The organism is Aquimonas voraii (assembly GCF_900101825.1).
GTDB lineage: Bacteria > Pseudomonadota > Gammaproteobacteria > Xanthomonadales > Xanthomonadaceae > Aquimonas > Aquimonas voraii.
Window position 1 is genome coordinate 1 of record NZ_FNAG01000009.1, and the last position, 55,287, is coordinate 55,287.

Here is a 55,287-nt window from a genome sequence, read left to right on the forward strand (position 1 = left end):
GGTTCCACAACCCCCGGATGCGACGTAGAGTCGCTCGCCGGGACCGTAGGTTTTCAGCCTTGTTCAAACCGTCCGCGGAAACGGGGTAGAACCCGGTAAGCGGTGAGCCGCGATGGGCTCAGCTCTGGCGCTGGTGCGTCTGAGGGGCGTTCGCCCCCTCTCTCTACCCAACCTGCAACCGATTCGCTCGGACTCCGCAGAGTGTCGGCTGTCACCGGCAGCCGACAGTCGCTCTCCTCCGCTTCCCGCAAGGGGAGAGGGAACTCAGGGCGGCACTTCTGCGGTGGGTGGAACTGAGGCTACGAAGCCCGCCGACCTGGCGCGTGGCCGGGCTTGAGGCTCTTTTCCGCGCGTCGCCGTGCGCTTGAGGGGGTTCCACCCCCGCACCCCCACGTTCTGTTGCCTCGCCAGACCTCCGAGGCAGGCCGGCGGCCACCGGCGCATCGCGCAGGCGCGCCACGGATGTGCCGCAGCGGAGAAGAACTCAGGACGTGTTAGCGCCGCCGCGCTGCGGCTTCAACTGAAGTTCAAACCGCCATCGCTGACGGGGCGGCCGGCGGGTGGGGCCTGGAAGGTGTCGGCGTAGGGGTCGTGTTCGTCGGCGCCGCCTTCGGACAAGCGGATCTTGAGCGACAGGCCGTCGCGCGAGTCGGCTTTTCGCAGCGCTTCTTCCAGCTCGATCTTGCCTTCCTTGTAGAGGCGGTAAAGAGCCTGGTCGAAGGTCTGCATGCCTTCCTGCAGCGAGCGCTCCATCGCTTCCTTGACCTCGTGCACCTGGCCGCGGCGGATCATGTCGCGGATCAGCGGGGTGTTGACCAGAACCTCCACCGCCGGCAGGCGCTTGCCGTCGACGCCGGTGACCAGACGCTGGCTGATCACGGCTTTGAGGTTCAGGGCCAGGTTCATCAGCACGTTCTTGTGTGCCGATTCCGGGAAGAAGTTGAGGATGCGCTCCAGGGTCTGGTCGGCGTTGTTGGAGTGCAGGGTCGCCAGACACAGGTGGCCGGTTTCGGCGAAGGCGATCGCCGACTCCATGGTGGTGGCGTCGAGGATTTCGCCGATCAGGATCACGTCCGGCGCTTCACGCATGGCGTTCTTCAGCGCATTGGCGAAGGCGTGGGTGTCGAGGCCGACCTCGCGCTGGTTGACGATGGATTTCTTGTGCCGGTGCAGGAACTCGATCGGGTCCTCGATGGTGAGGATGTGGCCCGAGCTGCTGCTGTTGCGGTGGTCGATCATGGCCGCGAGGCTGGTCGACTTGCCCGAGCCGGTCGAGCCGACCACGAGGATCAGGCCGCGCGCCTCCATCACCAGGTCCTTCAGCACCGGCGGCAGGCGCAACTGGTCAACGGTGGGGATCTCGCTCTTGATCGCGCGGATCACCATGCCGACTTCGCCGCGCTGCTTGAACACGTTGATGCGGAAGCGGCCGGCGTCCTTCACGGCGATGGCCATGTTGAGCTCGAGGTCGCGCTCGAAGGCCGGCACCTGGCCTTCGTCCATCAGCGAGTAGGCGATCTTCTTGACCATGCCGGCCGGCAGGCCGGTGTTGCCCAGCGGATACAGCTTGCCTTCGACCTTGATGTTGACCGGCGCGCCCGTGGTCAGAAACATGTCGGACGCGTTTTTCTCGGTCATCAGCTTGAGAAAGTAGCCGATATCCATGAAGCTGCTCCCCTTGTGTGTGGGTGTGCGTGCGGCCGGGCAAAGCCTTTGGCTTTCAGGCGCTTCGGCTGCCGCGTGATGCTGGGATCGCCGCTCAAGGCGAAGGTCAACCCGGGTGCGCCCCAGGCGCCCCTACTGAACGCCGGATGATATGACAGGTCAACGTTTCTGTTTCCTTGCGCTGGTTCTCGGTGCAAGCCTCGTGCCTCCGCTCCACGCCCAGTCCCGCAAGGAGCCCCTGGTCGAGGTGCTGCGCGCCGAGCGTGCGGTGGGCGACGCCCTGCGGGCGCAGGCCGACGTGCACGCGCGCAATGAGCTTGAGCTGGCGCAGAGCCTGCTCGCCGAGGCGCGCGATCTCGAAGCCAAGCGCAAGCGTCGCGATGCGCAGGGCGTGGCCGTTCGCGCCGAACTAGAGGCGCGTTTGGCCGAAGCGCGGGCCGGCAACAACCGCCTCCGCGCGGAAGTGCGGGCGCGCAGCGAGGACAACGCCCGTCTGCGGCGTGAACTGCTGGATGGAGGTGCGCGATGAGCCGCCTTGCCCTTGTCCTGATCGGCCTGGTGCTGGCGCTGCCGCTCAAGGCCCAGCGCCCCGACCCGGAACTCGAACTGCAGCGCCTGCAGGGCGAGCTGGCCGAACTGGAGGCCGAGCCCAGCCTGGTCGGGCGCGCGCGCCTTGAGATGGAGCTGGCCCGTGTGGCCGTGCAGGCGGTGGCCCAGGCCTCGCGCCGCAACCGCCCGCAGGCCGAGTACGCGGCGGCGCGGCGCATCGAGATCGCCCGTGCGGTGGCCGAGACCGAAATGCTGGCCGATCAGCTGGTGCAGCTGGAGCGCGAGCGCGATGCGATCCTGCTCGAAGCCAGTCGTCGCGATGCCGAACAGCTGCGTCGCGAGGTCGAGCGTCTGCGCCTGCAGAACCTGACCCGCGCCGAAGAAACCGAGCGCGCGCTGGAAGAGGCCCAGGCCGCGCGTCTGGACAGCGAGATCAGCGCCGCCCAGGCCGAGCAGGCGCGTCGCCTGGCCGAGGCGCAGGCGCTGGAGGCGCAGCTCTCGCGTCGCGAAGCGGAGCTGGCTGCGGCTGCCGCCGACAGCCTGCGCATGCAGCTGCAGGGTATGACTGCCCGCAGCGAAGCGCGCGGACAGGTGATGACGATCTCCGGCGAGGCCTTTGCCAGCGGCCAGAGCGCGCTGCGCGCCGAGGCCCGCGACAACCTGCAGAAGGTGATTGATCTGATCAACGCCAACCCTGGCGCCAGCGTGCTGATCGAGGGCCATACCGACAGCCAGGGCAGCGCCAATCTCAACCAGGTGCTGTCGCAGCGTCGCGCCGAGGCCGTGCGCGATGCCCTGATCCAGAAGGGCGTCGACGGCAGCCGTCTGCGGGCTCTGGGCTTGGGCGAGGATCGTCCGGTCGCCGACAACGGCAGCGCGGAAGGCCGCGCCCGCAATCGCCGTGTGGAAGTAGTGGTCGAGAAGCTCTGAGGCGGCGGACTGCTGCCCGCGCGCCGCGCAGCGGGGCGTGCTGGCCTGTCCAGGTCGGGCATTAATGCGTCGCGGGGCGGGCCGTCCGAGGGAAGCTCGCAGGCTTCAGACCGCGCTCCGGCCGGCCCTGATCCCAACCTCTCTCCCAGTGGGAGAGGGGCTCGGTCTTGGCGCTGGCGTCGCTCACCGGCGCACTGCAGAGCTCCCACCGGCCCTCATTCCAATCACTCGCCCGGAGTGAGAAGAGAACGGGTCCTGGCCCAGGCTTTGCTCGCGGGCGCACTGCGAAACAGGAAAGTGCAATCGCTGGCAGGCACGTGCGGCTATCCATGGCTCGCGCCTGTCGTCCCGGTCCCGGCGGCGCAGCCAAGCCACTCTGGAGTTGCGGAGCCTGCTGAAGTTCCCGAAGCGGGCAGGTCGGGAACGTTCTGACCTCACGGATGTGCTCGGCGCCTGAATCTGCGGCGCTTCGGCCTTGAAGGGGTGGGGCAGGCGGAGTAGGGTCGATCCCGGGTGCGGCGGTTCCGCACCGGAGCGTCCACGCATGCCAAAGGCAGCAGCGCCCGGTTCGCAGTTGTTCACGTCAGGCGGCGCGCAGGCGCGCGCCGGGCTGCGGGAGGTTCGCACCCACACCCTTCTCTGATTCGTCGCGACCCGCCCGGCCCCGCTGCTGGCGGGGTCCGCGGCGATCGTCTCGACGGATCCACCACCCCGGAGGATTCGCGATGTTCGAAGGTCAGCAGCCCGAAGTCGAAACCCTGATGCAGGCCAACACGGAGTTCCGCCAGCTCTTCCACCGCCACCGCCAGCTCGACAAAAAGGTGATGGACGCTGAGCTTGGCGTGCTGCCGGTAGACGCCAATACCCTGCGCGTGATGAAGCGCGAAAAGCTGCAGGCCAAGCAGAAGCTCACCCGTATGTTCGAGCGCCATCGAACGCATTGAGCGTGGGGCGCAGTGATGTGAAAGGGCGGCCCTGCGGGGTCGCCCTTTCTTTTTCGGGATTGGGGATTCGGGATTCCCAAAGAGCGAAGAGCGAAGAGCGAAGGCCGGCATAGGGTGGGCCCCGGCCCACCGTGCCCCACACACTCGCCCCGGTGCTGACGCGGCCGGCCTGTTCCGCCCCGATCCCGATCAGATCGTCCGATAACGCGCCCATTGCATCGAGCCACATCGCGCCTTGCGTCGTCGCGCGCGGCAACATCGATGTGCGTTCCGCGACATGAACACGGCTCTCATCCGACCGCCTGCGCCGCACGCATCGCCTTACCCGCCGCCTTCACCCCCGCCCGCTATCCTGTGCGGCCGCCTCACTCGCAGGACCTCCACATGCTCTACCGCCGCATGGGCTCGACCGGCCTCAAGCTCTCCGCGCTGTCCTTCGGCGCCTGGGTCACCTTCGGCGGGCGGGTCGGCCGCAGCGAGGCGCGCAACCTCATCGCGCAGGCGTTTGACGCCGGCATCAATTTCTTCGACAACGCCGAGGTCTACGCCAAGGGCGAGGCCGAGCGCCTGATGGGCGATGTGATCGCCGACCTGCGTCTGCCGCGCGATGCCTGGTGCGTGTCGAGCAAGGTGCTGTGGGGCAGCGTCGACAACCCGCGGCCGACCCAGATGGGCCTGTCGCGCAAGCACGTCACCGAGGCCTGCCACGCCGCGCTGAAGCGCCTGCACGTCGACTACCTCGATCTGTACTTCTGCCATCGCCCCGACCCTGAGACCCCGGTGGAGGAGACCGTGCTGGCGATGGACGCGCTGATCCGCCAGGGCAAGGTGCTGTACTGGGGCACCTCCGAGTGGCCGGCCGAGCTGATCCGCGAGGCCCATCGCATCGCCCGTGCCCAGCACCTGCATGCGCCCAGCGTGGAACAACCGCAGTACAACCTGCTGCATCGCGAGCGCGTCGAGCTGGAATACGCGCCGCTGTGCAGCGAGCTCGGCATGGGCACCGCGGTGTGGTCGCCTCTGGCCTCGGGCCTGCTGACCGGCAAGTACCTGGACGGCGTGCCCGCCGACAGCCGTTTCACCGCGCCCGGCTACGAGTGGCTGTCGCGCAAATTGGAAGAAGACCCGGAGCGCCGCCCGCGCCAGTTGCGCGAGTTCGTCGCCCTGGCCGCGGAGTACCAGGCCACGCCGGCGCAGCTGGCGATCACCTGGTGCCTGGCCAATCCGCAGGTGTCGAGCGTGATCCTTGGCGCCTCCAAGCCGGCCCAGCTCGCCGACAACCTTGGCGCGGTCGAGCTGCACCAGCGCCTGCACGAAGCCGACATCGCCCGCATCGAGGCGGTGTTCGCGCGCTGAGCGCGGATCGGATCGGTCACGCCGCGCGGTGACAGCGGGCGGCGGGAGAAAGCGTCGCAAGCGCCCGCGTCCGCTGCCGCTATCCTGTGCGCCCCGCGTGGGCGGGCGTACCGCGCCGCCCTCGCCACCCCGCATGCACGGAGCAGCCCATGCTGCTGATGATCGACAACTACGACAGCTTCACCTACAACCTCGTGCAGTACTTCGGCGAGCTCGGCGAGCAGGTCCAGGTGATCCGCAACGACCAGCTCAATGTCGACGCCATCCAAGCGCTGCAGCCTGCGCGCATCGTCATCTCGCCGGGGCCGTGCACGCCCAACGAGGCCGGGGTCTCGCTCGAAGTGATTGAGCGCTTGGGCGCGCGCATTCCGATCCTCGGTGTCTGCCTCGGCCACCAGAGCATCGGTCAGGCCTTTGGCGGCCGGGTGATCCGCGCCAGCCGGATCATGCACGGCAAGACCTCGCCGGTGCACCACCGCGGGCTGGGCGTGTTCGCCGGCCTGCCTTCGCCCTTCGAGGCCACGCGCTACCACTCGCTGGTGGTGGAGCAGGCCAGCCTGCCGGACTGCCTCGAAGTCACCGCCTGGACCGAGAACGAAGACGGTTCGGTCGAGGAGATCATGGGCCTGCGTCATCGCGAGCTGCCCATCGAAGGCGTGCAGTTCCACCCCGAGTCCATCCTCACCCAGCATGGCCACGCCCTGCTGGCGAACTTCCTCGGCCGGCCCGCCGCGCGCGCCGCCTGAGCTGCAGACGAAAGGCATGACCATGCAGGCAGCACGCACGCTGAGCATCACCCCGCAGGCCGCGCTCCAGCGCACCATCGAGCATCGCGAGATCTTCCATGACGAGATGATCGACCTGATGCGGCAGATCATGCGGGGCGAGGTTTCGCCGGTGATGGCCGCGGCCATCCTCACAGGTTTGCGGGTCAAGAAGGAAACCATCGGCGAGATCACCGGCGCTGCGGTGGTGATGCGCGAGCTCTCAGCCAAGGTCGAGGTGCCGGAGTACTCGAACTTCGTCGACATCGTCGGCACCGGCGGTGACGGCGCCCACAGCTTCAACATCAGCACCGCCAGCATGTTCGTGGTGGCTGCCGCGGGTGGTCGTGTCGCCAAGCACGGCAACCGCAGCGTGTCGTCGAAGTCCGGCAGTGCCGACGTGCTGGAGGCGCTGGGTGCGCGCATCGACCTGCAGCCCGCGCAGGTGGCGCGCTGCATCGAGGAGATCGGCATCGGCTTCATGTTTGCGCCGATCCACCACCCGGCCATGAAGAACGTGGCACCCGTGCGGCGCGAGATGGGCGTGCGCACGATCTTCAACATCCTCGGGCCGCTGACCAACCCGGCCGGCGCCCCGAACATCCTCATGGGCGTGTTCCATCCCGATCTCGTCGGTATCCAGGTGCGCGTGCTGCAGCGTCTGGGCGCCAAGCATGCACTGGTGGTCTACGGCCGCGACGGCATGGACGAGATCTCGCTGGGTGCGGCGACGCTGGTCGGCGAGCTGCGCGACGGCGTGGTGCGCGAGTACGAGATCGAGCCCGAAGACTTCGGTCTGCAGATGGCCTCCTCGCGCAACCTGCAGGTGGCCGACGCGACGGAGTCGATGGCGCGCGTGATCGAAGCGCTGGACGGCCAGCCGGGCGTGGCCCAGGACATCGTCTGCCTGAATGCGGGCGCGGCCCTGTATGCGGCCGACGTGGCCGGCAGCATCGCCGAGGGCATCGAACGCGCGCGCGCGGCGATCGCCTCGGGCGCAGCGAAGCAGCGTATGCAGGACTTCATCGCCGCCACGCAGCGTCTCGGTGCGGCCTGAGCCTGCAAACATGACTGCGGCGCGCGCGCAAGGCTGGATTCCTGTCGCGCAAGCGGGCACCCTTGCGCCGCCTTGCCGCGGCCTGCGTTTTGCAGCGGCTTCAGAACAACCCAACACGCACGCCTGAGCACCCCGACCCATGGGCGACATCCTGCACCGCATCCTTGACCGCAAGCGCGTCGAAGTGGCCGAGCGCGCTGACGCCACGCCGCTGGCGGAACTCGAGAAGGCCGCCAAGGCGGCGAAGCCGGCACGCGGCTTTCACGCCTCCCTGGTCAAGCGCATCAAGGACGGCGATGCCGCGGTCATCGCCGAGGTCAAGAAGGCCAGCCCCAGCAAGGGCGTGATCCGCGCCGACTTCTCGCCGGCCGACATCGCGCGCAGCTACGAGCGCGGCGGTGCCGCCGCGCTGTCGGTGCTGACCGACGTGGATTTCTTCCACGGCTCCGACGACTACCTGCGCGAAGCCCGTGCGGCCTGTGCGCTGCCGGTGCTGCGCAAGGATTTCATGGTCGATCCCTACCAGGTGTTCGAGTCGCGGGCGCTGGGCGCGGACTGCATCCTGCTGATCGTCGCTGCGCTCGACGACGCCCAGCTTCGCGAGCTCTGCCAGCTCGGCAACAAAGTCGGCCTCGATGTGCTGGTGGAAGTGCACGACGGCGAGGAGCTGGAGCGCGCGCTGAAATTGCCGACGCCGCTGATCGGCATCAACAACCGCAACCTGCACACCTTCGCAGTGTCGCTGGACACCACGCTCGACCTCATTCCCGCGGTGCCCAAGGATCGCCTGCTGGTCACCGAAAGCGGCATCCGCACCGAGGACGACGTGATGATGCTGCGCGCCGAAGGCGTGCATGCCTTCCTGGTCGGCGAGACTTTCATGCGCGCTGAAGATCCCGGCGCCGAGCTCGAAAAGCTGTTTGGCTGAGCCGGCGCTGGCGGGAGGGCCGGGGGGCGCTCACGACGCCCCGGTGGTGGTGTTCGACTTCGACGGCACCCTGTTCCGCGGCGATCTCGGCTACGAGTGGCTACGCTGGCTGCTGCGGCAGTCGCCCGCGCGGCTTGCACTCCTTCTTCTCCTGCTGCCGGCGTGGGCGCCGCTGTTTCTGCGTCGGCGCTGGGTGCAGCACGGCGTGCGCGCCTGTTTCCTGATCGCCACGCTCGGTCGATCCACGGTTTCGCCCGCGGATTTCCTGCGCCACTGTGGCGCGGCCATGCGCGCCCGTCTGTTCCCCGAGGCCCTGAACGTACTCGCCGCCGAGCGCGCGGCGGGGCATCGCGTGGTGATCGCCACCGGTGAACACCCGCCGCTGGTCGAAGATCTGCTCGCGGAGCTGCCCGGCGGCTGCCCACCGGTGCTGGGCTCCACCGTGGTGCCGACCCGCTGGGGGTTGGATCTGCGCCACCACCTGCAGGGCCGCCGCAAGCTGGATGCGCTGGAGGCCGCCGGCTACGGACGCCGCTGCTTGCGCTGCTACACCGACAGCGCCACCGATGCCGCCCTGATCCGCGCCAGCGCGGAGGCGGTGATCGTCAATGTCGCCGTCGCGCGCCGGCCCGCCTTGGCGGCGCGGGTCGCCTGCGCGAAGACGGCGCTGCGCTGGGTCGACTGAGCCATCGCTTCGTCCTGAGCCCAGGTCGCGCGCGCCACCCTCGCGCGGCAGCAGGGGCGATCTGCCTGCGTTCTGCCCGCGACGCCCCCCTCAACGCCCCGGCTTCCTCCTCGCACCGCCAGCGCAGCCCCTTGAGCATGGCCGCACCCCGTCGCTGTCGCGTCGGGCTCTGCCATCCACGAGGAGTTGAACATGCTGCGTTACATCGTTTTCGTTCTGGCGCTCGGCGCCGCCGCCCATGCCCACGCCGTGCCCTGGTGCTACCGCGGCCACATTGTCGAGGTCGCCAACTACAGCCTCGACGGTGCCCAGTTGACCAGCTTCGCCGCAGCCAATGGCATCACCGACCATTACTGGGCGGCCAGCTTCGCGGCACACCAGACCTGCCAGGTGCACGCCGGCTGGAATGGTCCGAGCTTCGGCGTGCCTGGCGCCGGCCAGGTCGAGGGTCTGCCTTACTCGCCGGCCGGGCTGCTGAGCGGCAACGGCTACCACATGAGCCAGGGTGTGGCCTTCCGCTGCAAGAAGTGCTTTCCGCTGATGGTGGTCAAGCCGGTGCGCGAAGTGGAGTTGCGTCCCGAGTGAGTGCAGGGGCGCCGCGTCGGTCCGCAGCCGCGCGGCGCCATGTTGCAAGTCTCTGATCGATAAGGGCTGCCGACTCGTGTTCCCGGCTTGTTCCCGGCTTTTTCCTTCGCGGCGGCCGCGCTCGGGCGCTAGCCTCCGCTGACCTTCGACGCCACTGGAGAACGCCCATGAAACTGTCCCTGCTCGTCGCCTGCACCATCGCCCTGATGACGGCCAGCGCCGCGCGGGCGCACAGCGAACTGCCCTCGGACGACTGGTGTGCTGACGGCCGCCCGGTGCCGGTCGGCAGCTTCGAGGTCTATGCCGACACCCTGGTCGCCGACCGCGAACGCGATGCCACTTGCAGCGCTGGCGGCAAAGGCCTCGCCAAGGACTGTGGCCAGTTCGACGACGACTACGAGACCTCCAGCGAGCGCGCGCGGGCGATCTGCAGCGCCCATGGCTACACGGCCTCGGGCCACCTCGGTAGCGTGATCGCGGTGGTGCAGTCGCCTGACACCTATCTGCACGCGGACCACCATCGCCTGTACCGCGCCGAGCACGGTCTGCGCGGGCTCTGCGTGCGCTGTGAGCGGCCACTGCGCACGTTGCCCTCGTCCAAGCATCGCGACTGACAAACCTTGGAGCACGCGTGGCGCCCGACAGGCGCGCGAGCGCCACGCGGGGGCAGGGGCCCAGCAACTGCCGCGGAACCCTCCTGCACCGCAGGAGCCGGCTTGCGGGCCCTCAGAGCGTGCGCAAGAACCCGGTCGCCGCAGTCAGAACATCCAGCGGCGGCTGCCGTAGGCGGATGCTTCTCACATGCTCTCAGTCCTGCTGCCGCGTGTGCTGCAGCAGCTCCTCGACCAGGGCTTCGAGCTGGGCGCGATGGCTGGCGTCGATGCCGACCTCGCCCAGCAGGAAGTAGGCGGTCCGCAGCACTTCTCGCCAGCGCGGCCGGTCCGGCAGGCTGTCGAGGCTGAGGTAGCGGTCCATGGCGCGAACGCGCAGGCGGCCATCGTCGATCGTGATGCGCCAGATGCCGCTGGCCTCGGCCAGTTCGACCCGGCCCTTGAGGCTGACCCGCTCCCAGGCCTCCAGTGCCGTGCGCATGGTACGCACCAGCAGGCGTCGGAAGACCATCGGGTCGTCGGCGCCTGACCTCGGTTCGTGCACTGCCGGCGGCGCAGCGCCTGCGGTGGCGTCCCGGGGTGGCCTCGCGGCTGGACTTTCGATCAGCAGTACGCCCAGCTCTTCCTCCATGTTGAGGCGCCGGCAGAGCAGGCGCAGCTGCGGCAGCGCGGGGCTGCTGTGTTGGCCAAGGTCGGCCTCGGCCTCGGCCTCTCCGGCCAGGCTGGCGGTCTCGACCAGGGCCTGCGCCCAGGCCGCGGTCTCGGCGTCCAGCGCCTCCGCCAGCTTCAGCCCCTGCAGTGCCTCGACGCTGCGCCCCAAGGCCTGCGCGGCAAGGGCGGTGGAGGCGCGGATGCGGCCGGAGGCGTCGAACACCAGGCAGGCCGACTGCTGGCGATCCAGCAGCCAGGCCATCGAGCGCAGGTCGCAGCGCAGGTCCTCGGAGGCCCGTCGTGCCTCGGCAATGCGCTGCTCCAGGGCCTGCCGCTCGCGCTCGCCGTCGAGCCGCTGCCGGTAGCTGCGGCGCTGCGAGTAGAGCGCCAACAGGGCGAGCCCAAGCAGGCCGACCGCGGCGACGCTCAGAGTTTCCAGGCGGCGTCGGGCCAACTCGGACTCGCGCCGTTCGGCCTCGGCCTCCAGCCGCTCCAGGTCGAAGCGCACGCGCAGGCTGTCGAAGCGCTCGCCGTGGCGTGCTTCGGCCAGCGTCTGCGCCTCCGCGTGCAGCTGGCGCTGATGCTGCAGCGCTTGTGCGGGTTGGCCCAAGGCTTCGGCGAGTTCGGCCAGCGCGGCGAGGCCCTGCAGTCGCTGCGCAGGCGGCTGGCCCTCGCCCTGCGCCAGCAGGGCCTGCAGGGTGGCATAGCGTCCGCCGCGTTCGGCTTCGCCGGCCAGCCGCGCATCCAGCACGGCGATATCGAGACGCCCGGCCGCTTCGGCCGGGGCGGCGGCGCGGGCACGCGACAGCCAGTCAAGGGCCCGCGCGCGTGCGCCTGCATCGAACTCGAGCTGCGCACGCAGCAGGGCCGCGCGCAGCCGGTCGCGCGGTGACTGCGCATAGGCCTGCCAGGCTTGATCGAGGAGGCCGCGCGCCTCGTCCCAGCGGCCGCGACGCAGCGCCAATCGCGCCAGCTCCTCGCGGGTGCGCTCGGTGGGCAGGCTGCGGCCGTTCGCGGCGTGGTCCTCCAGTGCCCGCCTGAGGTAATCCTCGGCGCGCCCCAGGTCGCCGAGCTCCAGGTACAGGCTGCCGATGTTGGCGAGCAGGGCGCCCAAGGGGGATTCGTCCTTGCCTTCGCGCAGGGCGAGGCTGGCCTCGAAAGCGACCAGGGCCGATTCGTAATTGCCGAGGTGCCGATAGACAACGCCGAGGTCGTTCTCGCTGATCGCGCGTGCACGCGCGTCCCCGGCGGCGCGGGCTGCCGCCAGCGCTTCGAGGAAATCGCCCAGCGCTTCGCCAGTTCTGCCTTCGCGGTAGGCATTCAGTCCGCGCCGGCGCGCGAGGCGGTGCGCGGCCAGCGGGTCGGATACACGCGGCAGCAGCACCACCGCAGACTTGAGTGCCGCTTCCGCGCGCGCGGGGTCGCCGAGTTGGGACGCGAGTTCGGAGGCGTGCATCCAGGCCTCGAAGGCGGGCTCGGCCTGGTCGAGAGAGGCCAGCGCGCGTGCGGCTGCCTCGCAGCTCGCGAGCGCCGCTGTGGGCTCTTCCCGGCGCTGCTCGCGGCAATCCTGCAGCGAGGGGGGGCGGGCTGCCGATGGCGCGCTCGCCAGCAGTCCATACAGCGCAAGACCGAGCGCAAGCGCCGCGCTGCGGGCGGGTGGAAGGGCGGATGCGGGCATGGGCGGGAGCCAGCGGGGGTTACCGCCGAACTTAGCACGCGGGTGCTCTGCGCCCGAACAGTCGGCCGACGGGCGCGAGCGCCGCCCGGATCAGACGTCGACCAGGGCGTGAAAGATGAAGTGCTCGACCACCAGGCGTTCCGAGCTGCCGAGTTCGACGAACTGCAGGCCGAAGCGGCGGTGGTCACTCTCGCCGAAGCTCTTGATGCCGCGCACCTCGGCCAGCACGCTGAGCACGTGCTCCTCGCCGGCGGCGTCGAGCTTGAAGCCCAGCCGCAGGCGGTCGCCGCTGTCGGCGATTTCCGGCGGCGCTTCGATCTGGCAGCCGCTGGCGCTCAGGTTCTTCATCACTGCGCCATGCGGCCTTGGCTCGCCCATCACCGGCCTGCTGAGGTTGACCACGCTGCAGATGACCTGGGTGTCGACCCGTTCGTGTGCGCGCATGACGTGGAAGACCACGCCCTCCGGGTAGGAGGTCACCACATAGGGGAAGGGGGTGAAGTGGACCTTCAGCACCTTGGCCTGGAAGGTCGCCACGCCACTCGCGGTCAGCACGCGCACGAACAGCAGTTCGTTGTCGCGGAAGGGCACCACGCCGCCATCGGCATTGAGGGCGCTGATCAGCACGCCGCCCCCCTCCAGCAAGCCGACCAGGCGCAGGGCCACGCGCGGGCGGTTGGTGGTGCCGAGGAAGTCGACGTAGAGCGTCTTGCCGGGCGCCAGTTTCAGTTCGGCCAGCTTGCGGGTCTCGCGGGGCCCTTCGCCCTCGGCGGGCTCGGCGGGAGCCTCCGCACTGGGCTCGGTCGTGCTGGCGCGCGGCAGGCGCGTGATGTCGCGCTCGGCCAGATACAGGCCCAGCTCATGCAGGGTATTCAGCTGGCGCTCGGTCTCGATGACCTCGCCGGCCTTCAGCAGCAGCCGCCCCATCGCGTCATACACGGGATACGGCAGTGGGCTGCCGATCTTGATGTCGGTGCGACGTACGGGTTGCAGCGGCGTCTTCGGCATTGGGAACCGGGCAGGCGGGTGACGGCAGGCTGCTGCAGTGGATCAGCCTTGCGGCGCCTCCACAAGCGGCATCGAATGCGGCCCTCGCGTATGCAGGTTCCGTGCCGGCTCAGCGGTCCTGGCGGTAGACGACCACGGTCTTGCCGCGGGCATGCAGGACGCCTTGCTCCTCCAGCTGCTTGAGCACGCGGCCGGCCATCTCGCGCGAGCAGCCGACGATGCGCGCCAGCTCCTGCCGCGAAACGCGAATCTGGGTGCCCTGCGGGTGGCTCATGGCATCGGGCTCTTCGCAAAGATCCAGCAGGGTGCTGGAGATGCGGCTGGTGACGTCCATAAAGGCCAGGCGGCTGGCCTTGCGGCTGGTGTGCATCAGGCGCTTGGTCAGCTGCGCGCCGATGGCGTACAGCAGGCGCGGGCACTCCTCGGCCAGCGGTCCGGCGAAAAGCGCGTGCAGGCGCTCGTAGCCGATCTCGGCGAGCTCGCAGGCGGTGCGGGTGCGCAGCAGCACCTCGCGCTGCGGGGCGGCCACAAACACGCCGGTCTCGCCGACGAAGTCACCCGGGTTCAGGTAGCTCAGCACGAGTTCGCGACCGTCTTCCTCTTCGGTCATGACGCTGAGCGAGCCTTGCACCACGTAGTACATGGTGCCTGCGGGGTCTCCCGGCCGGAACACGTCGGCGCGCGCCGGGTAACGGCGGCGATGGCAGTGGGCGAGGAAACGCTCGATATGGATGGGCTCGGGGGCCAGCGAGGGTGGCGTCAGCTGGCGCTTGAGCGCGGTCTGCAGCGAGAAGCTGGAGGGGACCATATCCGACCTGAAGTGCGATGGAGTTCAAAGATTAGCGTCCGCTGAGCGGAGCTTCAACGCAATATTGCGCCATTTCGCATCCATTTGTCCCCCCAGCGCACGCCCGCGCTGCGATGTGGAGCGCAGTCGTTCGCATTTGGACACAGAACGGGGCACGCCCCGGATGCAGGCCCGCGTGGGCGCGAGGTTCTGCGCATGAAGCCTTTGGTCCATACTATTCCGCTGGTCCCAGGCCACTGGCACCAGACGCCTGGCGACCGCGCGAAGCGGCCCGCCAGTCCTCCATCCGCCCGCACAGGGGATCCGAAACGTGGTCAAGCCACTGCCGCGCCTGAAGCTCCAGGGCTTCAACAACCTCACCAAGGCGCTGTCGTTCAACATCTACGACGTCTGCTACGCGGTCAGCGAAGAACAGCGCCGCCGCTACATCGAATACATCGACGAGGCCTACAACGCCGATCGTCTGACGCAGATCCTCACCGAGGTGGCCGAGATCATCGGCGCCAACGTGCTGAACGTGGCTCGCCAGGACTACGACCCGCAGGGTGCCTCGGTGACCATCCTCATCTCCGAGGAACCGGTGATCGACAAGAAGGCGGCCGGCAATGTGCTGTCGGGTGCCGTGCGCGAGCACGAGGAAGTCGACGCCAGTGTGGTCGCCCACCTCGACAAGAGCCACATCACTGTCCACACCTACCCGGAAACGCATCCGCACAACGGCATTGCGACCTTCCGCGCGGACATCGATGTCGCCACCTGCGGCGTGATTTCGCCGCTCAAGGCCTTGAACTACCTGATCGAGAGTCTTGAATCCGACATCGTGATCATGGATTACCGCGTTCGCGGCTTCACCCGCGACGTGAAGGGCAACAAGCACTACATCGATCACCGGATCAACTCGATCCAGGACTATCTCGCCAAGGGCATCAAGAATCGCTACGAGATGTTCGACGTGAACGTGTACCAGGAGAACATCTTCCACACCAAGATGCATGTGAAGGATTTCGACCTCGACACCTACCTGTTCGAGGAGAAGGCCAAGAACCTCTCGTTCAAGGAGCGCCTGCGCATCGAGGCGCAGCTGAAGCGCGAGATCGAGGAACTCTTCCACGGCCGCAACCTCGACTGAGGCTGCCGGCCGGCGAGGCCAACGAAGGGCGCGCTCCGCAGGGGCGCGCCCTTCGCATTTCTGGGGTCTGCGGTCAGCGCTTGGCTGCCTCGGCGCGACGCGGCGGCGAGGGCGCGAGATAGCCGACGCCCACCAGCAGCAGGCCGACCGTCAGCACGGCACCGATGCCCGCCAGGTTGCCCAGGTAGGCGCGATCGACCAGCACCAGCTTCACCAGCACGACGCCCATCAGCGTCGCGCCGCCCAGCCACACGTACCAATTGCCGCGCCGCGAGCCGGCCACCCAGGCGATCACGCCGCCCAGTGCCCACAGCACGCTCAGCACGCCCTGGGTCAGGGCGCTGTCGAACAGTGCTGGCGACCACGGCAGTCCGGCGTGATGGTGCAGGCTGCGCAGCGCCGCCAGCGTGAGCAGCAGCAGGGCCGCGGCGGCGAGGCCGGCGCGCAGGGGCAGCAGATCGCTGCGAGCTTCCTGCGGCAGTGCTCGCCAGGCCAGCAGCAGCACGCCCCACTGCAGCAGCTCCATGGGGTTCAGCAGCGGCAGGTAGGACATCGGCGCGGGATCGGCGCTGGAATAAAGCGCGCCGAGCCAGGCCGCCCCCAGAGCCAGCACGGCGGCGCCCTGCCAGAGGCGCGCATAGCGCGAGAAACGGTCAGCCAGCGGCCAGGCGAAGCGCTGCGGCTGCCGCCACAGCCCCCAAGCGAGCGCTGCGAGCGGCAGCACCGCCAGTGCCCAGATCCACGCCCCACCCAGATCGGCGCGCTCGGCGCGCTGGGCGAAGTCGCTGCCCAGCACCAGCACAAGCGTGGCGAGCACGGCCAGATGCGCCGCGCCGGTAAGCCGCATCGGCGGCTCACGCAGGGCTCTCAGGCTGACGCCTGCGGCGACGAAGCCCAGCGCCCACAGCACCAGGCCGCGGCCCTCCAGGGCGGGTGCCTCTTGCTCGATCAGCGCGCACAGGCCAAGCAGGGGCAGCGCCACCAGCGGCGCCACCGACAGCCAGCCCAGCCGTGGCCAGCCAAGCACGTTACGCAGCAGGCTCGCGCCCAAGGCGATCAGGACGACCGAAGCGAGCAGGCTTTCGCAGTGATCGAGCGCGAACGGCGGGTGCCAACCCACATGCATCCAGAGCAGGCCCAGCCAGCTCGCGCCCAGCAGGAACCCCAGCCAGATTTCAATGCTGGAGCGCTCGAAGCGCTCATGCAGCCGGCTGGCGAGCAGGCCGGCGCCGGCCAGCAGGGCCAAGCTGAGGCGCAGGCCGATGCGGTAGTCGCTGTCCTCGAAGCGGCCGTCGTTGAGGGCCTCGGCCGCATGCATCAGCAGGGCGCAGCCGCCGGCGAACTGCAGCAGCCAGCCGAACCCCCAGCTCAGCGGACGCCGCTGGCGCAGGCCCAGCCACATCGCCCCCACGCCTTGCAGCGCCCAGACTGCGGCCGTCTGCTGCGCCGAGAACGCGAGCGGCACGGCGACGGTGAGGAAGCCCACCGCGACCCAGGCGAAGGCTTCACCCTGCAGTCGCGCTCTAGCGTTGCGCACCAGCAGCGCCGCCAAGCCCGCGTAGACTGCAGCAGCGAGTACCGCCGACATCGACAGCGCGCTGCGGTCGCCCTCCAGCAGGCCCGCCTGCAGGCTGAAACCCCACAGCGGCAGCGCAAAAGTCAGTGAAGCCTGCACGCCATGGCTGGTGGCCAGGCCGCGGCGCAGTGCGCCGAGCACCGCGATGCCGAGGTAGAAGGCCCAGAACAGCAGCAGGAAGAACTGGCTGCTCGCGTAGTCCGCCGCGGTGTAGGAACGCAGCCCCCAGAGGCTGCCGACGCCGAAGGTGAACAGGAAGCCCATCAGGTTCAGCGCATGCCAATGGCGCCACCAGGCCACGCTGAACACCGCTGCATTGAGCGCGGCGTAGTAGCTGAACAGTGCGACCTGGTCGCCGCTGCCGGTGCTGATCAGCACGGGGGCCAGATAGCCGCCCAGAAAGCCCAGTACGGCCAGCGCGGCGGCGTTCTGCAAGACCGCCAGCAGTGCGGCCGAGGCAACCAGCATGACAACCATGGCGAGCGCAACACCGGGGGCCAGCAAGGCGTACAGCCGGAAGGCCGCGAACACGCAGAGCAGCAGTACGCCCATCGCTCCACCCTGCAGTGACAACGAAAACGCGGGGCGGGACCGGCGTTGACCCAGCGCGAACAGCAGCGCGCCGATCGCGGTCGCACCGATGCCGATGAAGCGCCAGCCGATCGGCAGTTCGAACATGCCCTGCTGCGCCGCATAGCGCAGGGCGGCGGCGACGCCAGCGAACAGCACCAGCACTCCCAGCTTGACCGGCAGGTTGCCGCCGAACAGCCAGCCAAGCAGCGTCTCCGCGACGGGTCTTGTCGACGCGCGCAGCGTCGACGGTGCGCCGGGTGCAGGCGCGGCGGGCGCTGCGCTGCCCGCGGCCTGCATTCGCTGCGACCCCGCAGGCAGGGGCGGCGGCGAGACGCGCTTCTCCGCGGACGCCGTGATCGCCTCGGCACGCTGGGGCACGGCGGCGTCACGGGTCACCAAGCCGCTTCCCGATTCCGTGGCGACGGTCGGCGCGGAAGCGACTGCGGCGGGGCGTGCCGCCTTGTCGGCTTCGGTTTGCTGAGCTGTGGCTGCAGGCGCGCGTGCCGGAGACGCTGGGCGCGCGGGCGGATGCATCGTGCCGTCTGGCGTTCCCGCGTGTGCTGTACCCGGTGCGTCCATCGCCCGACGCGCCTCCAGCCTGCGCAGTCGCTGCGCAAGCTCCCGCTGGCTGCCGAGCAGCCAACCCGCCAGCGCGGCCAGAAGCACCGACACCAGCGATTCGCTGGCGACCGCGAGCAGGCCGAACACCACGGCGAGAACGATCTTCATGCGGCCTTCCCTGCGCTGCGCTCGAGTATGCGCGAGTGTAGGCAAGGTGAAGCGCATCCGCTGGCCGCGGCGACCGGCGGCCGGCGCACCAGGCGCCGGCGGCGCCGGAGCGCTGGCAGCGCTGTTGAAAAACAGCCTGTCAGCCCGGCCAGGGATGGCCTGGACGACGAAGCAAGCGCGTAAGCGATGGATGTGTCGTGAGGCGCTGCGGACCTGCGCCGGACTGCCGACTTGAAAAACTCCCCGGAAGGGAGCTTTTCAACAAGCTGCTAGATCCGGTAGGCGCCCAGCTTCATGACCTGGCTGACGGCCCGCATCAGCGACGGAATCGGCGCCGGCAGCGCGCGAGCGCCGGCCGCATGCGCCTGTGCGGCGTGCTCGGCTTCCTCCTCGGCCATGCGCTGCAGGATCCGTCGGCTGCGCGCGTCACCCTCGGGCAGCTGGCGCAGATGGTCTTCGAGGTGCGCTTCCACCTGCCGTTCGGTCTCGACCACGAAGCCGAGGTTGTAGCCGTCGCCCGCCAGCCCGGCGGCCATGCCGATGGCGTAGCTGCCGGCATACCAGAGCGGATTCAGCAGGCTGGGGCGGTCGTCCAGCTCGGCCAGGCGCTGCGCGCACCAGGCGAGGTGGTCGGCTTCCTCCTGCGCGGCCTGCAGCAGGTGCTCGCGCGTGGCCTCGTCGCGGGCGACGCGGGCCTGGCCGAGGTACAGGGCCTGCGCGCAGACCTCGCCCGCATGGTTGATGCGCATCAGCCCGGCGACATGGCGGCGCTGCTTGGCATCCAATGCAACACATTCGGCCTCAGCGGCCGGATTGGCGCGACTCGCAGGCGTCTGCCGTGCGGTGGCCGTCATCAGGGCGTGGTCGAGATCGGCGATGAGTCGATCCAGTGGAGAGAGTTTGCGCAGCATGCTCACGGCAGGGCCTCGGCCAGCAGTTCCAGCGGATGCCGGAGTTCGACCCCGGCGAGTTCGGCCGCGCCACCGAGATGCAGGCGACAGCCGAGATTGGCGGACAGCAGTGTAGTGGCGCCGCACGCGATGGCCGCGTCCAGCAGCGGCCGCCGCAAGCGCTCTGCGCGATCGGCGAACTGCAGCATGTGCGCACCGCCGGCGCCGCAACAGCCTGTATCCGGCAGTTCCACCAGGTCGAGGCCGGGAATACGAGCGAGCAGTTCGCGCGTGGCCCGCACGGATCGCGCATCCGCCCGCTGGGTGCAGGGCAGATGCAGGGCGACGCGACGCTCGATGCGGCGCAGTTCGAGTGTGGCGAAGGCGGCATCGTCGACCAGCAGGCTGGCGACATCCGTCACCGGAGCCAGCGCCGAGAGTGCGGCGGCATGCGCGGCCTGACAGCCGCTGGTGATGCCGACCAGCACATCGGGTGCGAGCCCGGACCACAAGCGGCGGTTCTGTTCGTGCAGGGCCTCAGCCTGTGCGCCAGAGCCCGCATGCTGGTCGAGCGCGCCGCAGCAGGCTTGTCCATCAGGGATCAGCACGCTGTGGCCGCAGGCGCGCAGCAATCGCGCCGCGGCGTCCAGCGCCCAGGCTTCCATCGTGCGCGCCACGCAGCCGAGCAGCAGGCCGACGCGCCTGGTTTCCGGCGCGGCTGTCGCATGGAATGAGGCGGTGGACTCAGACGGTTCGCGCGCAGAGCCGGTCTTCGCGCAGGCGGCGAGGGCTCGCCGGCTGCGCCGCGGTAGCAGGGCGCGCAGCGGCCGCACTGCGCGCAACAGAGAAGCGGCTGCATCGGGATGACGGCTGGCCCACAGCAGGGTGTTCACCCGCAGCGATCGCGACCGTAGCGGCAGGTGTCGCCGCGCCAGTCGCATCAAGTCGCCAAAGCGAACCTTGGCCGGACAGACCTGCTCGCAGCGCCCGCAGCCCAGGCAGTGCTCCAGCGCTTCGATACCGCTGGCGTCGATGCTGGCAGGATCGCGGGCCAAGGCCTGCGCCACAAGCACGCGTCCGCGTGGCGACTCCGACTCGCGGGCCTCCAGGCGATAGGTGGGGCAGTGCGGCAGGCAGAGACCGCAGAGCACGCAGGCATCGGTCAGCGACAGCAGTCGCTGCAGGCCGTGTTCAGCGGGGGGGCTGGCGCTTTCACTCATTTGCCGCCAGAATACGCGGCTTCGCCGGGCAACGCCCCAGGCTGATCACCCCGAGGCGCGCAGGCTTGCGCCCCTCGATCAAGGCCGCTATGCTTCGCGGTCTTTCGTCCTCGCTTTCCCTTCGGGAGCTGTCATGAAGACCTTCAGCGCCAAGCCGGAGACCGTCAAGCGCGACTGGTATCTGGTCGACGCCAGCGGCAAGACGCTGGGCCGTCTCTGCTCGGAAATCGCGCTTCGCCTGCGCGGCAAGCACAAGCCCGTGTTCACCCCGCACGTCGACACCGGCGATTACATCGTCGTGATCAACGCCGAGAAGATCACGGTCACTGGCAACAAGCTGCAGGACAAGATGTACCATCGGTTCACCGGCTACATCGGCAACCTGAAGTCCGAAACCCTGGGCCAGGCGCTGGATCGCCACCCGGAGCGCGCGATCGAGATCGGCGTGAAGGGCATGTTGCCGAAGAACCCGCTGGGCCGTGCGATGTTCCGCAAGCTCAAGGTCTACAAGGGTGCCGAGCACCCGCACACCGCCCAGCAGCCGCAGGCGCTGGACATCTGAGACAGGACAGGCATCCCATGGCTCTCAACCAGAACTACGGCACCGGCCGCCGCAAGTCCTCCACCGCCCGCGTGTTCCTGCGCAACGGTAGCGGCGCTATCACCGTCAACGACAAGCCGCTCGACCAGTTCTTCGGTCGCGAAACCGCTCGCATGATCGTGCGTCAGCCGCTGGTGCTGACCGAAATGTCCGATAAGTTCGACATCAAGGTCACCGTGGCTGGCGGCGGCACCACCGGTCAGGCTGGTGCGATCCGCCTCGGCATCGCCCGCGCTCTGGTCGAATACGACGAGAGCCTGAAGACCCAGCTGCGCCGCGCCGGTTTCATGACTCGCGACGCCCGCGAGGTCGAGCGCAAGAAGGTCGGTCTGCACAAGGCCCGTCGCGCGACCCAGTTCTCGAAGCGCTAATCACGCTTTATACTTGCCGGCCTCCGCGTCAGAGTGCGGTTGCCATACAGGCAAGCAGGTTCTAGGGAGATCGTCTAACGGTAGGACAGCGGACTCTGACTCCGTCAATCTAGGTTCGAATCCTAGTCTCCCTGCCAAACCCGGAAGGCCCGCGCAAGCGGGCCTTTCGCTTTTGCGGCTTTGACCCGCGCGCTGGCGACCGTGCACTTGCCTCTGCGTTCCCAGATGGGGCGCTCTGCGGCAAACTTGTGGGCCGCCGGCCATACCCGGTGTCTGGGTCTGGCGCAGAGCGAAAGCGCACGGAGATCCAGATTGCGGTTGATGGGGTTCACTCGCGCTGCCTTCCCGGCAAAGCGGCGCTTCGCGAGGCCGGCCCTGGACGCTGCGCCGGCCAGCGCAGCGTCCAGGGCATGAGTCCCCTGCAATGATGGGCGGCGCCGGGCGGTGGACGGTGCGGATACAGACAGCGGGCCTATAGCTCAACGGTTAGGGCAGGGCGTGACCCGGTGGCCGCAGGCCACGCGATGCACCGCATCGCGAGGCGCGCGCGCCGAGGGCAGGAAGCCCGAGGCCGGCCTTGGGCGCTGCGCAGGACAGCGCGGCGACCAAGGCACGAGTCCCCTGCGATGATGGGCGGCGTTGGACAGCGGACGGTGCGGATACAGACAATGGGCCTATAGCTCAACGGTTAGAGCAGGGGACTCATAATCCCTTGGTTCCAGGTTCGAATCCTGGTGGGCCCACACTCCTGTCCGCAGCACCCGCGAATGGCGGCGCTGAGGCGCCTCGCAGGAGTCGATACCCCGTCTGTTCAGGGCTCGAAGCCATCGCGGAAGACGTTCAACGGCAGGCCGTTCGGGTAGTACAGCGATCGCCGCTGGCCGATGGCGCCACCGAGGACCAGCATGGCGTCGCCGATCCACAGCGCCGCGTGGTCGGCCCGCGTCGAAGGCGCGCCCACGCTGGTGAGGTCACGCCAGACATTGGCCTGCGGGTCATAGCGCCCGCCGGTCGCGCCCGCGCCGCCGAAGACGAGCAATTCGCTGCCCGACCACACCGCAGTCTGTCCGCCGAGCGGCGCCTGCGGCTGCGCCGAGGGCCCCGCGCGCCACTGGTTGGTCAGCGGCGCGTAGCGCCACAGGGACGGCAGGGCGCTGGGGGTGCCCGCCCAGATCAGCATCTCGCTGCCGGACCAGACCGCGCTGTGATTGCTGCGCGCTGCCGGCCCCGCTGCGGTCGGGCCGGTCCAGCTCCAGCTTTGCGGGTTGAAGCGTGCGCCGCTGGCCAGCGGCGCTCCGCCAGCGCCGCTGCCGCCCCAGATGATCATTTCGCTGCCGGTCCAGACCGCTGTCGCATCCGCGCGCGGTGCCGGCGCGCCTTCGGTCGGCAGGGCTGTCCAGCTGTCGCCTTGTGGGCTGTAGCCGGCGCCATCGGCGCTGAGCCCGAGCGCGCTCACGCCGCCGGACACGAGCGCGTGTTGGCCGGTCCAGACCAGGGTGTGCAGGTAGCGCGGCGAGGGTGAGGTGGTCGAACTGATCGATCGCCATTCCCATGCCGCCGGGTCGAAGCGCCCGCCGTCGCCGAGAATCTCGGGCACCGCGTCGTCCAGCCCACCCCAGACGATCATGTCCGCGCCGGTCCAGACCGCGGCGGTCATTTCGCGCGCGCTCGGTGAGCCCTGTAGTGGAAGTGGGCTGAAGCTGTCGGTGGCGGCGCGCCAGGACAGGCCGCGCTGGGGGCGTTCAGTGACCGCACTGCGGCCGCCGAACAGGAGAGCCTCGACGCCGGTCCACACGGCCGCTGCACCGCGCACGCGACCCAGATCGTCGCCGCCATCGAACAGCGTCCAAGTGCTTGAGGCGAGGTCGAACAGGCCGCCGTCGCGCAGCGGCTCGCCGCCTTCATCCATGCCGCCCATCACCAGCAGTGCGCTGCCCGTCCAGGCGGCTGCGTGGCCGGAGCGCCAGCCGAGGGGCGCGCTTCCGGGAAGGGCCTGCCAGCCGTTGCTGGCGGCGTCGTAGACCGCTCCGTGGTCGCTCACTGCTGACTGCCGCTGCCCGCCGAATACGATGGCGCGATCGCCAGTGCTGACCAGGGTGGGGAAGTTGCGTGCCGACGGCGCGCCCGCGCTGGGCAGAGTGGTCCAGCTGTCGCTGGTCGGATCGTAGAGGGCACCATCGCCGTAGACGGTGCCGAAGCCGTTGCTGCCGCCGAAGATCATGATCCTGCCGTCGACCACGGTCATCGCGGTCTCGAAGCGCGCTGCCGGCGCGCCCACGGTGCTCAGCGGGATCCACTGGTTGCTGGCGACATCGAAGGCGCCCAGGCGTGAGCTCAGCGTGGCACCGCCGTTCTCGCTGCGCAGGCCCCAGACGTACATGCGGCCCTGGTGCCAGACCGAGGACGGTATCAGTGCCGGCAGCCCGCTCGGAGGCAGGCTGCCCCAGGTGTCGGTGACCGGGTTGTAGCGCGCGTGCACGTTCGCCTCGCCGCCGAACACCAGCAGTTCGCTGCCGGTCCAGACGCCCGTCACGAACCGGGTGATGCCGACCGGCGCGTTGGCGCTGGACATCGGCGCCCAGGTATCAGTGAGGGGGTCGTACTGCGCGCCGCTGCCGTTCGTGGTGCCGCCGAAGACCAGGAAGCGGCTGCCGGTCCACACCGCCACGCCGGACTCGCGCGGGCCGGGCGCGCCGACCGGGCTGACCCAGCGCCAGTGATCGATCGCGGGCGTGTACAGCCCGCCATCCGCGCGCGTGGTGTTGCGTGGACCTCGCCCCCCGAACAGGAACAGCTCGCTGCCGTTCCAGGCCGACAGCGCGAAGGCGCGCGGCGCCATCGGACCGCCGTCGTCGGCGTCGCTGATCCAGGTTTCGACGCCAGTGCTGCTGCCGTCGCCGGCCGTGCGCGCGCTGATGTCCGTCGCCGGAAGGAACAGCGGCCGCTCGAGCGTCGGCGGCTCCGCCGCATGATGCTGTTCGCGCACCGACAGCCACCACTCCGCGAAGTCGCTGCCGGGGGCGGTGCGCTGATGACGGCGATACAGCAGGCGCTCGACAAGGCCGGGGCGAGCGATGCACTCGCCGGCCAGGCGCGGGTCGCGGTTCAGCGCGTCGAGCAGGCGCTGCAGCTGCGCGGGCGCTCGGGATTCCCGCTGGATGCGCAGCAGCTCCGCCTGCAGCGCGCCGGCGTCGATGCGCCTGCCGAAGCGCTCGGCCAGCGCGGACTCCATGCGCAGCTCTTCCTCGACCCGGGCCGCGATGCGTGCGGCCGAGGGCGCACGCGCCGTGGGCTCGCCGGCATGGGCCGCGCGCTCCGCGGCGAAGAAGCGCTCGACGGCGAAGCGGCAGGCCTCGCGTTCGCTGCGGGACAGCGCGTCGAGCTGTGGGGTGGCAAGCGCCGGCGTCGTGAGGCCGGCGAGGCAGAGCAGCAGCAGGCGTAACGTCATGGTGGGCCTCCGGAGGCGGGCGGCTGGAGCGGGCGTATCGCGGTGCAAGCGGGACGGCCGTGGGGCAGTACGCGCGATGCGGCATTTACCCGAAGCGCAAAAGAGCGCCCGCCTGCCTCAAGCGGACCCCGCGATCAGCGTCGTGGCCGCGCCACCGGCAGCTGCCAGCCGCGCCGCATGGCGAAGAAACGCAGGGTGAAGCAGGCGGCGGCGCCCGCCGCTGCGACGGGTGCCGCAGGCAGTTCCAGCGCATCGCCGGCCACCACGATCAGCGCGCCAAGCAGCGCGGCGACCGCGTACAACTCGCGCTGCAGCACGCCCGGGATCTGCACGACCAGCACGTCGCGCGCGATGCCGCCGCCCACACCGCTCAGAACGCCCAGCATCACCGCGCCCAGCGGGCCGACGCCATGCGCCAGCGCCTTGCCGGTGCCGAGCACGGCGAACAGCCCGAGCCCGACCGCGTCGCTCAACTGCACCGGATTGCGCAGACGCTCGATCAGTTCGTAACGGTAGAAGGTGATCAGCGCGGCCGCCGCCGATACCGCGAAATAGCGCGGATCGACCAGTGCCACCGGCGGCGTGGCGCCGAGCAGGGCGTCGCGCACGATGCCACCGGCCGTGGCCGCGGCGAAGGCCAGCACCAGCACGCCGAAGAGGTCGAGGCCCTTGCGCACGCCGGCCGTGGCGCCGCTGACGGCGAAGGCGAAGGTGCCGAGCAGATCGATGGCGGTGACGAAGGCGACAGGCATGGCGGCAGGGTTCTCAGGCTGCGCCCATGTTAGCCGCTGCCGGCCCCGCTAAACGCTTGATTCGCGGGGGCTGCGCCGATTCTGGCGGGCAGGCCCCGACCTCGATCGCCCTGCCAAGGCGCGCGGAAGCACCCATGTTGCACCCGCAAACCCTTAAAACAGGCGGCTTCCCGGCGAAAAACCGTTGACTTGTGCGCGCAACCGAAGCAGCCTTCGCAACGCGGAGGGCGTAGGGCCTTCCCATTCTCCCCTGTTGGGCGCCATGCCCCTCTATGCAAGGAAGTTTCCGATGAACAAGGCTGAGCTTGTTGCTGCCATCGCCGACCACGCCGAACTGACCAAGACCCAGGCTGCGGCCGTGGTCGACGCGTTTACCACCACCGTCACCAAGGCGCTCAAGAAGGGCGACACCGTGACCCTGGTGGGCTTCGGCACCTTCTCCGTGCGCAAGCGTGCGGCCCGTGAGGCCCGCAACCCGCGCACCGGCGAGACCATCAAGCTGAAGGCGAGCAAGGTGCCGGTGTTCAAGGCCGGCAAGGCGTTCAAGGACGCCATCTGAGCCTGCTCGCGTCGCCGCCCTGAGCGCGGCGACGGGTGCTCAAAACGGCGGGCCCGCGCGCGAGCGCGGGCCCGCTGCCGTTTGCGTGTCGTAAGGGCTCAGCAGGGCTTGGATGTCGCCGCCGATGCCAGCTTGGGAGGCGCGCGCTCATCCGTCGAAGGGTCGGCATCTTCGTCCGCGATCACGGGGTGGCTCAGGTGCTCAAGCGGATGCGCAGGCCCTTGTGGTTGGCGGATACGTCCGCTCCCAGTACACGCGCGCGCGCCGCGCTGTCCTCGCGCCAGCGTGGCGGCAGCGGCCCCCGCAAGGCGAAGCGCAGCGACACCTCGCCCGCCTCCTGACGCAGTTCGATCCGCAGGGTTTCGCCCTCGGGCGTGGCCTCGGCAAGCGCCTGTACCCAGCGGAACAGGCTGATCGCGAGCCAAGCAGGCGGAGGCGTGTCGGCGCTGCGGGTGTCAAGCTCGAAATCGAAGCCGCGCCGCTGCGCGATCTGTTCCAGCGTGGAGCGCAGCGCAGGTTCAAGCCCGATCTCATCCAGCAGCGGTGGCCGCAGCTGCAGCGACAGCGCGCGGACCTGCTGCAGGGCCTCGCGCACGCTGTCCGCCACGCCTTCGACCTCGTCCGCCGGCAGACCGCCCTCGGCGAAGAACTGCAGGCTGAGCAGGGCGGCGGTCAGGCTCTGGCCGACCTCGCTGTGCAGGACGTGGGCGATGTGCCGGCGCTCGGCCTCGTCCAGCGCGATCAGCTGGGCCAGCGCGGTCGGCGGCGGCGTGGACGCGTCACTCATGCAGGGCGATCGGGCTTGGGAGGTGGCGGAGAGCCTAGCAGCGGCGCGACGCTCGGGGCGCGATCAACGCCATCGGCCTCAGCACTCGACCACGTTGACCGCCAGTCCGCCGCGCGAGGTTTCCTTGTACTTGTCCTGCATGTCGCGGCCGGTGTCGCGCATGGTCTTGATGACCTTGTCCAGCGAGACATAGTGGGTGCCGTCGGAGCGCAGGGCCATGCGCGAGGCGTTGATCGCCTTGACCGCGCCCATCGCGTTGCGCTCGATGCAGGGGATCTGCACGAGACCCGCGATCGGGTCGCAGGTCAGTCCGAGGTTGTGCTCCATGCCGATCTCTGCGGCGTTCTCGACCTGGTGCACGGTGCCGCCCAGCGCCGCGGTCAGACCCGCGGCGGCCATCGAGCAGGCCACGCCGACCTCGCCCTGACAGCCGACCTCGGCGCCTGAGATCGAGGCGTTCTCCTTGTAGAGGATGCCGACCGCGCCGGCGGTGAGCAGGAAATCGAACACACCCTGCTCATCCGCCTTCGGCGCGAAGCGCTCGTAGTAGTGCAACACCGCCGGCAGGATGCCTGCCGCGCCATTGGTCGGCGCGGTCACCACGCGGCCGCCGGCGGCGTTCTCCTCGTTGACCGCCAGCGCGTACAGGTTGACCCAGTCGAGCACGGTCAGCGGATCGCGCAGCGCGGCTTCCGGCCGGTTGCGTAGATCGGCGGCCATGGCCGGCGCACGACGGCCGATCTTCAGCCCGCCGGGGAGGATGCCGTGCTCGCGGATGCCGCGTGCCACACAGGCCTGCATGGCCTGCCAGATCTCGCGCAGGCCGGCGCGGATCTCTTCGTCGCTGCGCCAGGCGCGCTCGTTGGCGAACATCAGCTGGGCGATGCTCAGGCCGTGCTGTTCGCACAGCTTCAGCAGCTCCTCGCCGCTGTGGAAGGGATAGGGCAGGGCGGTGGTGTCGGCGACGATGCGGTCCTCGGCGGCCTCGTCCTGGTTGACCACGAAGCCGCCGCCGACCGAGTAATAGTCGCGGGTCGCGATCAGGCTGTCGTCGGCGGCGTAGGCCGAGAAGCGCATGCCGTTGGTGTGGTAGGGCAGCTTCTGGCGCTTGTTGAACACCAGGTCGCGCTTTTCGACGAAGTCGATTTCATGGCTGCCGCCCAGGCACAGGCGCTGGGCACTGCGGATGCGCTCCAGCGTGGCCGGGATCGAGTCGGGGTCGATGCGGTTGGGCAGTTCGCCCTCGAGGCCGAGCAGCACCGCCTTGTCGGTGCCGTGGCCGCGGCCGGTCAGCGCCAGCGAGCCATACAGCTCGACTCGCACCCTCGCCACGCGCGGCAGCTCGCCGGGCTCGGCCAGCCAGCGCTCGACGAAGCGCGCGCCGGCGCGCATCGGTCCGACCGTGTGCGAGGACGAGGGACCGATGCCGATCTTGAACAGGTCGAAAACGCTGACGGCCATGGGGCGGTGTCTGCTGTGTGCGGGGAGCAGGCTAGTGTACGGTCGCGGCTTCGCCCGACGATGCCGTACGGATCGACCATGCACCTGCTGACCCTGTTCCAGCGCGACGAGTGCCACCTCTGCGACCAGGCCGTGATCGTGCTGGTGCAGGCCCGTGCCGGTGACTTCGAACCGCGCTGGATCGATGCCGATGTCGATCTGGAGCAGCGATACGGGCTGCGCGTGCCGGTGCTGCGTCGCGAGGACACCGGCGCCGAACTGGACTGGCCCTTCGACGCCGAGCGCGTGCGCGATTTCCTTGCGGACTGAGAGCCTGTGAGAGCCATCCGCCTACTGCGGCCGCCTCTGGCCGCCCGTGGCGGCAGCGCGCTACGCGAATACCGCGGTCACTGGCTCGCCAAACGCCCTTGAATTCACGTGCCGCGCTTTGCCACGAACACCCAGAGGCGCACTCGCTACGGCGTCTGGGCTTCTTCGCACGCTCTGAGGCCAAGGCCTCTCGCCGCGGATCAGTGGCCGAAGCGCCAGCCCAGCCAAATCGCCGGCAGCAGCCACAAGGCATCCAGCCAGCCCAGTTGGGCGCGCAGGTAGAGCAGCACCAGGCCGGGGCTGAGCGCCGGTAGCGCCTGCTGGGCCGACATGCCCATCTGCATGCCGATCTGGCTGGCGCTGATCAGCAGCGCAGCGGCCAGCACGGTGAGCAGGCTCACCACAGCGACCAGCGCCAGCCGCGTGCGTCCCGACGGCAGACCGGCCAGCCGCAGCAGGAGGGCGGCATCCAGGGTCACCACCAGCAGCATCCACAGACTGGGGCCGCGGAAGTGCAGCGACACTCCGGCCCACACCCCAGCAAGGCCCAGCACCGCGACGCTGCCGCTGATCGCAGCCAGCAGCCAAGTGCCAAGACCGATGCGGTCGGGCGCGGCAGGAGGAGCAGCGGTGTTCACGGAATCAGGGCGGGCCGAAGCAGGATGGCCGGGTAGAATACGCGGCCGCCCTCGCGCCCGACCCTGACAATCGTCCCATGGCCTACAGCCGCAGCTCCGAGCCGATCCAGTTTTCCCGCGACTGCGAGGTCGTCATGGTGCCGCAGGGCGACCGCGTCACCCTGCCTGCCGGCACCGCCGGCTACATCACCCAGGGCCTGGGCGGCAGCTTCACCGTGTTCGTGGACGGCAACCTGTTCCGTGTCGCCGGCGTCGATGCCGACGCCATCGGCAAGGAGATCGTGCCGCCGCCGCAGCTGCCCGAGAACGCCACCGACGAGGACGTCGAGAAGGCGGTCTGGAACCAGCTGCGCACCTGCTTCGATCCGGAAATCCCGGTCAACATCGTCGACCTGGGGCTGGTCTATCACTGCGAGATCGAGAGCAGCGACGAGGGCAGCCGCCGCGCCAGCATCCGCATGACCCTGACCGCGCCCGGCTGCGGCATGGGCGAGGTGCTGGTCGAGGACGTGCGCGCCAAGGTCGAACTGGTTCCCACCGTGATCGAGGCCGATGTGGAACTCGTCTTCGACCCGCCCTGGAACCAGTCGATGATGACCGAGGCGGCGAAGCTGCAGGTGGGGATGTTTTGAAGAGCCGGGATTGGGGATTCGGGATTCGGGATTCGCAAAGAGCGAGCTTCCGGGTCAGCGCGAGCATCGCGAGATCTTGCTCTGTCGAATCCCGAATCCCGAATCCCGAATCCCCGCTTCACAGCCACCCCCGCTGCCGCGCCACGCGGTAGGCCTCGATGCGGTTTTCGGCGCCGAGCTTGCCGATGGCTTCGCTGAGGTAGTTGCGCACGGTGCCCTGGCTCAGGTTCAGACGCGTGGCGATGTCGGCGCTCTTGGCGCCTTCGCCGGCCAGTCGCAGCACCTGACGCTCGCGTTCATTGAGCGGGTCGACCTCGTCCCAGGCCGTCATCGCCAGCTGCGGGTCGATGGCGCGGCCGCCGCGATGCACCTGGCGCAAGGCGTCTGCCAGTTTCTCGGCCGGCGCGTCCTTCAGCAGATAGCCGCGCACGCCGGCCTCCAAAGCGCGCCGCAGGTAGCCGGCGCGGGCGAAGGTGGTGACGATCACCACGCGGGTCGGAAGGTTCAGCGCGCGAACCGCTTCCGCCAGCTCCAGCCCCGTGCGTCCGGGCATTTCGATGTCGGTCACCAGCAGGTCGGGGGTGAGCCGCTGCACCTCGGCCAGCGCGCTGTCGCCGTCCGCGCAGGCGGCGACCACCTCCAGATCGTGTTCCAGCCCGAGCAGCGCGGCGAGTGCGCCGCGCACCAGGGCCTGGTCTTCGGCGAGTGCCAGTCGAATCATTCCGTTCGCCCTTTCAAGTCGAGCCCGCTTCGGTCTGCGGCAGGGTGGCCGGTGCGCTCAGCAGCAGGCGCGTGCCGATCCCCGGAGGACTGTCCAGCTCGACGCGGCCGCCCAGCGCTTGCAGGCGCTCGGCGAAGCCCGGCAGGCCGCGATGGCCCTCGCGCTGGCGCGCACCGCCCACACCGTCATCGCTGATCTGCAGCTGCCAGACCGCGTTCGCGCCTTCGCCTTCGCGGCGCAGCTCGATGTCCACCCGGCTGGCGCGGGCATGGCGGATCACGTTGGTCACCGCCTCGCGCAGGGCCATCGCGAAGGCCTGGTCCAGCGGCGGCGGCAGCTCCAGCGCTGGCAGCTGTGCGTCCAGCTTCACTTCGGCGCTGAGCAGGGCCAGTCGAGCGGCTGCGATTTCTGCCTGCAGGCCGCCCGCGCGGATGCCGCTGACCGCTTCGCGCACCTGGTCGAGCGCTCCGCGCGCCGCGTGCTCAAGTTCGGCCAGCTGCTGTTCGGCGGCATTCGTATCGCGCGCCAGCAGCCGTCGGGCGAGCTGGGTCTTGAGCACCACCAGCGACAGCGTATGGCCCAGCGCATCGTGCAGGTCGCGGCCGATGCGCTCGCGCTCGGCCAGAGCCGCGAGGCGTCGCACTTCGTCCTGGCTCAGTTTCAGCACCGCCTGATGGCGCTCGCGGGCGCGGCTGGCGAGGATGCCGGCGCTGGCCATGCCGCCGATCATCGCCATCGCGATGCTGACCCCGAGTCCATACCGCCAGTCCGGCATCTGCAAGAAGAACTGGGCGCTCATGAGCGCCCAGAACAGCAGGGCCCAGCCCACCGCTCGCCGGGGTGCCCACGCGGTGGCTGCCATCGTCATCGCGTAGATCACGAAGGTGTTGCCGCCCGGATTCACCGTCATCAGCGCATAGCCCAGCGCGGCGCTGCCGTAGATGCACAGGTCGCGCGTGCGAGCCGTGGTGGCGGGGGCGGTGAAGCGCAGCCACAGCGGCAGAAAGATCGCGCAGGCCGCAAGCGAGGGCAGCAACAGACTGGCGAGGGGGCGCGGGATGAAGAACAGGGGCAGGAACACGAAGATGAGATACAGCAGTCCCCACCAGCGCTGCGGCTCGTGTTCGTTGAGGCTGTGCTGCGGGGGTGGTCCTGCAAGGGCGGGTTTCATGGGCCTAGCCTAAAGGGGCGGGTCGGAGCGGTCACCGGGTGGGCCCAGGGCCACCCTGAGCTTCACCTTTGCCTCGTTATTGCTTGATGGATTGCTCGGTCGCTCGGAGCGAAGAGCAAGAGCTTTCGATCAGCCCTTCGAGCTGCCGGCCCCTGCGATCGTCACAGCGTGGGCCCTGGCCCACCATGAGCTTGACGCTCGCCCCGGTTTCGCTTGGTCGCTCCGTTGCTCCGTTGCTCCGTTGCTCCGTTGCTCCGTTGCTCTGTTGCTTGAAGCGAAGAGCAAGAGCAAGAGCTTTCAGTCAGCCTTTCGGGCTGCCCGACCTACCTTTCTTTGCGTGGCCAAAGAAAGGTAGGCCAAAGAAAGGCCACCCCTCGTCCGCGCCCTTCGCGCATCCGTGCGCGAAGGGTTCGCGTGAGTCCGTGGGTGTTCGTGGACAGGCCGTCCCTGGCCTGTCACGAACATCGGCCGCATCCCTGCGGCCGCCCCTGTGGGCGGGTCCACGGCCTCCCGCCGCTCCCCAGGGGCCCCGTGGAAGAGCGCGGGCTCCTGCCCGCAGGAGCAAAAGCAGAAGCGAGAAGCGAGAAGCGGGAAGCGGGAAGCGGGAAGCGGGAAGCGGGAAGCGGGAAGCGGGAAGCGAAGCGTCCATAGGGTGGGCCCTGGCCCACCGTGGCATGGGGGGCTCGCCCCTGTGTGCATCCATGCAAGGTACGAAGCTGGCTGCTGCGCACTGCATCTGGCCGGCGGGATGGCGGGGATTCGGCTCATGGTGGTCGAGAGCCCACCCTATGCGGTGGGCATGGACGGGCGGCGTGGCTTCGCGACTACCGGACTTCGACCTGGTCGACATCGAAGCGCTGCGCGCCGCTGCCGGTTGCGCTGAGGCTGATGCCGCGCAGGCGCGAGCGGTCGAGGCCGGCGAGATTTTCGAGGTCGATCTCCACGCTCCGCCATTCGGTACCCGCGGCAAGCGGAACCACCGTCGGTGCGCCTTCGCCGGAGAACAGCAGCAGCTGCAGAGGCGTGGCGCTGCGCACCTGGAGGTGGAGGCGCGTCACCGCGCGCGCGTCGACCGGCGCCATCGGTGCGCTGCCGGGGCTGAAGAACACGCCGGCCCAGGCGGGCTGTCCATCCGTGCCCTGTTCGGCGAGCTCGACTTCGACGCGCAGCGCGCCGGCGCTGTCCGCGGCACCGTCCGCGATGCGCGCGATGCGCGCCGTGGAGCGGCCGCCGCGCATCTGGTCCGAAGCCGGCATCCAGCTCGGCGGCAGCGCGTCCACGTCGAAGTCCGCCAGCTGGCCAGGCGCGAGCTTGGCCTCGGATTCGGCAGGCGGGCGTGGGTCGACGCGTCGGCCGTTCTTCCACACGCTGACGAGTTCGCGGGTGGCGCGGATGTCCGCGCTTGGATCACCCTCGACCAGCACCAGGTCGGCGCGCAGGCCGGGCCCGATGCGACCGCGGTCGGTGAGGCCGAACTGCTGCGCCGGCACCGAGGTCGCCGCGCGCAGGGCCTCGAGCGGGCTCAGGCCGGCTTCGACCAGCAGGGCCAGTTCGCCGTGCATCGAGATGCCGAACGCGGTGCCCGGATTCGGCGCATCGGTGCCGGCCAGCACCGGCACGCCGGCCGCGTGAAGGGCGGCGACGCGGGCTTTCGCACGCTCGATGAGCTGTGCTGCAAGCGGCCCGAAGCTGGGGCGCCCCCGCAGCTGCTCGCGCTGGCCGGCCGACAGCCGCTCGGCGAGGCGAGGATGGTCGGCGAGGTCACTGTCCACACCCGAGAACGCCGCAATGACCGACAGCGTCGGGGTGACGAAAGCGCTGCGCACGCGCGCAGCCTCGACAAGTGCGCGGTCATCGCCGGCATCCTGCGGCACATGCACGAGACCATCGGCGCCCTGTTCCAGCACTTCGATCGCGTTGGCCACGGTGGACACATGCGCCAGTGCGCGCAGGCCCTGCGCCTTGGCCGCGGTGATCACCGCCTGCGAGCGCGCGGCATCCAGTGTCGGCATGCGTTCCTTCTCGCGATAGGCCGACAGATCCTCGCGGACGAGCTTGATGAAGTCCGAGCCCTCAGCGCGGCGCGCGGCGACCCAGGCCTGCGCCGCTTCTGGCGCATCCACGGTGGCCACGGCAACGCCGAACTGGGTGCCGTGCCCGCCCTGCGCGGTGGCCAGCATCCCTGCGCCCCAGAGGTCGGCGCGGTCGCTGGTGCCCAGGGACTCGCGCTCGGCACGCGCGCTCTGCAGCAGCGCCGGATCACCGAACATGTCGAGCACGGTGGTGGTGCCGAAGCGCAGGGCCTCCCGGCGGGCCTCGCCGTAGGCGTGGACATGGGCGTCGATGAACCCGGGCAGCAAGGTCTGGCCATCGGCTTCGACCACGGTCAGCCCATCTGCGGGCAGCGACTCGGCGATCGCTTCGATGCGTCCATTGCGCACGGAGACATCGGCGCGCGGCCAGAGCCTGTCGCCGTCGAACACCCGCGCGCCGCGGATCAGGAAGGCCTCGGGGCCGGCATCGTGCGCGGGTGGTTTCGCAGGAGACTTGGGTCCTTCGCTCAGCGCGATCAGGGCGATCAAGGCGACACCGCTCAGCGCGGCGATCAGGGCGGGAGTGGAGAGGCGCGCCATGGACTCAGCGCCCCTTGAGCCGCAGCGCAGCCAGCGCCAGGAAGAACACGGTGAAGCCGATCAGCACCGCGCTGTGCAGCAGCACGTTGACGCCCTCGATCTGGCCGCTGATGCCCAGCGCCAGCTGGGCCAGATGCCAGGCCGGCCAGACCACCGCCAGCTTCTGGATGATCTCGGGAAAGGCGAACAGCGGCATCCACAGGCCCGACAGCACCGACATCGGCAGGTAGATGAGATTGACCACGCCGACCGCCGCCTGGCCCTTGACCAGGCTGCCGATCAGCAGTCCCAGCGCGCAGAAGGGCAGGGCGCCCAGCATCAAGGCGCACAGCAGCAGGGTCCACTCGCCGAAGGCCATGCGCACCTCGCCAAGGCCCATCGCCGCGGCGCTCAGCAGCAGCACCACGCAGAGCGCAGCGATCAGGCTCATCGCGATCTTGGCGGCGAAGTAGGCGGCGATCGGCATCGGCGAGACGCGCTTCAGCTCGAGCAGCCCGTTCTCGCGTTCCATCGCCATGCCGACGCCGAAGCCGAACAGGGCCGGGCCGATCACCCCGAACACGCCGTAGGTGGCAAACAGATAGGTGGCCTTCTGGAAGCTGCCCCACTGGCCCGGAATCAGCACGGCGAACGTCAGGTAGAAGGCCACCGGAAAGGCCAGGGTGGGAATGACGAAGGCGGGCGTGCGCGCCATGCGCAGCAGCTCGTACCAGGCTTCCAGCGCGTACATGCGCAGGCTTTGCGCCGCCGTCATCGGCAGGGTCGAAGGCAGGGTCAGGGCGTTCATGCGGCGTCTCCGGTCAAGGCGAGGAAGGCGTCTTCGAGGTTCAGCGGACGAATCTCGATGCCATGCAGCGCGGGATCGAGGTGCAGCAGGCGACGCAGCAGGGCATCGCTGTCGCTGCAGCGGAGCGACACGCGGCTGCCCTCGGATTCCACCGATTGCACCTCCGGCAGCGCCGCGAGCTCGGTGGCCGACAGCCGGGTCACGCAGCGGAGGCGCGCGCCCTGGGCGCGGGCCTTGAGGCCCGAGGGTGTGTCCTCGGCCAGCACGCGGCCGCGTTCGATCAGCACCACGCGCTCGGCCAGGGCGTCGGCTTCTTCGAGGTAGTGGGTGGTCAGCACGATCGAGGTGCCGGCCTCACGCAGGGCCTGGATCACCTGCCAGAAGCCGCGTCGGGCTTCGACATCCAGCCCGGTGGTGGGCTCGTCCACGAACACCAGTTCGGGCGCACCACAGATGGCGAGCGCGAACTGCACGCGCCGCTGCTGGCCGCCGGACAGCGCGGCATAGCGGCGCGCGGCCAGCTCGCTCAGGCCGGCCAGCGCGAGCGTTTCGTCGATCGCGCGCGGCGCCGGGTAGTAGCTGGCGAACAGATGCACCAGCTCGCGCACACGCAGGGTTTCGGGCAGGCGCGCTTCCTGCAGCATCACGCCGATGCGGCGACGCGCCGAGGCTTCGCGAGGATCGGCACCGAACAGGCTGACCTCGCCCGCATCGGCGGCGAGGCGGCCGGTGAGCAGGCCGAGCGCGGTGCTCTTGCCGGCGCCATTGCTGCCCAGCAGGGCGAGCAACTCGCCGCGGCGCAGCTGCAGATCGATGCCGTCGAGGGCGGTGATGGCGCCGTAGCGCTTGTATGCGCCGCGGAGTCGGGCGATCGGGTCTGGCGTAGTCATGGGCTCCTCCCTGCGCGAATCGGCATGGGAGGAAGCTTCCGGGTTACGCCCGCAGTGCTGCAGTGGCGGCTGTCAGCGCTGCACCATGACAGTTGTCATGTGGCATGGCGCTGGCGTCATACTCGGCGCCCCTTGCCCTGACTTCAAGGCCGCACCATGCGCATCCGTGCCCATGCCCTTGCCAGCCTGCTGTTTGCGCTCACGCTGGCGCTGAACGCCGCGTTCTGGGGCGGCGTCGGCCTTTCGCCCACGCTGGGCCCGATCGTGCGCCAGCCTCTGCCGATGCAGGCGCCGCTGGCCTACACCTGGCTGCTGATTGGCGAAAACCTCGGCCGGCCCCTGGGCCTGCAGGACAGTCTGGTGGCGTTCGCCGAGGGCAACATCGAAGACCTGCCGCGCGTGGTCGAGGGCGGGCCGCTGGCCGTCGAGCGTCTGCTGCAATCGCAGGCGGGCTGGATCGGCAGCCTGCACGGCGCGCCCTTGGTCCTGCTGCCGCTCGCGATCTTCCTGTGGTGGCGTCGCCCGCGCGGACTCAAGACGTTCGGCGGCCGCTGAGCGGTGCCCGCCGGCAGCGCTGTTCAGGGCGCTACGCAGTAGATCCGGTGCAGCACGGCGATGATGTCCTGCACCGGGCCTGGCGACAGCGAGTAGTAGATCGTCTGCGCCGAACGCCGCGTCTGCACCAGCCCCTCCTCGCGCAGCACGGCGAGGTGCTGCGAGAGCGCCGACTGCGAGAGTTCCATCCCAGCGTTGATGTCCGACACCGCCTGTTCGCCGCCGGCCAGCATGCACAGGATCATCAGCCGTTTCTCATTGGCCATGGCCTTGAGCAGTTGCGCCGCATCGGTGGCGTGGCTGCGCATCTCTTCGGCATCGGTGGGGGCGAGTGGAGTCATGGCTTGAGAGCGGGGATTGGGGATTGGGGATTGGGGATTCGCGAGTGAGGCTTCCGCTCGCTTCGCGCCAGAGGGTCTGGCTCGCAACTCCAGGAAACCGGATCTGCCGGCGCGCGAGAGTAGAGCGTCTGCGCTCCTCTGTGGAGCCCGAGCCTTCGCGCGGCCTTCAGCCCACCGCGCCGGAGGTGCCCGGCTCTCACGAATCCCGAATCCCGAATCCCAAATCCCGGCTCTTCAGTGCTGCGTCACCGGCTTGCCTGCCGCCGTCCAGGCGGTGATGCCGCCGGCCAGCGAGCGCACGCGGGTGAAGCCGAGTTTCTGCAGGCTTTCCGCGGCCAGGGCCGAGCGCCCGCCAGTGCGGCAGTAGAGAACGATGGGCTGCTCGCGTACGGCCAGCGCGGGCTCGGTGACGCAGGCGATCGCGGGGTTGGCCTCGACCTGGAACTCGAGCACGCCGCGCGGGATGGGGATGGCGCCAGCGATGTGGCCGGTGGCGAACTCGCCCGGCTCACGGACGTCGATCAATACGTAGCTGCCGGGGGCCTCGGCTGCCAGCGCCTCGACGCTGACTTCGGTGATGCGGGCGCGGGCTTCGGCGACCAGTTCGGCGGGGGACTTGGACATGAACGGCTCCTGTCGTATATCAGTTGACGCTAATATTAGAAAACACTAAATTGGCGTCGGTCAAGTCTAACGGTCGGGCAGCGGCACATGCTGGGGCCGCAACGACAGGAATCCGAGGCAGCGGCCCTTCCGGCGGGGCGGCGCCATTCTCATGAAGCCGGCCGGGAGGGACGGAGCATGGCAAAGATCATCGTGGTGGGCGGCGGCATCGGCGGAATCAGCGTGGCCTACGAGCTGCGCGCGGGCCTGGGCAAGGACCACGAGATTACCGTGGTCGGCGACAGCCCGAACTTCTCCTTCACGCCTTCCAACCCCTGGGTGGCGGTGGGCTGGCGCAAGCCTTCGGACATCCAGATCGACATTGCGCCCTATCTCGGCAAGAAGCACATCGGCTTCGAGAGCGGCGGCGCGGCCGAGATCCTTCCCGGCGAAAACACCGTGGTGATGGGCGATGGACGCCGGCTCGCCTACGACTACCTGGTGATCACCACAGGCCCGCGCTTGGCTTTCGACGAGATTCCGGGTCTCGGCCCGCATGGCGGCCACACGCAGTCGATCTGCACCACGCCGCACGCGCTCTCGGCCTGGGAGGCCTACCAGGACTTCGTCAAGGATCCCGGCCCGATCGTGATCGGTGCGGCCCAGGGCGCGAGCTGCTTCGGTCCCGCCTACGAGTTTGCGATGATCCTCGACGCCGACCTGCGCAAGAGGAAGCTCCGCGACCGCGTGCCGATCACCTATGTCAGCAGCGAGCCTTACGTCGGTCACATGGGTCTGGGTGGCGTGGGCGACAGCAAGGGCCTGCTGGAGAGCGAATTCCGCCAGCGCCACATCAAGTGGATCGTCAACGCGAAGATCGCCGAGGTGCGCGCCGGCGAGATGCTGGTGCACGAGATGAACGAGGCCGGCGAGAAGGCGCGCGAGCACACCCTGCCCTTCAAGTACTCGATGGTGCTGCCGGCTTTCACCGGCGTCGATGCCGTGCGCGCGGTCAAGGACATGTGCAACCCGCGCGGCTTCGTGCAGATCGACCGCCACCAGCGCAATCCGACCTACCCGAACATCTACTCGGCCGGCGTCTGCGTGGCGATTCCGCCGGTGGAGACGACCCCCGTGCCGACCGGCGCGCCCAAGACCGGCTTCATGATCGAGTCGATGGTCACCGCGATTGTCGAGAACATCCGCGCCGAGCTTGAAGGCAGGGCACCGGACGCCGTCGCCACCTGGAACGCGATCTGTCTGGCCGACATGGGCGACACCGGTGCGGCCTTCGTGGCCCTGCCGCAGATGCCGCCGCGCAACGTCACCTGGGCCAAGGTCGGCAAGTGGGTGCACGTCGCCAAGATCGCCTTCGAGAAGTACTTCCTGTCGAAGATGAAGTCCGGCAACACCGAGCCCGTGTACGAAAAGTACGTGCTCAAAGCGCTGGGCATCGAACGCCTGAAGTAGCTGTTGAAGACATGGGCCCGGAGCGCCCCCATGAGCTTGGTCGAACGCGCTCGAAACGAATCCCGAATCCCCAATCCCGAATCCCGGAGTCCACGCCATGAACATCGACCGCGCCATGTTCGCCTTCGCCGGCAGCATGATCCTGATCAGCGTGCTGCTGACCCACTTCGTTTCGCCCTGGTGGCTGCTGCTGACGACATTCGTTGGCCTCAACCTGCTGCAGTCCGCCTTCACCGGCTTCTGCCCTGCCGCGATGGTGATGGGCAAGCTGGGCCTCAAGCCCGGCTGCGCCTTCGGTCAGGCCACCCGTTGAAGCACTGTTCGCTCCTTCGCCGCTGATGGAACCCGCCATGCGACCCACTCCGCTTCCCATCGCGCTTGCCCTCGCGGCAGCCCTGTCGCTGTCCGCCTGCGGCAGCGAGGCGCCGCTTGCGCCGCGCAGCCCCGCCACGCCCGATATCGAACTGATCGCCGTCGCACCCGACAGCGCCGTGCGAGAACGGGTCTGGGACGGCGTGGTCGAAGCCGTGCATTCGGCCACGCTGTCGGCGCAGACCGGCGGGCGCGTGCTGGAGCTGCCCTTCGACGTCAACGACTACGTCAAGGCGGGCGATGTGGTGGTCCGCTTCACCGATGTCGAACAGCAGTCCGCGCAGCGCCAGGCACGCGCGGCGCTGGCGGCCGCGCAAGCCGCCGCCAGCGAGGCCGAGGCCGAGTTCAAGCGGATCTCAGAGATCTACGAGCGGCGTCTCGTTTCGCGGGCCCAGCTGGACCAGGCCACCGCGCGCCGCGACGCCACCCGGGCCCAGTTGGAATCGGCGCAGGCGGCAGTGAAGGCGGCCAGCGAAACCTTGGACTACACGGTCGTCCGCGCCCCCTACTCGGGCATCGTCACCGAGCGCTTTGTCGAAGTCGGCGAAACCGTGCGCCCCGGCCAGCCGCTGATCGCCGGCCTGTCGCTTGATCGCCTGCGCCTGCAGGTGCGGGTGCCGCAGTCGGATGTCGAGGCCATCCGCGGCAATGGCCGCGCTTTCCTGCTTCTGGACGACGGTCGCCGCGTCGAGGCCGAGAAGGTCACCGTGTTTCCCTACGCCGACCCGGCGACCCACAGCTTCAGCGTGCGCGTCGATCTGCCCGAGGCCGAGACGGGCCTGTCGCCCGGCATGGCCGCCAAGGTCGCGTTCGTGGTCGGCGAGGACGAACGTCTGCTGCTGCCGGTGTCGAGCCTGGTCAAGCGCAGCGAGGTGACTGCGGCCTACGTGGTCGGCGAGGCCGGGCTTGCCCTGCGCCAGCTGCGCCTGGGCCACCGCATCGGCGAGCGCATCGAGGTGCTGTCGGGCCTGAATGACGGTGAGCAGGTGGCCGCCGATCCGGTCGCCGCCGGCCTGTGGCTGGAGCAGCAGCGTCGGGAGCGCAGCGATGGCTGACACGCAGTCGCTCCCGCGCATGGGCATCTCCGGACGCCTCGCCGCGGCCTTCCAGAACAATCCGCTGACGCCGATCCTGGCGATCGCCGGCCTGCTGCTCGGCCTGATCGCCGTGTTGATCACCCCGCGCGAGGAAGAGCCGCAGATCGACGTGACCATGGCCAATGTGTTCGTGCCCTTTCCAGGCGCGCCGGCCGAGGACGTTGAGAACCTGGTCAGCTATCCGCTGGAGCAGGTGCTGTCCGAGATCGAGGGCGTCAAGCACGTCTACTCGATCAGCCGGCCCGGCATGGCGGTGATCACGGTCGAGTACACGGTCGGCGTGCCGCGCGCCGACGCCATCCTGCGCCTGTACAACCAGGTCTATTCGAACGCCGACTGGGCGCCGCCGAATCTCGGCGTCGGCCAGCCGCTGGTGCGTCCGATGGGCATCGACGATGTCCCGGTGATGAGCCTGACCGTGTGGACCGACGACCCCGCGCGCGGCGGCGTCGAGGTCGCCGAAGTCGCGCACACGCTGGAGACGGAACTGAAGCGCGTGCCGGGCACCCGCGATGTCTACACCATCGGCGCCCCTGAGCGCGCCGTGGTGGTCGAACTGGATGCCCAGCGTCTGGCCAGCTACGGCATCGACATGAACGACCTGGCCGGCGCCCTGCAGGCCAGCAATGTGGTGATGCAGGCCGGCGAGCGCGTCGAGGACGGCCGGCAGATCCCGGTCACCGCCGGCACCTATCTCGCCGATGCGCAGCAGGTCGCCGAGCTGGTCATCGGCCTGCGCGAAGGTCGGCCGCTGTACCTGTCGGACGTCGCCGAGATCCGTCGCGGCGCCGACCTGCCGGTGAGCTACGTCTGGCACGCCAGGCCCGAGCAGGGCCAAGTCGCGGCCATGCACCCCGCGGTGACGATCGCCATCGCCAAGAAGCCCGGCGCCAATGCCTCCGACATCACCACCGCGATCAGCCGCCGCATCGGCGAGCTGCGCGGCAGCCTGATTCCGGAAGGCGTGCAGGTCGACATCACCCGCGACTACGGCAAGACCGCCAATGACAAGGCGATCCAGCTGATTCACAAGCTGATCTTCGCGACGATGGCCGTGGTGCTGCTGGTGCTGTTTGCGCTGGGCTGGCGCGAGGCGGTGGTGGTCGGCACCGCAGTGATCATCACGCTCGCGCTGACCCTGTTCGCCAGCTGGGCGATGGGCTTCACCATCAACCGGGTCTCGCTGTTCGCGCTGATCTTCTCGATCGGCATCCTGGTCGACGACGCCATCGTGGTGGTCGAGAACATCCACCGCCACATGGCGCGCGGGGGCAAGTCGCTGCTGGAGGCGATCCCGCCGGCGGTGGATGAGGTCGGCAGCCCGACGATTCTGGCCACCTTCACGGTGATCGCGGCGCTGCTGCCGATGGCCTTCGTCAGCGGGCTCATGGGTCCGTACATGCGGCCGATTCCGATCAACGCCTCGGTCGGCATGCTGCTGTCGCTGGCCGTGGCGCTGATCGTCACACCCTGGCTGTCGCTGAAGCTGCTGTCGCGGCACCTTGCAGACGCCGGTCATGGCGATGGGCATGCGGCCCATGGCAGCGGCATCGCCGCGCGACTGCATGGCCTGTTCGAGCGCCTGTTGCGGCCCTTCCTGCATCGCGAGCGCGGCGCGCGCCGGCGCCTGCTGCTGTTCGCCGGCATCGTTGGCGCGGTGGTGCTGTCGGCCGGCCTCGCCGTGGTGCAGCTGGTGGTGCTGAAGATGCTGCCCTTCGACAACAAGTCGGAGTTCCAGGTGGTGGTCGACCTGCCCGAGGGCAGCACGGTGGAGCGCACCAGCGCTCTGCTGCAGGAATTGGCGCTGACCCTGGCCCAGGTGCCGGAAGTGGCCGACATGCAGGGCTATGCCGGCACCTCGGCGCCGGTCAACTTCAACGGTCTTGTGCGCCAGTACTACCTGCGCGAGGGCGCCCATGTAGGCGACCTGCAGGTCAATCTGGTCGACAAGTCCGAGCGCAGCCGCAAGAGCCACGACATCGCCCGCGCGGTGCGGCCTGCCCTGCAGCAGATCGCCCAGCGCTATGGCGCGGCGCTGAAGGTGGTCGAAGTCCCGCCGGGTCCGCCGGTGATGGCGCCCCTGGTCGCCGAGATCTACGGGCCTGATGCGACCGGCGCACGTGCGATCGCGATGCAGGTGGCAGAGGTGTTCCGCGGCACCGAAGGCCTCGTCGACATCGACACGACGGTCGAGGCCGAGGCCTCGCGCGAGGTGCTGGTGGTGGACCGCGAGCGCGCCGCACGGCTGGGCATCAGCCAGGCGCAGATCGCGCAGGCCTTGAGTGCAGGCGTGAGCGGCGTCGATGCCACCTTCCTGCGCGACGGTGCCTCCAAGTACCCCGTGCCGGTGCGCCTGCGCCTGCCGGCCGGCGAGCAGGCGCGGATGGAAGCGCTGCTGGCGCTGCGCCTCCGCAGCGCCGATGGCCGCCTGCTGCCGCTGTCCGAGGTGGTGCGCGTCGAACGCACGGCCTGGGAGTCGGCGATCTACCACAAGGACCTGCTGCCCGTGGTCTATGTGATGGCCGACGAGGCAGGCGCGCTCGACAGCCCGCTGTACGGCATGTTCTCGGTGGTATCGAGCTTGAACGAAGCGGCTGACCTGCCGTGGCCGATCGAGCAGCGCTTCTTCAGCGCACCCGAGAGCACCGCAGGCTTCAGCCTGAAGTGGGACGGCGAATGGCAGATCACCTTCGAGACCTTCCGCGACATGGGCATCGCCTATGCCGCCGGCATGCTCTTGATCTACCTGCTGGTGGTGGCCCAGTTCCGCAGCTATGCGGTGCCGCTGGTGATCATGGCGCCGATCCCCTTGACCGTGATCGGCGTGATGCCCGGCCATGCCCTGCTGGGCGCGCAGTTCACCGCCACCAGCATGATCGGCATGATCGCCCTGGCCGGCATCATCGTGCGCAACTCGATCCTGCTGGTCGATTTCATCAACCATGAGATCGCCCACGGTCGGCCGCTGGACGAAGCCGTGATCGAAGCCTGCGCGGTGCGTGCGCAGCCGATCGCGCTGACCGCGCTGGCGGCGATGGCCGGGGCCTTCTTCATCCTGGATGATCCGATCTTCAACGGGCTTGCGATCGCGCTGATCTTCGGCATCCTCGTCTCCACCGTGTTGACCCTGGTGGTGATCCCCTTGCTGTACTACAGCCTGTTGAAGTTCCAGGAAGGACGCGCCGCATGAGTGACGACAGCATCATCCTCGCCTGCCCGCACTGCCATGGTCTGAACCGGGTGCCGCAGGCGCGGCTGTACGACGGCCCGAACTGCGGCCGCTGCGGCGGCGCGATCTTCACCGGTCGGCCCTTCGACCTGACGGGGGAGAGCTTCGAAGCCCATGCCGGTCGCGCCCAGCTGCCGGTGCTGGTCGACTTCTGGGCGCCCTGGTGCGGGCCCTGCCGGCTGATGGCGCCGGCTTTCGCCCAGGCCGCGCAGCAGCTGGAGCCGCAGTTCCATCTGGCCAAGGTCGACACCGAGGCGCAGCCGGCGCTGGGCCAGCACTTCGGCATCCGCAGCATTCCCACCCTGGTGCTGTTCCACCACGGTAACGAGGTCGCGCGCCAGTCGGGCGCGCTGAATGCTGCCGGCATCGTCCAGTTCGCGCGCAGCGCCTTCATGCAGTACGCCCAGGGGCAATGACATGAGCGAGACCCAGAGCTTCAGCATCACCATCGAGCAGGAGCAGGACTACGTCTTCCGCGTGCGCTTCGAGGGCACCGCAATTCCCGACCTGATGACCGATGAGCCGGAGCCGCTCGGCGGCGGTTCCGGCCCGAACCCTTCGCGCATGCTGGTCGCCGCGGTCGCCAACTGCATGGGCGCGAGCCTGCTGTTCGCGCTGCGCAAGTACAAGAACGATCCCGGTGCGCTCAAGGTGAAGGCGATCGCCACCCTGGGCCGCAACGAGGCCGGCCGCATGCGTGTCGCAAAGGTTGACGCGCAGATCGAACTGCCCGAGATGGCCGGCAGCTACCAGCAGCTGGAGCGCATCCTCCAGCAGTTCGAGCAGTTCTGCGTGGTCACCGAAAGCGTACGCTCTGGCGTCGAAGTGGACGTCAGCGTGGTCGATGTCACCGGCGCGCTCCTGCATGGGCCGGGACTGCCGGTCGCCTAGCGCAACGCTGAAGCAGTCAGCGTTGCCACGCGCCTTGGCGAGCGCGCCCGCGGATCCCGCGCACAGGTGCTCGATCCGTGTTGCCCGATGCAGGCTCGCGGTGCGAGCCGGGCCGAATCTGTCAGGATTGGGGCACGACGACACCCGTCTCGCCCCTGACCACGGATGCGCCCGCTGATGGCCCCGCCGCGCCTTCTCGTTTCGCTGCTGTTTGCCTGCCTGCCGCTGCTGTCGGCGAAGGCAGCCGAGTGTCCGCCCGACGGCAGCCTCGATCCCGTCGCGCTGGAAGCCTCTGGGGCCGTGATCGGCGAACTGCGTTTCCTGCGTCGCAACGTGTTTGACACCGAGCTGCCGGAAGAGGACAAGGCCCTGTTCCGCGCGGCCAACCGTCTGCATCGGCTGTCGCGCGAGTCCACCTTGCGGCGGCCGCTGCTGATCGAAGAGGGCCAGCCCTACCGGCACCGGCTGCTGCAGGAGTCTGCTCGACTGCTGCGCTCCACCGAATATCTGCGCGAGGCCGACCTGCGGCCGGTGGCCTGCGTGGATGGCAAGGTCGCGGTCGAGGTCGAGACTCGCGATGTCTGGTCCTTGAACCCCGGCATCGCCGGCAGCCGCCGCGGCGGCGAATCGAGCTTCGGCATCGACCTGGAGGAGAGCAATCTCGCCGGCCGCGGCGCCCTGCTGCGACTGTCGAGGCGTGGCGATGCCGATCGCAGCAGCACCGCCCTGCGTTATCGCAACGACCACGAGCTCGGCCGCTGGCGCGGCATCGATCTCGCCTACGAGAACAACAGCGATGGCCGCGGCTTTCTGGTGGGCGTCCAGCAGCCCTTCTACGCGCTCGACGTGCGCGAGGCCTGGAGCCTGCGCATTGACCACTTGACCCAGGTCGAGAGCTTCTACGAACTCGGCGAGGAGGTCTCCGAGTATCGCCAGCGCAACCGGGATGTGGATGTCTGGTGGGGCCGTTCGGCCGGCTTGCGCGAGGGGCGCGTTCTTCGCTGGAGCCTCGGCCTGCGCGACCAGCAGCGGGACTTCCTGCCGGCACGGGATCCCGCGCTGCTGGGGCCGGTGCCCGAGGATCGCCATCTGGCGGGGCCCTGGGTCGGGCTCGAATACATCCGCGACGAGTGGGAAGTGCTGCGCAACTACGACCAGATCGACATCACCGAGGACGCCCTGCTCGGCACCCGGTTGAGCGTGCGGCTGGGGCGGGCCGACCGCTCGCTGGGGGGCGATCGCGACGCCTGGTGGCTGGAAGGCGAGGGCAGCCGCGGCTGGCGCTTTCCGCGTGGCGACCTGCTGCGATTCTCCAACCGCTTCGGTCTGCGCCAGGAGGAGGGCAACACCCGCAACTTCAGTGTCTCCGGCAACCTGCGCTACTACCGCGAGACCGGGCCGCGGCGGCTCTTCTTTGCCGAGCTCGATGGCCAGTATGGTCATGATCTTGACCTCGACAACCGCATCTACCTCGGCGGCGACACCGGCTTGCGCGGCTATCCGCTGCGCTGGGCCGGCGGCGAGAGCTATGCGCGCCTCAGCGTCGAGCAGCGCTACTTCACCGACTGGTACCCCTGGCGCCTGTTCCGCGTCGGCGGTGCGGTGTTCGCCGATGTCGGCCGGGTCTGGGGCCGCGATCCGCTCGATCGACCGAACCCGGGGCGCCTTGCCAATGTCGGCATGGGCCTGCGCCTGTCCAACACCCGCAGCGCCTTTGCCCGACTGATCCATATCGATGTCGCGGTGCCGCTCGACAGTGATCCGCGGCTGGAGAACGTCGAGCTCGTGCTGGAGGCGCGACGCGCGTTCTGAGGGCTGGGAATCGGGAGGCGGGAATCGGGAATCGGGAATCGGGAATCGGGAATCGGGAATCGGGAATCGGGAATCGGGAGGCGAGGCCGCCGTCCCCGCTGCATAGGGTGGGCCCTGGCCTGAGGTCTCCCCACAAAATTCCGGGCCTATCGCCGCGATTGCGGCTATCGTTCGGCCAAAACGGCGCGTGCATGACGCGGTTTTTTCCTCGGGGTATCGAAGCCTGAGGACCACGCCATGCACGCTTCAGCGATCTTACGCTGCTGTATTGGGGAAGCGCTCGACGCACTCCATTCGACCCGCTGCCGTCGCCTGCTCGATGCGGTTGAGGCCCTGGTGGCCGGACGTTGGCTGAGCCTGACGGAGTTGGCTCGGCAGTGGCCGGGCGCTGAGCGCATGCATGCACCGCTCAAGGCGCTGGACCGCCTGCTCAGCAACTCGCATCTGCACGCCGAGTCTGCGGATCTGCAGCGCGCCATGACGGCAAGGCTCCTGCAGGGCCTGCCGCGCCCGATGCTGCAGGTGGACTGGTCCACGCTGAAGCGGGATGGACGCTGGGCCCTGCTCCGTGCCTCGGTGGCCATGGGCGGACGCGCCATGCCGGTCTACGAGCAGGTGTTCGCCATCGAGCGCATGAACCAGCCCGAGGCGCAGCAGGCGTTCCTGAAGGAACTGGTCGAGGTGCTGCCCCCTGGGTGTCGTCCGATCCTCATCACCGATGCCGGGTTTCGCAGCGACTGGTTCCGCGCCGTGCAGGCCCAGGGCTGGGACTACCTCGGGCGACTGCGCAACAACACGCATGTCAGCCCACTCACGGTCGATGAGTGGCAGCCCTGCCAGACGCTGCATGCCTCGGCGCGGCCCCAGCCTGAGGACCTTGGACGACAGCGCATCGTCAAAGGTAAGCCCTGGATCTGCCGTCTGGTCCGCTATCGCGGCCGACGCACGGGGCGCGACAAATACACGCGCGCAGGCCGGCCCGAACAGGGCCACACCTCGAAGAAGGCGCGCCGGGCCGCACGCGAGCCTTGGCTGCTGGTGACCTCGCTCGACGCCGACACCCATTGCGCCGAACGCGTCGTCGCAGCCTATCGGACGCGCATGCAGATCGAAGAGGCCTTCCGTGACCTCAAGAGCCACCGCTACGGCGTGGGTTTCACCGACAGCCTGACCCGCAAGGCGAAGCGCGCGGGCGTGTTGCTGCTGCTGAACCGCTTGGCCAGCTTTGCCGCCTGGCTGATGGCCATCGCCGCACGGAACACCCGCAGCGCCGATCCGCTGGCCCGACAGAGGTCGCATCTGCACCGCTATTCGGCGTGGCGCAGGGGGATGGAGTGGTTGCGCATCAACCGCTTGCCGCGGGACATCCGAGACGGACTTGATGCCGCACTGTCCGCACTGATGGACCGTCATCGAGCGCTGGCGGAGCTCTGAAAAGTGGGGAGACCTCAGGCCCTGGCCCACCATGACGTGAGCGCTGGCTCCGGTTCGTCGAGCCCTCGTTTTCGGCAGATTCGCGCATGTATCCAAGAACGCTGGGCACCGCCGGTGCGGCGCTTACTGTGGGCCAGGGACCACCCTATGGGCTTGGCTTGGCCTTGAGCGCGCTTCGTCCGAGGGCTGGATGAGGGCGGGGCGTGCATCGGTGGGTTGACGGCAGAAGGGAATCGCACCGCCCGAAGGTCCCGCTCCCTCGCCGATACCGCGCGGGGACAGCGATTGAACGCGGCGCGTGGACGGATCTCTCGGGCCTTGAGCCGCCCGCGGGGCGAACCCGTCGCACTCCATGCATGCGCTGCGGTTCAGCCGGCGCCCATGCGCATGTTCTAGGCTCGCGTTCCCCGATCGTTCCGAGCCGAAGCCATGGTCCAGCCGCTGCATCGTCTTCTTGTGCTGGTCCTCGCCCTTCTGGGCGCGCAGGTCGCCGCGGCGGCCCTGCCTGACCTGGACGCCTTCGACCGGCACTTCCGCGACACCCTCGCCGAACAGGGCATTCCCGGCGGCGCCTACGCGGTGATCGCGCAGGGGCGCGTGCTGCGCGTGCAGGGTCACGGCCTGCGCGCGGTCGGCGGTTCCGATCCGGTCGATGCCGACACGGTGTTCCGCCTGGCTTCGGTGTCCAAGACCTTCGCCGGGCCGCTGGCGGTGCAGCTGGCGCAGGAGGGCCGGCTCGATCTTTCGGACTCGCTGGCGCAGCAGCTGCCGCAGCTGCGTTTCAAGCGCGCCGAGCTGAGCCAGCGCCTGCGCGTGGAGGATCTGCTGGGTCAGTCGACCGGGTTGGTGCCCAACGCCTACGACAACCTGATCGACGACGGGCTGGCGCTGGAGCGCATCCTGCCGCGCTTTCGCGAGCTGGATGCGATCTGTGCGCCGCGCAGCTGCTACAGCTACCAGAACATCGCCTTCGCCCAGGTCGAGCCCATCCTGGCTCGCGCCGGCGGGGCGGGCTACGCCGAACTGGTCGAGCGGCGCCTGTTCCGACCGCTGGGTATGCAGGGCGCCAGCTTTGGCCTCGATGCCTTGACTGCCGAATCGAACCACGCGCGTCCGCACCGGCGGGAGGCCGGGCGCTGGGTGGAAGCGGAACTCAAGCCCGGCTACTACCAGCTCGCCCCGGCGGCCGGCATCAACGCCAGTGCCCGCGATCTCGGGCAGTGGCTGCTGGCGCAGATGGGCGGCCAGCCGGACGCGCTGTCACCCGCGGTGGTCGCGACCGTGACCACACCGCGGGTGCGCACGCCGCGCGAGCTCAAGCGCCGGTTATGGGGTCAGCTGCTCGACGAGGCGCATTACGCGCTTGGCTGGCGCGTCTACCGCATCGGCGAGTCGCCGCTGAACTACCACAGCGGCTGGGTCAAGGGTTACGTGGCCGAGATCGCCTGGTCACCCACCCACCAGATCGGCCTTGCTCTGTTGCTGAACGCCGAAAGCCCGGCGATCGGGCGGATCAGCACGGCCTTCTGGGCGCAGGTCCATGACCGGCCGGTGCCGACGCCGTGAGGCGCCTCGGGCTTAGCGCCGCGCGCTGGCCGTGTGGCGCGACTTCGGAAGCGCAGCCTGCTCAGGTCGCGGGCCTGCGCTGGCAAGCACCCGACCAGCACCGCCGCCTCGTCGTCGGCCTGCCCTGCGCGTGTCGGTGCTCAGCGGCCGGCTGAACTACGCCAAGAGAGTGCCTGCCTCGCGTCGGTGTGTCCCAGTGGCCGGAGGGCACTGCCATGACGCCCATCGCCCTGCACGCCGATTCCGAATCCCCAATCCCGAATCCCGAATCCCGAGTCCCGGCTTCAAACCGGCACCCCCGGAAACTGGTCCAGCGGCAACTTGAGGTAGCGCACGCCGTTGTCCTCCGGTTCCGGCAGCTGGCCGGCGCGGATGTTGATCTGCACCGATGGCAGGATGAGGCGCGGCATGGGCAGGGTGGCGTCGCGGGCTTCGCGCATGGCGACAAACTCGGCCTCGCTGCGGCCCGCGCCGACATGGATGTTGGCAGCGCGCTGTTCACCGACGGTGGTCTCGCAGGCGGCGGGGCGGCCGCCGGGCGAGTAGTCGTGGCAGACGAACAGCCGGGTGTCGTCCGGCAGGACGAACAGACGCTGGACCGACTGATAGAGCCTGGCGGCACTGCCGCCGGGGAAGTCACAGCGGGCGCTGCCGCCGTCGGGCATGAACAGGGTGTCGCCGACGAACACGGCATCGCCAATGCGGTAGCTGACGCTGTCATTGGTGTGGCCTGGGGTGGCGAGCACCTCCACCGTCAGACCGCCGATCGCGAAGCGCTCGCCGTCAGCGAAAAGATGGTCGAACTGCGAGCCGTCGACCGGGAAGTGCTCGCCCAGGTTGAAGATCTTGCGGAAGGTGGCCTGCACCTGGCGGATGCCCTCGCCGATCGCCAGGCGCGCGCCGGGACACTGCGCGCGCAGCCAGTGGCCGGCCGAGAGATGGTCGGCATGCGCATGCGTTTCGAGTATCCATTCGAGGCGCAGCCCGCGCTCGCGCAGGGCATCCAGCACTTTCTGCGCTGAACGGGTCGCGGTATTGCCCGATTTCGGATCGAAGTCGAGCACCGGGTCGATCACGGCGGCGGCGCCGCTGGCCGGATCGCTGACCAGGTAGGTCCAGGTGCAGCTGTCGTCGTCGAAAAAGGGCTGGACGTGGGGATTCATGGGCGCTCCGGGAGGTGCGGATCAGAACAGCTGCGGTGCCGTGCGGAGGATGATGTAGACGCCCATCAGCACCAGGAAGGCGGCGAAGGCGCGTTTCAGGGTCTGCTGAGGCAGGCGGCTGGCCAGCTGCATTCCGAGCAGGGTGCCGGCGGCGCCAATCGCGATGAACACGCCGATGAGCTGCCAGTCGAGCTGCAGGCCCTGCTTCTCGAGCACCGGCAGGTAGCCGAGGAAGCCGGTGAAGGACTTCATCGCGATGATCCACAGGCTGGTGCCGATCGCCTTCTGCATCGACAGGCGCCCGAGCAGCACCAGGGCCGGAACGATCAGGAAACCGCCGCCGACGCCGACCAGGCCGGTGATCGCGCCCACCGCGAGGCCGTCACCAACGATGGCCAGCCGACCGCGAGGCGCACGCGCGTCGGTCGACGCGGACGCAGGGCTGCGGAACATCATCACTGCAGCCAGCAGCATCACCACTGCGAACAGGGCAAGCTGCGCGGCACCGGAAAACCATTGAGAAGCCCAGGCGCCCGCCCAAGTGCCGGCCATGCCGGGCAGGCCGAACCAGAGCAGGCTGCGCAGGTCGACCTGGCGCTTCAGCGTCCAGGGTAGGGCCCCTGCCAGGGCGATGCCGCCGACGATCGCCAGCGAGCCGGCGATCGCAAGCTTCTCGGGTTGGCCTACCAGATAGACCAGAATCGGCACGGTGAGTATCGAACCGCCGGACCCGAGCAGGCCGAGTGCTAGACCGATCAGGAGAGCGCCGAACAGGGCGAGCAGCATGGGGAAGATCCGCCGGCGGGAACGGCGGCTATTATATTAGTAAAATCTAAAATAATGGAACCCGCCGCGCCGCCCGCAGTCGGAGTGCCGCCAGCGGATTCGACTTGGCAGCCTTGCCCGCGTGGCCGACACTGGTGACATGCCCCCGACTCCAGCCACTCCATTTCTTCCCGCGCGCCCCACGTCCGCTCGCACCGTCGAGGCGCATGGCCGGGGCCCGCTGCGGGGGCTCATGCTGCTGGTGCTCGCGGCCACCGCTCCGGCCCATGCCTCCACTCTGTTCCGCTGCACCGGCGAGCAGGGCGAGACCGTCTTCACCTCGGATGCGGCGGGCTATCGCGACTGCAAGCGCCTGCACGTGCCCAGCACCCTGAACTCGGGGCAGGTGGGGGGCGCGCCTGTCGCCCGGCCCAGCGCCCCTGCGGCCGTGACTCCAACTACCCCGGATGCCGTGCCGCCAGCAGCGGCGGTCGGCGTGCCTACGGCGGCGCCGGAGCGCAGGGTGGAGTTCCGCACCCGCAGCGACGGCGCCGAGATCGCCGCGCCGCGCGACGCGCAGGCCAGCGGCGCCCGGGTTTCGCGCGGGTCGGTGTACCGCTACGAGCGCGACGGCGTCGTCCACTACACCAACCGCCGGCCCGCCGGCCAGCGCGTGGAGGTGCTCTTCAGCTACATGGAAACCTGCTACGCCTGCTCGGTCAGCAGCAGCGTCGACTTCAATGCGGTTGGCCTGAATCTCACCGCCTATGCCGAGGAGGTACGCTCGGCGGCGGCCCTGCATGGGGTCGAGGAGGCCTTCGTGCGCGCCGTGATCCACGCCGAGTCGGCGTTCAAGCTCAACGCCCTGTCGAACAAGGGGGCGCAGGGTCTGATGCAGCTGATGCCCGACACTGCCGCGCGCTTCGGGGTTGCCGACCCGTTCTCGGCCCGCGACAACATCCACGGCGGCACCGCCTATCTGGCCTGGCTGCTCAAGCGATTCGATGGCGACTTCCGCCTCGCAGCGGCCGGCTACAACGCGGGCGAGGGCGCGGTGGACCGTTTCGACGGCGTACCGCCCTACGAAGAGACCCAAGTCTTCGTCGAACGTGTCGGCATCCTGCTGTCGAGGTATCGCACCGAACTCGCTGCGATCGCGCGCAGCGAGGGACAGGGTTGATCAGCGCGAAGCACTCGGGCGCTGGATCAGATCAAGCGTGGCGACGAAGGGCACGCCGGCACGCAGCCCGGCCACCTCCACCTTGCTGCCGGGGGCTTTGCCAGCTTCGCGTCCACGCAGGGCGGCCTGGTCCGTGATGGTTTCGCCGTCGAAGCTCAACAGCACATCGCCTGGCCTCAGTCCGGCGATGTGAGCAGGGCCTCCCACATAGACCTCGGTCAGCGCCACGCCGCGCGGGACGAACGCGTCCACGCTGCCCGGCAGCACGGGGGCATCGCCGTACTCGGCGCCCATCCAACCGCGGGTGACAACCCCGCTGTCGCGGATCTGACTGAACACGTCGGCGGCCACACGCATGGGGATGGCGAAACCGATGCCCTCCGCGCCGTTGCGGCGTCCGAGCACGAAGGTGTTGATCCCGACCAGCTGGCCCTGTGAATTGACCAGGGCGCCGCCGCTGTTGCCTTCGTTGATCGCGGCGTCGGTCTGGATGAACTCCTCTTCGATCGCTTGGTTGAGCGGAGTGCGCCCCAGCCCCGAGACGATGCCCAGAGTCACGGTCTGACTCAGCCCGAGCGCATTGCCGATCGCCAACACCACGTCACCGACCTCCAGCGGGATGGCAGGATCGAGGCTCAGGGCCGGCAGGCCGCTGCCCTCGACCTTGAGTACGGCGAGATCGGTTTCGGCGTCGCTGCCGACCACCCGGGCGTCGGTGACGCGCCCGTCCCAGAGGGCGATCCGGATCTGGTCGGCACCGGTGATGACGTGATGGTTGGTCAACACGTAACCGTCCTGGCTGACGATCACCCCGGAGCCAAGGATCGGCTCACGGCGCCTCACCGTGGGCCCTACCGTGAGGCCGGAAAAACGCTGGGTGATCGGGTCGGGCGGCAGCAACACACGCTCGGTGACGATACGGTTTGCGTACAGGCTGACCACCGCTGGCGACGCGCGCTTCACCGCCGAGGCGTAGCTGCTCGGCCCAACGGAGGGCTGAGCGCCATTGCCCCTCAGCCGGTCAGCGAGGCCCGGCGCGAAATGCAGTACGACGAAGGCCAGGGCCAGCCCGGCGATCGCGCTCTGCAGGAGGAACAACGGGACTCGGACGGGGCGGGGCATGGGTGGGCCGGCACTTGGGCAGGCGGCATTGTGCCCTGCGTCGATGGCGCGCGCAGCCCGCGCGCGTTGTCGCTGGGTTCAGCCATCCGCTACACTACGCCGCTTTGCAAGGCCAGCCGAGCCGGCCTTGTCACCGATCCCCCTTGCGCAAGTGCGGAGAGCCGTATGGCTAACCAAGGCGTCAACCCAGGCCGCCGCCGCTTCCTGACCGCCACCACCGCCGTGGTGGGTGGCGCCGGAGCGATCGCGGCCGCCGTGCCCTTCATCGCATCCTGGCAGCCGAGCGCCCGCGCCGAGCTGGCAGGTGCTCCGGTCACCGAGAACATTTCCAAGCTCGAGCCCGGCCAGCGTCTTACGCTGACGTGGCGCGGCCAGCCGGTGTTCGTGATCCGGCGCACCCCCCAGCATTTGCAGGAGCTGCCCGGCCTCGACGGCCGCCTGCGCGACCCCAACTCGGACGTCGTGGATCAACAGCCCGCCTACGCCAAGAACGAGCACCGTTCGATCAAGCCCGAGTATCTCGTGCTGGTCGGTTTGTGCACGCACCTGGGCTGCGTGCCGCTGTTCCGGCCGGAAGTGCAGGCCGAGCCCTTTGATGCCGACTGGAAGGGCGGTTTCTACTGCCCCTGCCACAACTCGCGCTTCGACATGGCCGGTCGTGTGTTCGAGGGCGTGCCCGCGCCCACCAACCTGCGCGTGCCGCCTTACCACTTCGTCGACGACAACACGCTGATCATCGGCGTGGATCCGAAGGGAGCCGCGTGATGTCCAACCTGATCAACCGCACCGTCGAGAACGTCACCCAGTGGGTCGACGAGCGCGCCCCCGGCCTCAAGGGCGCTTACAACAAGCATGTCGGCCAGTACTACGCGCCGAAGAATTTCAACGTCTGGTACTACTTCGGCTCGCTGGCCATGCTGGTGCTGGTCAACCAGATCGTCACCGGCATCTGGCTGACGATGAACTACAAGCCGTCCGCGGCCGAGGCCTTCGCCTCGGTCGAGTACATCATGCGCGACGTCGAGTGGGGCTGGCTGATCCGCTACATGCACTCCACCGGCGCTTCGCTGTTCTTCGTGGTGGTGTACCTGCACATGTTCCGTGGCCTGGTCTACGGCAGCTCGCAGAAGCCTCGTGAGCTGGTGTGGGTGATCGGGGTGGCCATCTTCCTGGTGCTGATGGCCGAAGCCTTCCTCGGCTACGTGCTGCCCTGGGGGCAGATGAGCTATCACGGCGCCCAGGTGATCATCAACCTGTTTGGCGCGGTGCCGGTCATCGGCGGCGACCTGACCGAGTGGATCCGCGGTGACTTCCTGGTCTCCGACGCCACCCTCAACCGCTTCTTCGCCCTGCACGTGATCGCCCTGCCGCTGGTCCTGCTGCTGCTGGTGGTGCTGCACTTGGGCGCCCTGCACGAGGTCGGCTCGAACAACCCCGACGGCGTTGACATCAAGAAAAAGAAGGGCGAGGACGGCAAGCCGCTGGACGGCATCCCCTTCCACCCCTACTACACGGTCAAGGACCTGTTCGGTGCGGGCTTCTTCCTCACCATCGCCGCCTTCATCGTGTTCTTTGCCCCGACCTTTGGCGA

The 55,287-nt window shown here is 69.1% G+C and carries 51 protein-coding genes and 2 tRNA genes (1 of these 53 only partly in view); 31 read left to right on the top strand and 22 right to left on the bottom strand.

Annotated features, from left to right (window positions below; genetic code table 11):
- Positions 1-516: 516 nt before the first annotated feature.
- Entirely contained in the window at positions 517-1,665 is a 1,149-nt protein-coding gene (locus tag BLP83_RS13180) for a PilT/PilU family type 4a pilus ATPase (protein WP_091243628.1), read from the bottom strand.
- Between the two features lie 202 nt (positions 1,666-1,867).
- On the opposite strand from BLP83_RS13180, the gene BLP83_RS13185 reads away from it, so the two are divergent.
- The 10 genes from BLP83_RS13185 (at position 1,868) to BLP83_RS13230 (ending at position 10,077) form a co-directional block, all read left to right on the top strand.
- Entirely contained in the window at positions 1,868-2,194 is a 327-nt protein-coding gene (locus BLP83_RS13185; RefSeq protein ID WP_176764198.1) for a DUF4398 domain-containing protein, read from the top strand.
- Entirely contained in the window at positions 2,191-3,144 is a 954-nt protein-coding gene (locus BLP83_RS19280) for an OmpA family protein (protein ID WP_091243632.1), read from the top strand. Before BLP83_RS13185 ends, BLP83_RS19280 begins: the two co-directional genes overlap by 4 nt.
- A gap of 725 nt (positions 3,145-3,869) precedes the next feature.
- Entirely contained in the window at positions 3,870-4,088 is a 219-nt protein-coding gene (locus BLP83_RS13195) for an HP1242/YdcH family protein (protein WP_091243634.1), read from the top strand.
- 384 nt (positions 4,089-4,472) lie between these two features.
- Complete coding sequence (locus BLP83_RS13200; protein WP_091243636.1) at positions 4,473-5,444, top strand: aldo/keto reductase; 972 nt, start codon at positions 4,473-4,475, stop codon at positions 5,442-5,444.
- Positions 5,445-5,593: 149 nt separating this feature from the next.
- Positions 5,594-6,190 carry an anthranilate synthase component II gene (locus BLP83_RS13205; protein ID WP_091243638.1) on the top strand — a complete coding sequence of 199 codons (597 nt, stop codon included), beginning with the start codon at positions 5,594-5,596 and terminating at the stop codon, positions 6,188-6,190.
- A gap of 16 nt (positions 6,191-6,206) precedes the next feature.
- The gene (gene trpD, locus BLP83_RS13210) at positions 6,207-7,265 is read left to right on the top strand and encodes an anthranilate phosphoribosyltransferase (RefSeq protein ID WP_245680043.1); all 1,059 of its coding nucleotides are present in this window, start codon (positions 6,207-6,209) and stop codon (positions 7,263-7,265) included.
- Between the two features lie 139 nt (positions 7,266-7,404).
- The gene (gene trpC, locus BLP83_RS13215; RefSeq protein ID WP_091243640.1) at positions 7,405-8,193 is read left to right on the top strand and encodes an indole-3-glycerol phosphate synthase TrpC; all 789 of its coding nucleotides are present in this window, start codon (positions 7,405-7,407) and stop codon (positions 8,191-8,193) included.
- Between the two features lie 46 nt (positions 8,194-8,239).
- Complete coding sequence (locus tag BLP83_RS13220; protein ID WP_218121252.1) at positions 8,240-8,878, top strand: HAD family hydrolase; 639 nt, start codon at positions 8,240-8,242, stop codon at positions 8,876-8,878.
- A gap of 192 nt (positions 8,879-9,070) precedes the next feature.
- Complete coding sequence (locus tag BLP83_RS13225) at positions 9,071-9,463, top strand: hypothetical protein (protein WP_091243642.1); 393 nt, start codon at positions 9,071-9,073, stop codon at positions 9,461-9,463.
- Between the two features lie 167 nt (positions 9,464-9,630).
- Positions 9,631-10,077 carry a hypothetical protein gene (locus tag BLP83_RS13230; RefSeq protein WP_091243645.1) on the top strand — a complete coding sequence of 149 codons (447 nt, stop codon included), beginning with the start codon at positions 9,631-9,633 and terminating at the stop codon, positions 10,075-10,077.
- A 193-nt stretch (positions 10,078-10,270) separates the two neighbouring features.
- Here BLP83_RS13230 and BLP83_RS13235 read toward each other — a convergent pair whose 3' ends face one another.
- From BLP83_RS13235 to crp, 3 genes are all read right to left on the bottom strand, one after another.
- Positions 10,271-12,403 (bottom strand): tetratricopeptide repeat protein, encoded by a 2,133-nt coding sequence (locus tag BLP83_RS13235; protein ID WP_091243648.1) that lies wholly within the window; start codon positions 12,401-12,403, stop codon positions 10,271-10,273.
- A gap of 90 nt (positions 12,404-12,493) precedes the next feature.
- Positions 12,494-13,411 (bottom strand): flagellar brake protein, encoded by a 918-nt coding sequence (locus BLP83_RS13240; RefSeq protein WP_091243651.1) that lies wholly within the window; start codon positions 13,409-13,411, stop codon positions 12,494-12,496.
- A 109-nt stretch (positions 13,412-13,520) separates the two neighbouring features.
- The gene (gene crp / locus BLP83_RS13245; RefSeq protein WP_091243653.1) at positions 13,521-14,219 is read right to left on the bottom strand and encodes a cAMP-activated global transcriptional regulator CRP; all 699 of its coding nucleotides are present in this window, start codon (positions 14,217-14,219) and stop codon (positions 13,521-13,523) included.
- 310 nt (positions 14,220-14,529) lie between these two features.
- Between crp and speD the strand changes: the two genes are divergently transcribed.
- Positions 14,530-15,348: an adenosylmethionine decarboxylase gene (gene speD / locus BLP83_RS13250; RefSeq protein WP_091243655.1), complete on the top strand. Its 819-nt coding sequence runs from the start codon at positions 14,530-14,532 to the stop codon at positions 15,346-15,348.
- Positions 15,349-15,421: 73 nt separating this feature from the next.
- On the opposite strand, the gene BLP83_RS13255 is transcribed toward speD, so the two are convergent.
- The 3 genes from BLP83_RS13255 to BLP83_RS13265 form a co-directional block, all read right to left on the bottom strand.
- Positions 15,422-18,226, bottom strand: a complete 2,805-nt coding sequence (locus BLP83_RS13255) for a DUF2339 domain-containing protein (RefSeq protein ID WP_176764200.1) — start codon at positions 18,224-18,226, stop codon at positions 15,422-15,424.
- A 269-nt stretch (positions 18,227-18,495) separates the two neighbouring features.
- On the bottom strand, positions 18,496-19,137 hold the full coding sequence (coq7, locus tag BLP83_RS13260) for a 2-polyprenyl-3-methyl-6-methoxy-1,4-benzoquinone monooxygenase (protein ID WP_143006685.1): 642 nt from the start codon (positions 19,135-19,137) through the stop codon (positions 18,496-18,498).
- Between the two features lie 2 nt (positions 19,138-19,139).
- Entirely contained in the window at positions 19,140-20,336 is a 1,197-nt protein-coding gene (locus tag BLP83_RS13265; RefSeq protein WP_091243661.1) for a (Fe-S)-binding protein, read from the bottom strand.
- Between the two features lie 133 nt (positions 20,337-20,469).
- Here BLP83_RS13265 and rplM point away from each other — a divergent pair, with 133 nt between their 5' ends.
- The 4 genes from rplM to BLP83_RS13285 all read left to right on the top strand — a co-directional run bounded on the left by rplM (position 20,470) and on the right by BLP83_RS13285 (position 22,051).
- Complete coding sequence (gene rplM / locus BLP83_RS13270) at positions 20,470-20,898, top strand: 50S ribosomal protein L13 (protein WP_091243663.1); 429 nt, start codon at positions 20,470-20,472, stop codon at positions 20,896-20,898.
- 17 nt (positions 20,899-20,915) lie between these two features.
- On the top strand, positions 20,916-21,308 hold the full coding sequence (gene rpsI / locus BLP83_RS13275; RefSeq protein ID WP_091243665.1) for a 30S ribosomal protein S9: 393 nt from the start codon (positions 20,916-20,918) through the stop codon (positions 21,306-21,308).
- Between the two features lie 63 nt (positions 21,309-21,371).
- Positions 21,372-21,445 (top strand) — tRNA-Gln (locus tag BLP83_RS13280).
- 533 nt (positions 21,446-21,978) lie between these two features.
- A tRNA-Ile gene (locus BLP83_RS13285) sits at positions 21,979-22,051 on the top strand.
- Positions 22,052-22,119: 68 nt separating this feature from the next.
- On the opposite strand, the gene BLP83_RS13290 is transcribed toward BLP83_RS13285, so the two are convergent.
- Entirely contained in the window at positions 22,120-24,756 is a 2,637-nt protein-coding gene (locus BLP83_RS13290; RefSeq protein WP_091243666.1) for a Kelch repeat-containing protein, read from the bottom strand.
- Between the two features lie 134 nt (positions 24,757-24,890).
- Positions 24,891-25,508 (bottom strand): trimeric intracellular cation channel family protein, encoded by a 618-nt coding sequence (locus BLP83_RS13295; protein ID WP_091243668.1) that lies wholly within the window; start codon positions 25,506-25,508, stop codon positions 24,891-24,893.
- A 289-nt stretch (positions 25,509-25,797) separates the two neighbouring features.
- On the opposite strand from BLP83_RS13295, the gene BLP83_RS13300 reads away from it, so the two are divergent.
- Complete coding sequence (locus tag BLP83_RS13300) at positions 25,798-26,067, top strand: HU family DNA-binding protein (RefSeq protein ID WP_091243669.1); 270 nt, start codon at positions 25,798-25,800, stop codon at positions 26,065-26,067.
- A gap of 193 nt (positions 26,068-26,260) precedes the next feature.
- Here BLP83_RS13300 and BLP83_RS13305 read toward each other — a convergent pair whose 3' ends face one another.
- Both BLP83_RS13305 and BLP83_RS13310 read right to left on the bottom strand, forming a co-directional pair.
- Entirely contained in the window at positions 26,261-26,854 is a 594-nt protein-coding gene (locus BLP83_RS13305; protein ID WP_091243672.1) for a sensor histidine kinase, read from the bottom strand.
- A 78-nt stretch (positions 26,855-26,932) separates the two neighbouring features.
- A complete protein-coding gene (locus BLP83_RS13310) occupies positions 26,933-28,315 on the bottom strand; it encodes an L-serine ammonia-lyase (protein WP_091243674.1) in 1,383 nt (460 codons plus the stop codon).
- 78 nt (positions 28,316-28,393) lie between these two features.
- Here BLP83_RS13310 and BLP83_RS13315 point away from each other — a divergent pair, with 78 nt between their 5' ends.
- Complete coding sequence (locus tag BLP83_RS13315) at positions 28,394-28,624, top strand: glutaredoxin family protein (RefSeq protein ID WP_091243676.1); 231 nt, start codon at positions 28,394-28,396, stop codon at positions 28,622-28,624.
- A 200-nt stretch (positions 28,625-28,824) separates the two neighbouring features.
- Here BLP83_RS13315 and BLP83_RS13320 read toward each other — a convergent pair whose 3' ends face one another.
- Positions 28,825-29,262 (bottom strand): hypothetical protein, encoded by a 438-nt coding sequence (locus BLP83_RS13320; protein ID WP_091243679.1) that lies wholly within the window; start codon positions 29,260-29,262, stop codon positions 28,825-28,827.
- Positions 29,263-29,339: 77 nt separating this feature from the next.
- Here BLP83_RS13320 and sufT point away from each other — a divergent pair, with 77 nt between their 5' ends.
- On the top strand, positions 29,340-29,894 hold the full coding sequence (gene sufT, locus BLP83_RS13325) for a putative Fe-S cluster assembly protein SufT (protein ID WP_091243681.1): 555 nt from the start codon (positions 29,340-29,342) through the stop codon (positions 29,892-29,894).
- Positions 29,895-30,012: 118 nt separating this feature from the next.
- Here sufT and BLP83_RS13330 read toward each other — a convergent pair whose 3' ends face one another.
- From BLP83_RS13330 to BLP83_RS13350, 5 genes are all read right to left on the bottom strand, one after another.
- Positions 30,013-30,615, bottom strand: a complete 603-nt coding sequence (locus BLP83_RS13330) for a response regulator transcription factor (protein WP_091243684.1) — start codon at positions 30,613-30,615, stop codon at positions 30,013-30,015.
- Positions 30,616-30,628: 13 nt separating this feature from the next.
- The gene (locus tag BLP83_RS13335; RefSeq protein ID WP_091243687.1) at positions 30,629-31,786 is read right to left on the bottom strand and encodes a sensor histidine kinase; all 1,158 of its coding nucleotides are present in this window, start codon (positions 31,784-31,786) and stop codon (positions 30,629-30,631) included.
- An 824-nt stretch (positions 31,787-32,610) separates the two neighbouring features.
- Complete coding sequence (locus tag BLP83_RS13340; RefSeq protein WP_091243689.1) at positions 32,611-34,419, bottom strand: amidohydrolase family protein; 1,809 nt, start codon at positions 34,417-34,419, stop codon at positions 32,611-32,613.
- A 4-nt stretch (positions 34,420-34,423) separates the two neighbouring features.
- Positions 34,424-35,206, bottom strand: coding sequence for an ABC transporter permease (locus tag BLP83_RS13345; protein WP_091243692.1), 783 nt, complete (start codon positions 35,204-35,206; stop codon positions 34,424-34,426).
- Positions 35,203-36,096 (bottom strand): ABC transporter ATP-binding protein, encoded by an 894-nt coding sequence (locus BLP83_RS13350; RefSeq protein ID WP_091243695.1) that lies wholly within the window; start codon positions 36,094-36,096, stop codon positions 35,203-35,205. The genes BLP83_RS13345 and BLP83_RS13350 overlap by 4 nt, the downstream gene beginning before the upstream one ends.
- 156 nt (positions 36,097-36,252) lie before the next feature.
- On the opposite strand from BLP83_RS13350, the gene BLP83_RS13355 reads away from it, so the two are divergent.
- A complete protein-coding gene (locus tag BLP83_RS13355; protein ID WP_091243696.1) occupies positions 36,253-36,651 on the top strand; it encodes a hypothetical protein in 399 nt (132 codons plus the stop codon).
- 23 nt (positions 36,652-36,674) lie between these two features.
- On the opposite strand, the gene BLP83_RS13360 is transcribed toward BLP83_RS13355, so the two are convergent.
- The gene (locus BLP83_RS13360; RefSeq protein ID WP_245680044.1) at positions 36,675-36,992 is read right to left on the bottom strand and encodes an ArsR/SmtB family transcription factor; all 318 of its coding nucleotides are present in this window, start codon (positions 36,990-36,992) and stop codon (positions 36,675-36,677) included.
- Positions 36,993-37,226: 234 nt separating this feature from the next.
- The gene (locus BLP83_RS13365; RefSeq protein WP_091243699.1) at positions 37,227-37,616 is read right to left on the bottom strand and encodes a rhodanese-like domain-containing protein; all 390 of its coding nucleotides are present in this window, start codon (positions 37,614-37,616) and stop codon (positions 37,227-37,229) included.
- A 177-nt stretch (positions 37,617-37,793) separates the two neighbouring features.
- Here BLP83_RS13365 and BLP83_RS13370 point away from each other — a divergent pair, with 177 nt between their 5' ends.
- From BLP83_RS13370 to BLP83_RS13410, 9 genes are all read left to right on the top strand, one after another.
- Positions 37,794-39,065: an NAD(P)/FAD-dependent oxidoreductase gene (locus BLP83_RS13370; RefSeq protein WP_091243700.1), complete on the top strand. Its 1,272-nt coding sequence runs from the start codon at positions 37,794-37,796 to the stop codon at positions 39,063-39,065.
- Between the two features lie 97 nt (positions 39,066-39,162).
- Positions 39,163-39,378 carry a YgaP family membrane protein gene (locus BLP83_RS13375; RefSeq protein WP_091243702.1) on the top strand — a complete coding sequence of 72 codons (216 nt, stop codon included), beginning with the start codon at positions 39,163-39,165 and terminating at the stop codon, positions 39,376-39,378.
- Between the two features lie 37 nt (positions 39,379-39,415).
- Positions 39,416-40,492: an efflux RND transporter periplasmic adaptor subunit gene (locus BLP83_RS13380; protein ID WP_091243916.1), complete on the top strand. Its 1,077-nt coding sequence runs from the start codon at positions 39,416-39,418 to the stop codon at positions 40,490-40,492.
- Complete coding sequence (locus tag BLP83_RS13385) at positions 40,485-43,724, top strand: efflux RND transporter permease subunit (protein WP_245680045.1); 3,240 nt, start codon at positions 40,485-40,487, stop codon at positions 43,722-43,724. Before BLP83_RS13380 ends, BLP83_RS13385 begins: the two co-directional genes overlap by 8 nt.
- A complete protein-coding gene (gene trxC / locus BLP83_RS13390) occupies positions 43,721-44,179 on the top strand; it encodes a thioredoxin TrxC (protein WP_091243704.1) in 459 nt (152 codons plus the stop codon). Before BLP83_RS13385 ends, trxC begins: the two co-directional genes overlap by 4 nt.
- A gap of 1 nt (position 44,180) precedes the next feature.
- Positions 44,181-44,654, top strand: a complete 474-nt coding sequence (locus tag BLP83_RS13395; RefSeq protein ID WP_091243707.1) for an OsmC family protein — start codon at positions 44,181-44,183, stop codon at positions 44,652-44,654.
- Between the two features lie 177 nt (positions 44,655-44,831).
- Positions 44,832-46,466, top strand: coding sequence for a BamA/TamA family outer membrane protein (locus BLP83_RS13400; protein ID WP_176764201.1), 1,635 nt, complete (start codon positions 44,832-44,834; stop codon positions 46,464-46,466).
- A gap of 237 nt (positions 46,467-46,703) precedes the next feature.
- Positions 46,704-47,900: an IS4 family transposase gene (locus BLP83_RS13405; RefSeq protein ID WP_091243712.1), complete on the top strand. Its 1,197-nt coding sequence runs from the start codon at positions 46,704-46,706 to the stop codon at positions 47,898-47,900.
- Between the two features lie 429 nt (positions 47,901-48,329).
- Positions 48,330-49,466, top strand: coding sequence for a serine hydrolase domain-containing protein (locus BLP83_RS13410; RefSeq protein ID WP_091243715.1), 1,137 nt, complete (start codon positions 48,330-48,332; stop codon positions 49,464-49,466).
- A gap of 284 nt (positions 49,467-49,750) precedes the next feature.
- Here BLP83_RS13410 and BLP83_RS13415 read toward each other — a convergent pair whose 3' ends face one another.
- Positions 49,751-50,629, bottom strand: a complete 879-nt coding sequence (locus BLP83_RS13415) for an MBL fold metallo-hydrolase (RefSeq protein WP_091243717.1) — start codon at positions 50,627-50,629, stop codon at positions 49,751-49,753.
- A gap of 21 nt (positions 50,630-50,650) precedes the next feature.
- A complete protein-coding gene (locus tag BLP83_RS13420; protein ID WP_091243720.1) occupies positions 50,651-51,415 on the bottom strand; it encodes a sulfite exporter TauE/SafE family protein in 765 nt (254 codons plus the stop codon).
- Between the two features lie 232 nt (positions 51,416-51,647).
- On the opposite strand from BLP83_RS13420, the gene BLP83_RS13425 reads away from it, so the two are divergent.
- Positions 51,648-52,574: a lytic transglycosylase domain-containing protein gene (locus BLP83_RS13425; protein ID WP_245680046.1), complete on the top strand. Its 927-nt coding sequence runs from the start codon at positions 51,648-51,650 to the stop codon at positions 52,572-52,574.
- On the opposite strand, the gene BLP83_RS13430 is transcribed toward BLP83_RS13425, so the two are convergent.
- Positions 52,575-53,672, bottom strand: a complete 1,098-nt coding sequence (locus BLP83_RS13430) for a S1C family serine protease (protein WP_245680047.1) — start codon at positions 53,670-53,672, stop codon at positions 52,575-52,577.
- Positions 53,673-53,861: 189 nt separating this feature from the next.
- Here BLP83_RS13430 and petA point away from each other — a divergent pair, with 189 nt between their 5' ends.
- Positions 53,862-54,461, top strand: coding sequence for a ubiquinol-cytochrome c reductase iron-sulfur subunit (gene petA, locus BLP83_RS13435; RefSeq protein ID WP_091243730.1), 600 nt, complete (start codon positions 53,862-53,864; stop codon positions 54,459-54,461).
- Positions 54,461-55,287 carry the 5' portion of a cytochrome b gene (locus BLP83_RS13440; RefSeq protein ID WP_091243735.1) on the top strand. Its footprint extends 418 nt past the window's final position, so 827 of the gene's 1,245 nt are visible here — the first part of the coding sequence; its start codon is at positions 54,461-54,463; its stop codon lies off the right edge, out of view. Before petA ends, BLP83_RS13440 begins: the two co-directional genes overlap by 1 nt.

What these genes read in the sequence shown, in the direction of transcription:
- BLP83_RS13180 (WP_091243628.1), bottom strand. Translation starts at nt 1,665, where the DNA reads ATGGATATCGGCTACTTTCTCAAGCTGATGACCGAGAAAAACGCGTCC.
- BLP83_RS19280 (WP_091243632.1), top strand. Translation starts at nt 2,191, where the DNA reads ATGAGCCGCCTTGCCCTTGTCCTGATCGGCCTGGTGCTGGCGCTGCCG.
- BLP83_RS13195 (WP_091243634.1), top strand. Translation starts at nt 3,870, where the DNA reads ATGTTCGAAGGTCAGCAGCCCGAAGTCGAAACCCTGATGCAGGCCAAC.
- BLP83_RS13200 (WP_091243636.1), top strand. Translation starts at nt 4,473, where the DNA reads ATGCTCTACCGCCGCATGGGCTCGACCGGCCTCAAGCTCTCCGCGCTG.
- BLP83_RS13205 (WP_091243638.1), top strand. Translation starts at nt 5,594, where the DNA reads ATGCTGCTGATGATCGACAACTACGACAGCTTCACCTACAACCTCGTG.
- trpD (WP_245680043.1), top strand. Translation starts at nt 6,207, where the DNA reads ATGACCATGCAGGCAGCACGCACGCTGAGCATCACCCCGCAGGCCGCG.
- trpC (WP_091243640.1), top strand. Translation starts at nt 7,405, where the DNA reads ATGGGCGACATCCTGCACCGCATCCTTGACCGCAAGCGCGTCGAAGTG.
- BLP83_RS13225 (WP_091243642.1), top strand. Translation starts at nt 9,071, where the DNA reads ATGCTGCGTTACATCGTTTTCGTTCTGGCGCTCGGCGCCGCCGCCCAT.
- BLP83_RS13230 (WP_091243645.1), top strand. Translation starts at nt 9,631, where the DNA reads ATGAAACTGTCCCTGCTCGTCGCCTGCACCATCGCCCTGATGACGGCC.
- BLP83_RS13235 (WP_091243648.1), bottom strand. Translation starts at nt 12,403, where the DNA reads ATGCCCGCATCCGCCCTTCCACCCGCCCGCAGCGCGGCGCTTGCGCTC.
- BLP83_RS13240 (WP_091243651.1), bottom strand. Translation starts at nt 13,411, where the DNA reads ATGCCGAAGACGCCGCTGCAACCCGTACGTCGCACCGACATCAAGATC.
- crp (WP_091243653.1), bottom strand. Translation starts at nt 14,219, where the DNA reads ATGGTCCCCTCCAGCTTCTCGCTGCAGACCGCGCTCAAGCGCCAGCTG.
- BLP83_RS13255 (WP_176764200.1), bottom strand. Translation starts at nt 18,226, where the DNA reads ATGAAGATCGTTCTCGCCGTGGTGTTCGGCCTGCTCGCGGTCGCCAGC.
- coq7 (WP_143006685.1), bottom strand. Translation starts at nt 19,137, where the DNA reads ATGCTGCGCAAACTCTCTCCACTGGATCGACTCATCGCCGATCTCGAC.
- BLP83_RS13265 (WP_091243661.1), bottom strand. Translation starts at nt 20,336, where the DNA reads ATGAGTGAAAGCGCCAGCCCCCCCGCTGAACACGGCCTGCAGCGACTG.
- rplM (WP_091243663.1), top strand. Translation starts at nt 20,470, where the DNA reads ATGAAGACCTTCAGCGCCAAGCCGGAGACCGTCAAGCGCGACTGGTAT.
- rpsI (WP_091243665.1), top strand. Translation starts at nt 20,916, where the DNA reads ATGGCTCTCAACCAGAACTACGGCACCGGCCGCCGCAAGTCCTCCACC.
- BLP83_RS13290 (WP_091243666.1), bottom strand. Translation starts at nt 24,756, where the DNA reads ATGACGTTACGCCTGCTGCTGCTCTGCCTCGCCGGCCTCACGACGCCG.
- BLP83_RS13295 (WP_091243668.1), bottom strand. Translation starts at nt 25,508, where the DNA reads ATGCCTGTCGCCTTCGTCACCGCCATCGATCTGCTCGGCACCTTCGCC.
- BLP83_RS13300 (WP_091243669.1), top strand. Translation starts at nt 25,798, where the DNA reads ATGAACAAGGCTGAGCTTGTTGCTGCCATCGCCGACCACGCCGAACTG.
- BLP83_RS13305 (WP_091243672.1), bottom strand. Translation starts at nt 26,854, where the DNA reads ATGAGTGACGCGTCCACGCCGCCGCCGACCGCGCTGGCCCAGCTGATC.
- BLP83_RS13310 (WP_091243674.1), bottom strand. Translation starts at nt 28,315, where the DNA reads ATGGCCGTCAGCGTTTTCGACCTGTTCAAGATCGGCATCGGTCCCTCG.
- BLP83_RS13315 (WP_091243676.1), top strand. Translation starts at nt 28,394, where the DNA reads ATGCACCTGCTGACCCTGTTCCAGCGCGACGAGTGCCACCTCTGCGAC.
- sufT (WP_091243681.1), top strand. Translation starts at nt 29,340, where the DNA reads ATGGCCTACAGCCGCAGCTCCGAGCCGATCCAGTTTTCCCGCGACTGC.
- BLP83_RS13330 (WP_091243684.1), bottom strand. Translation starts at nt 30,615, where the DNA reads ATGATTCGACTGGCACTCGCCGAAGACCAGGCCCTGGTGCGCGGCGCA.
- BLP83_RS13335 (WP_091243687.1), bottom strand. Translation starts at nt 31,786, where the DNA reads ATGAAACCCGCCCTTGCAGGACCACCCCCGCAGCACAGCCTCAACGAA.
- BLP83_RS13340 (WP_091243689.1), bottom strand. Translation starts at nt 34,419, where the DNA reads ATGGCGCGCCTCTCCACTCCCGCCCTGATCGCCGCGCTGAGCGGTGTC.
- BLP83_RS13345 (WP_091243692.1), bottom strand. Translation starts at nt 35,206, where the DNA reads ATGAACGCCCTGACCCTGCCTTCGACCCTGCCGATGACGGCGGCGCAA.
- BLP83_RS13350 (WP_091243695.1), bottom strand. Translation starts at nt 36,096, where the DNA reads ATGACTACGCCAGACCCGATCGCCCGACTCCGCGGCGCATACAAGCGC.
- BLP83_RS13355 (WP_091243696.1), top strand. Translation starts at nt 36,253, where the DNA reads ATGCGCATCCGTGCCCATGCCCTTGCCAGCCTGCTGTTTGCGCTCACG.
- BLP83_RS13360 (WP_245680044.1), bottom strand. Translation starts at nt 36,992, where the DNA reads ATGACTCCACTCGCCCCCACCGATGCCGAAGAGATGCGCAGCCACGCC.
- BLP83_RS13365 (WP_091243699.1), bottom strand. Translation starts at nt 37,616, where the DNA reads ATGTCCAAGTCCCCCGCCGAACTGGTCGCCGAAGCCCGCGCCCGCATC.
- BLP83_RS13370 (WP_091243700.1), top strand. Translation starts at nt 37,794, where the DNA reads ATGGCAAAGATCATCGTGGTGGGCGGCGGCATCGGCGGAATCAGCGTG.
- BLP83_RS13375 (WP_091243702.1), top strand. Translation starts at nt 39,163, where the DNA reads ATGAACATCGACCGCGCCATGTTCGCCTTCGCCGGCAGCATGATCCTG.
- BLP83_RS13380 (WP_091243916.1), top strand. Translation starts at nt 39,416, where the DNA reads ATGCGACCCACTCCGCTTCCCATCGCGCTTGCCCTCGCGGCAGCCCTG.
- BLP83_RS13385 (WP_245680045.1), top strand. Translation starts at nt 40,485, where the DNA reads ATGGCTGACACGCAGTCGCTCCCGCGCATGGGCATCTCCGGACGCCTC.
- trxC (WP_091243704.1), top strand. Translation starts at nt 43,721, where the DNA reads ATGAGTGACGACAGCATCATCCTCGCCTGCCCGCACTGCCATGGTCTG.
- BLP83_RS13395 (WP_091243707.1), top strand. Translation starts at nt 44,181, where the DNA reads ATGAGCGAGACCCAGAGCTTCAGCATCACCATCGAGCAGGAGCAGGAC.
- BLP83_RS13400 (WP_176764201.1), top strand. Translation starts at nt 44,832, where the DNA reads ATGGCCCCGCCGCGCCTTCTCGTTTCGCTGCTGTTTGCCTGCCTGCCG.
- BLP83_RS13405 (WP_091243712.1), top strand. Translation starts at nt 46,704, where the DNA reads ATGCACGCTTCAGCGATCTTACGCTGCTGTATTGGGGAAGCGCTCGAC.
- BLP83_RS13410 (WP_091243715.1), top strand. Translation starts at nt 48,330, where the DNA reads ATGGTCCAGCCGCTGCATCGTCTTCTTGTGCTGGTCCTCGCCCTTCTG.
- BLP83_RS13415 (WP_091243717.1), bottom strand. Translation starts at nt 50,629, where the DNA reads ATGAATCCCCACGTCCAGCCCTTTTTCGACGACGACAGCTGCACCTGG.
- BLP83_RS13420 (WP_091243720.1), bottom strand. Translation starts at nt 51,415, where the DNA reads ATGCTGCTCGCCCTGTTCGGCGCTCTCCTGATCGGTCTAGCACTCGGC.
- BLP83_RS13425 (WP_245680046.1), top strand. Translation starts at nt 51,648, where the DNA reads ATGCTGCTGGTGCTCGCGGCCACCGCTCCGGCCCATGCCTCCACTCTG.
- petA (WP_091243730.1), top strand. Translation starts at nt 53,862, where the DNA reads ATGGCTAACCAAGGCGTCAACCCAGGCCGCCGCCGCTTCCTGACCGCC.